Here is a 49,251-nt window from a genome sequence, read left to right on the forward strand (position 1 = left end):
TCAGTCTTCTCCGGTGCAGCCTGTGGCGCGCGTGAGAGCTGTTTTCCTGACATCGGAACCAATGCCGTGAAAGCCAGATCTGGGCCGCTGCGCCTCTCGATTACGCTGGTGATGACGTTCGCCCTGTGGACGGTCCCATACCTGATAGCGCCACATCCCCTTCCGATTCCATCCTTCTATGCCGAGTCGCTGGCCATTGCTGCGGCAATGACCATTTGTCTGCTTGCATTCTCTATGGAGGCAGGTCGTGGAGGGGCTTCCAGGGTGGCCGCTGTCGCCGTGGCACCAATTGCCTTTGCCGCCGTGTTGATTGTCCAACTGGCGGCGATTCGGCTCGAGCGGCCCGTGGCCTCTTATCTGGCGATCTTCTTTTGCATCGCTGCCGCACTGACGATCCAGGCCGGATGCTGGCTGTCCCTGGACCGGCGGCGAGCGGAACTGATCCTGCATGTCTGTGCAGTTGGGTGCGTGATTGGTGGCATCATCTCCAGCGGCATGGCTTGGATGCAGGCTTTTGGCCTGGAGCGGTACCTCGCGCCGTGGGTTGTCGCATTGCCCTTTGAAGAGGGGCGCAGGCCTTTCGCCAACCTCCTGCAGGCAAACCATCYTGCCACCCTCGCTGCGCTGGCCGTGGCCAGCGCGCTTTACCTGTGGTGCGGGCGCCTGATCGGCAGGGCCACCTTAGGGGCCTCGCTTGTCGTGCTGAGCATTGGCATCGCGCTGACCGTATCGCGCACCCCGATACTGCAGGCCGTCGTGGTTGGCGCAGGCGCCGCCGCAACGGCGCTTTCGGCCACGAGAGGCAGGCCGGGGAGAGCCGACTGGGTGCGTGCGGCGGTCCTGGGGGCCTTGCCGCTTCTGGTACTGATTGCGGCGATGGCGCTCGTGTCTTTGCTCAATCAATCCCTTGAACTTCATCTGGCCTCGACTACCGAACGCCTGGCGAGAGAGTTGCACGTGTCGCCGCGTCTCGCGCTATGGCGCTATGCGCTGGAAATTGCGCGCGAGCATCCGCTGCTTGGGGTTGGCTGGGGCGAGTATATGCGGGCGCAATATCTCATTGCTGATCGTCTCGGACCTGTCGTCGTTGCCGATAATGCGCACAATATCGTGCTGGATCTGCTTGCCAAGACAGGCATTGCGGGGGCGCTTGCCGTGCTGGTGCCATGCGTCCTGTGGGCCTGGCGTTGCGCGCAAGCCGTGCGCGCAGGCCGCGAGGCTTCGCAACGTATCTATTGCCTCACCATGGTTACGGTGGTCGCGGTGCATGCCATGCTGGAATTCCCGCAAACCTATGCCTTTTTCCTGTTGCCGGTTTGCCTGCTGCTTGGCATGGCGGAAACCTCGGTTTGGCAAAGCGCCTCCGGCAGGCTTCTGTCAGTCCTGAGTCTGTTTTCGCTCGGCGGCGTGCTGTTCGGGCTTGTCGCGGGTGGTTTCGACTATCAGAATGCGAGGGCTGTTTACGAGGGCCAGGCTGCCAGGAACTACACGCTGAATCCGTCACTGATCTTCGGCGACTGGGGACAGCGCGGGCTCGTTGGCGGAATTCCTCTGACCACAGATATGCTCCGGGAAAAGATCGCCCTTCACGAGAGCGCCTTGGACGTGGCTGCTTCACCCAAGTACATCCGCCGCTACACAGTCCTTCTCGCGCTGGACCGTCGGCCGGAGGAGGCGCTTCTACAGGTCAAGCGCCTCAGGAATCTTTCGGGCACGGAATTCGATGCGCACTATGCGTGGCTGATCGCCATGTGCGATAACCAAAAATCCCTGCTGAGTGGATTCAAGTCGCAGTTGCTCAGCCTCTATGGAGAGCCAAAAGTGCATGCCGAGGTGGTGGCCGCGGGCAGTTGAGCAAAACGGATCATTCCCCTGATTTGCATCCCCGCCCTACATCCTCAAGAAAAAGCGCCTCCGGGCGCTTTTTCTTTTCCCGCCCCCCAAGCTATCATCCGCCTTTTGCCAACCGGCATCACAAGGCATCCCGCATGCTGTCCTCCCGGTCAGCCATTCCCCTCAGCTTCCTCGCCGCCACGCTCGTCGTGCCGCTGCTGGTTTCCCGGCATACGCTTCCGCTCGCCACCTTCTACGGCGAATGGACTTCCGCGCTGCTGTTCGCCGTCGCCGTCATCATTCTGGGCGCCGTAACGCCCCGGCAAGCCGCCGGTTACGGCTATGGTTACCAGGCGGGGCCAGCCCAGCTTCCCTGGATCCTCCTCTTCCCCCTCTGGCTGATCGCTACCGGCATCGTGCAGGGGCTCGCCGGCATGGAAGATGTGTCCGGCAGCCGCCTGGTGACGGAACTGGTGCTCGCGCTTGCAGCGGCTGTGATGTGGGCGGCGTGGCGACAGGGGCGGACCGCATCATCGGCCGAGCGGCAGGCAATGGTCGATACGCTGGCCATCGCGTGGCTGGTGGCGGGACTGCTGGGCGCCGTGGCGCAGTGGGTCCAGGTGTTCGGGCTGGAGCCCGACACAGTGGGGCTGGTATCCACCTACTTCTATGACGACAACCGCCGCCTGTGGGGCAATCTGAACCAGCCCAATCACCAGGCCACGGTCGAGGGCCTGGCGCTGGCGGCGGCGGTGTGGCTGGCGGCGCGCGGCCGCTTGCGGGCGCCGGCCTGGCTGGCCGCGGCGGTGCTGCTGGTGAGTGRCATCGTGCTGTCCGGTTCGCGCACCGGGGTGCTGCACGTGGGGCTGGCCGCGGCTTACGCGCTGGTGATGGCGTGGATGGCGCGCGGGCAGGGCGCAGGCGGCGGCATGATGCGGCGTGCGCGTCCGGGCGGCAACAATCCGATGCGCCGTCCCGCGGGACTCGTGTTTGCCGCCGTGGCGATGGTGGTGACGCTGCTGATCCTCCAGCCCGCGATCAAGAGTGCGGGACAGGCAATGGGCTGGCGGCTGTTCGATACGGTGGCGCAACTGCAGGGCGCGGACCAGTTGTCGTGGCGGGGCGCGATGTGGACCCACGCGTGGGCCATGTTCCGCTCGCATCCGTGGCTGGGCGTGAGCTGGGGTGAGTTCGGCTGGGCGCAGTTTGCCCAGATGGAGCAGGTGGGCGTGAAGGTGGAGATGTCCCTCCATGCCCACAACGCCTTGCTGGACCTGCTGGCCAAGACCGGCCTGGTCGGGACGGCCGGCGTGATGTTGTCGCTGCTGGCCTGGCTATGGCGCGTTGCGTACCGTCGCCTTTGGCGCGGCGACGYGAAGGAGCGGGCGCAGACGGTCCTGGTGCTGACCTGGCTGGCGATGCTGTGCGCGCATTCCATGCTGGAGTATCCGCTGCATTACCTGTACTTCCTGCTGCCGTTCTGTTTCATGCTGGCCTGGCTGGAGCCGTCCGGCTTCGGCCGCATGCGTTTGCCGCGCGCGGCCGCCGTGCTGGCCGGGCTCGTGTATGCGGGCGTGGCGGCCGTTGTCCTCACGACCATGTGGCAGGACTTCCGCCGCGCCGAGGCGCGCGAATATGCCCGCGCCGAGCGCCGCGCCGCGCTGCCGATGCCGCAGCGCTGGTTCCGCCAGGCCGCCGCTTCCGACGCCGCCGAGGATGCGGTCATCACGCCGGCGAACGCGGCGCGGCTGCTCGGGCCGCATATCGCCGCCGTACACCTGCTGCCCACGCCGACGATGATCGCGCGCACCGCCTGGCTGCTGGCGCTGACCGGCGATCCCGCGCAGGGCCGCGCCTGGCTGGAGCGCCTGCGTTTCTACTATGCCGGTGACGAAGCGCACCAGTTTGCCGAACTGGCCCACGCCTGTTCCGAGGTGGACGCGGCCGCGCGGCCGCAGGCGTTCTGCGACTGGGTGCAGTCGCGCAGCCAGGCGATGCCCGGGCATGGGCAGGCGCACGATGCCCAGGACGATGCGGAGGACGACCCCGAATAGACACATCCCGCGCCGCGCGGCATCAGGCCTGCGCGGGCACGGGATGCGGGACTGGCTGGCCGGTCGCTACTGCGGAACGTAGCCCGGGGGCGGAGGCGGATAGTAGTAGGTCGGCGCTGCCGGCCGCGGGGCCGACGACACCATCTGGCCATAGACCGGCACGCGGTGGCCGCTGGCGTACATGCATTGCACATAGGCCGCGTCGTACTGGCGCTGGCTGCCATAGCCGGCATATTGCGCGTTGCCCGCACCAACCGCGGCGCCGGTCAGCAGGCCCACGCCCGCACCTACCGCCGCGCCCGCTCCGCCGTTGAAGGCCGCGCCCGCCGCCGCGCCCAGCGCCGTGCCCACCGCGGCGCTGCCGACCGCGCTGGTGGTGGCGGCCTGGTTGGCGGTCACGCCGCCGACCTGCCCGAAGGCGAACTGGCGGCAACCATAGTCGTCGGCGCGGAACTGGTCGAAGTTCTTGCCCGTGCCCGGCAGCACCATCACGCTGGGGCCACTGGGCATCACGGCGCAGCCGGCCAGCACCAGGGCGGCCAAAGGCAGGGCCAGCAAGACGGGGCGTTTGGCCAAAGCTGGACGGATCAACGTTTTCATCTCTGCACCTCGGTACCTCGGTCAGCAAATCGTCAGTCAAGAAAACCGTCGCACGCGGCCGCAAGGCGATGCCGCGAGCGCACGGGTACGCGTTCTCTGCGCGCGCTCAGGCCGGTGGCTGGGCCGGTACCTTCTCCCACCCGCCCGGGCAGGCCTTGATATACGGGTAATAGCCATCCGGCCGGCCGCAGTGATACCAGAACGCCTGCGCGGGAGCGGGCGCCGCGGCTGCCGGGCCGCCCATGTCGACCGGGCCATCCTGGCCCTGCTCGATATATTGCGGCGGCCCCGACGGTGCCGCGACTACGGGCGGATAGTAGTAGCCGGGCGCGTAGTACGGATAGGGGTAGCCCCAGCCATAACCATAGCCATAGCCGAAACCGGGACCGATCACGACGCCCACGCTGCCGTGCCATCCGCCATGCCATCCGCCGCCATGCCATCCACCGCCGCCGTGCCATCCACCGCCGCCGTGCCCGCCGCCGCCATGGCCGCCACCCCCTCCCGCCAGGGCGGTCCCGCTGACCGCCAGCGCTGCCACCACCAGCAGAAGCTGGCCAAACCTACGCCCGTTCATGTTGCTCACCCATGGATGATCGCGGGACGACACCCCGCCGGCGGCGCATTGGCGCCCCCTAAACTGCATTGAATACCAATTTGCCCCAGGCGGCGCGCGCCCCACGGCTGGCGAAATGCCGCGTTACGCTTGTTACAGCGGAATACGCATGGGCGCCAGATCATGTCGGTCGCGACACGAATCGCGGACGCTGGCGAGGGACGGCCTCGATACCCCGGCGGGCGGCGCGCTCCCGTGGCGCCCGCCGGGTGGGCTTGGGTTCCTGCCGCGCCCGGTCCGCCGAGTTGCCACCATGCTGATGGAACTTCACGCATTGCCGCGGGAATGTCCGACAGGCCACGGCGCTGCCGGACGGCACCGCGCAAATGGTTCCGGCCGGCTTCCTGCTACTTCCTCCTATTGCCTCCTATTCGGCGAACAGGTCTGGCCCAAACACTTCGTAGTGAATATGCGGCTCCTGGATTCCCAGCTCTTTCAGCGCGTCATGCTGCATGCGCATAAAGGGGATCGGCCCGCAGATGTAATAGTCGGCATCGGGCAGCAGGATCGCATCCTTGATCGCCTTGACATCGACAAGCCCTGCGTAATCGTAGTCCCGGCCAGCAACATCCTGCGGCAGCGGGTCGTCGTAGAACACGATCACATCGAGATTGGCATACGTCTTGGCGGTTTCACGCAGCCGGTCACGCATGGCGTGTACCCCGCTGTTGCGCGCGCCATGCACGAATACCACTTGCCGCTGCGGGTCTTGTATTGCCCTTTTGAGCATGCTGATCATGGGCGTCAGCCCCACGCCACCGCTGATCAGGACGATCGGGGTCCTGGCATCGACATCGATATGGAAGGTGCCATACGGCGCTGCCAGCTGAACCTCGTCTCCAACCTTGACATGATCATGCAAGAGGCACGACACATGCCCCGGAGGGTTCGTACCGCCGCCTTCACGCTTCACCGAGATTCGRTAGCTGCGCCCGTTTGGCATATCCGACAGACTGTACTGGCGAATCTGCCGCACACCGAGCGCAGGCACGTCGACTGCGATGCTGATGTATTGACCGGGTTCGAAGTTCAACACGGGGCCGCCATCCTTGGGCTCGAGGATGAACGACGTGATCACGCTGCTTTCGGGCCGCTTCTCGCGAACGACAAAGGTACGCCCGCCGGTCCAGCCCCCGGGTTCCTCCGCGGACCGCTCGTACAGCTCGCTTTCCATGCCCATCAGCACGTCTGCAAGGTTCCCGTAAGCCTGTGCCCATGCGGAGATAATCTCTTCCGTCGCGGCGCCGCCTAGTACCTCCTTGATGGCCGCCAGCAGATGCTCCCCGACAATCGGATACTGCTCAGGCCTGACGCCCAGGCTCGCATGCTTGTTGGCAATGTTTTTCAGCACTGCCGCCAGGCTGCTCGGATCCTCGATATTCTCGGCATACGCGTAGACCGCGCGCGCGAGTGCTTCCTGCTGCTGCCCCTGCTCCTGATGCGCCATGTTGAACACATTCTTCAGCTCGGGATGCGCGCCGAGCATGCGTTCATAGAAGCGCTTTACGATGGCGGAGCCATGTTCGGCCAGCACCGGCGCAGTTGCCTTCACGATGTCTTTTGTCTTCTGCGTCAACATAGCCGGTCTCCTTTGGGCGCGGTGGTGGACTCGTCAGCTGGATCAAGTCTAGACGGCGGCTTGCCTTGTGACTTCTGCTTTCGCGATTCGACGGTTCGCCTAAGTGAGGAGTCAACGCGAGGAGCCAATGCGGGGAGTCGCCGTTCGATACGCAGGCAGAAACGCAAACACTTCGGATTCCCCCAAGGCCGAAGACCATTTTTAGATCACGGGGTTGCCACCCAGTCCCCCGACTTCCCCCCATGCTTCTCCAGCAACTTCACATCCCCCATCACCATCCCCCGGTCCACTGCCTTGCACATGTCGTAGATGGTCAGCAGCGCGACCTGGACGCCGGTCAGCGCTTCCATTTCCACGCCGGTCTGGCCGTGGGTCTCGGCGCGCACGGTGCAGCGCACGGTGGCGGCGGCCTGGTCCAGCGCAAAGTCCACCGCAACCTTGGTGAGCGCCAGCGGATGGCACAGGGGGATCAGGTCGGAGGTGCGCTTGGTGGCCATGATGGCGGCCACGCGCGCAATGCCCAGCACGTCGCCCTTCTTGGCGGTGCCGTCGCGCACCAACGCGAAGGTTGCCGGCAGCATGGTGATGGCGCCAGTGGCGATGGCCACGCGGTGGCTGTGCGCCTTGGTGCCGACGTCGACCATATGGGCTTGTCCGGCGGAATCGAAATGGGTGAGCTGGCTCATGGCGTGGACGGGAATCGAGGGGAGTTGCGGAAAAAACGGCACGGCACGGATGCTTCGCCGCGCCCGCGGGCTCAACGTCTGGCAGGGCCCGGGCCAAGCCCGGGGATGCCCGATGGGAATGGCTTCCAGAGGCCGCTATCATAGCAAGATGCGCAAGAATTCAACGCTCCGCGGAGCGCTCTCCTCGCCCGCCCGACAGGCAAGCCCGGACTCGCCCGAGGCTCGCATGCGGCATGGCGGACCCGCCGCTTTCCTGGTCCCTCCGATGCTCGTGCGCCGCTCGCTTGCGGCGCTGCTGGCGCTGACCATGGCACTGCCCGCCTGGCCGCAGCAGCGCCAGTTGCTGAACGATCCCGCGCGCACCGCCGCGGATGCCGCGGGCGGCGCAGACGGCAGCGACCAGGTCTACGACAACCTGAACCGCAGCGTGAAGGCGGGCCAGAAATCCGAGTTCGGGTTGCGTACCAATAACACGGTGGTGGAAACCAGTGGCGTGCAGTTGCCGGATCTTGGCGATCCCTCCACCGCCTCGCTCACGCCCGACATGGAACGGCGCCTGGGCGAGCGCATCATGCGCGACATCCGGCGCGATCCGGACTATGTGGTGGACCCGCTGCTGGCCGACTACCTGAACGCGCTCGGCTACCGGCTGGTGCAGGCGGCGCGCCGGCAGAACATCTCGGGCTCGACGGGGTCGGGCACCTTTGCCACCGGCTTCGAGCTGTTCGCGGTGCGTGACCGCAGCATCAACGCCTTCGCGCTGCCGGGCGGGTATATCGGCGTGCATTCCGGCCTGCTGGTGCAGTCGGACACGGAGTCGGAACTGGCCTCGGTGCTCGGCCACGAAATCGGCCACGTGATGCAGCGCCATATCGCGCGCGGCATCACCTCGCAGGACCAGTCGATGTGGATCGCGCTGGCATCGATGGTGCTGGCGGGCCTGGCCGCCACCAAGAGCGGCGACGCGGCGTCGGCGCTGGCAGTGGGCGGGCAGGCCGCGGCGGTGGCCAACCAGCTGTCGTTCTCGCGCGGCGCCGAGCGCGAGGCCGACCGCGTCGGCTTCCAGATCATGACCGCRGCCGGCTTCGATCCGCAGGGCATGCCGGACTTCTTCAAGCGCCTGCAGCGGGTGATGGGCATCTCGGAAAGCTCGGTGCCTGCCTATGTGCGTACCCACCCGCTGACCTCGGAGCGTATCGCCGACATGCAGGACCGCGTCAGCCATGTGGCGGTGCGCCGCGTCGCCAGCACGCCAGAATACGAATTCGCGCGCATGCGCGCCCGCATCATCCAGGAAACCACGCCGAGCGACGTGCAGAACGCCCGCACCGCGCTGCAAGCGCAGCTGGCCGGGGCCTCGCCGGCGCGCACGCCGGCGCTGTACTACGGCATCGCCTTCGCCGAGCAGCGCCTGGGCCGCCTTGCCGCGGCCGAGCAGTCGCTGGCCGAAGCGCGCCGGCTCTACGGCAATATCCCCGGCGCGACCTCGGGCAGCCCCATGCTCGACGTGATGGCGATCGAACTGGCGCGCGGCCAGGGCCGGCCCCAGGAAGCGCTGAACCAGGCGGTGGCGTCGATGAAGGCCTTCCCGCTATCGCACGCGGTGGCGGTGAGCTACGCGGCGACCCTGCTGGGCGCGGGGCGCCTGGACCAGGCGGTGGCCTTCCTGCGCGAACGCACGCGCGAGGATCTCTCGCGCTCGGAATGGTGGGACATGCTGGCGCGGGCCTATGCGGCCCAGGGCCGGCGCGTGCAGCAGCACCAGGCGCTGGCCGAGAAGTACGCGGTCGACGGCGCCTACCAGGCCGCCATCGAACAATTGCAGATCGCGCGCAAGGCCGGCGACGGGGATTTCTACACGCTGTCGGAGGTCGATGCGCGCCTGCACCAGCTCGAACGCCAGTATCGCGAGGAAAAGCAGGACAACAAGGGCATGCCGAACTAGCGGCCCGCGCCCCTGGCTCAGGCTGCGTTTTCGCCTGCGGGCGGCGCGGGCTGCCGCACGAAACCGTAGCGCGACGGCACTTCGTCCTCGATGATCGGCTCGATCGGCACATCGGTGCCGTGGAAATGGGACACGCCGAGATTGCCGCCGCACGCCTCGCCATGCCAGGTGCAGGCGCTGCTAAACGCGTCGAGATCATGGTCGTGCAACAACGCGGCGGTGACGCCGCCACCTGCTTGCCCGTCGATCTCGCCTGCCAGGACCACGTTGCCGTGTTCGTCCGCATGGCAGCCGCGCAGGGTGAAGGCGCGCCCCGTGGTGGTGTGCAGCCGTCCTTCGTGCAGCCGCACGATCCATGGCGCGTAGGCCAGCGCAACGAATACGCGCTGCGGTCCGTTCTGGAAATGCCAGGCGCCGCGCTCGTCGTGCTGGTAGTTGCGCTCGATAAAGGCCACCAGCGCCGGGTGCCGGATCGGGTCGCCCGACAGGCCGTTCTGCTGGGCATACTCATTGCGCATGCGCCATTGCCCGCGCCGGTCCAGCGCCAGCCAGCCGTAGCAGTTAGGTACGTTGGGCCAGCGGGCCATGGCTTGCTTGACTGTCTCGTCCATTGTTGCTGTCTCCTGTGCGGGAAGCCCTGGAGCAGGCCTTCCCGCCGGTGAATCTCGCCGCGCCCGGCGCCGCCGCTAGCGCCGCTAGCGCCGATAGCCTATGCGACCGAGTCGAAATACTGCAGGATGCGCGCCGGCAGCCACTCGATATGGCCGGCATACGGCAGCACGGGCAACGCCCGCAGCAGATCTTCGCGCGGCGTCATGAAACCGACGTGACCGCCGTGTTCCGGCTGCTCCAGCCGGACTTGCGGGCTGACCTGGGCGGGGCCGGGCAGGTGGCGCGCCGGCAGGAAGGGATCGTTGCGCGCATTGAGCACCAGGGTCGGCACGGCGATGGCGCCGAGCACTGGCTTGCTGGAAGCGCGCTTCCAGTAATCGTCGGTATCGCGAAAGCCATGCAGCGGGGCCGTCACGATATTGTCGAAGGCGTACAGGTCGCGGCTGGCAAGCATGGCGGTGCGGTCGAACAGGCCGGGATACTGGCGCAGCTTCTCCTGCGACTTGCGCTTGAGCGTCTGCAGGAACATGCGCGTATAGAGCATGTTGAACCCCTGCGAGAGCGCCGCGCCGCCGCCGGCCAGGTCCAGCGGCGCCGAGACCGATGCCGCCGCGCTGACGAAGCGCGCACCGCCCCCTTCCTCGCCCAGGTAGCGCAGCAGCGCGTTGCCGCCCAGCGAGATGCCCACTACCAGCAGCTTGCGCCCGTGCGCGCAGTACTCCCGGTGCAGCCGCTCCAGGATCCAGCGGATCTCCTGCGCGTCACCGGAGTGGTAGAAGCGCGGCGCCAGGTTCAGCTCGCCAGAGCAGCCGCGGAAATGCGGGACCACGCCCTGCCAGCCGCGCGCGGCCAGCGCATGCATCATGGTCTGCGCGTAGTGGCTCTCCGAGTTGCCTTCCAGGCCGTGGAACATGACCAGCAGCGGCGTATCCGGCGTGACCGCGTGGGTGGTCCAGTCGAGGTCGATGAAGTCGCTGTYGGGCGCCGTCCAGCGTTCGCGCCTGAAGGCCGTGCGCGGGCGCCGGGTAAAGCGCGCGGGGATGATGGTCTGGGTGTGGCCGCCGGACAGCCACCAGGGCATGCGGCGACCGCTGCCGAATGCGGTCATGCTGCGTTGGGTATCTCGTGCGCCAGTCCGGCAATCCACTAATGCAGAGCCTGGCCCGGCGCCGTGCTGACGGCGGCGACCTGGGCGGCGTTGGCCGGGCTGCAGTGGATATGCGCGAGGCGCCAGCCCTCGTGGTTCTGCATCAGCACGTAGGTGGTGTGCACGTAGAGGTCCGCCTCGACGCGGTCGTCGCCGAAGCGCAGCGCCTCGGTCACGTCGAAGATGGCCACGCCGAGCGAGGCATGGCTGCTGGTCTCGATCACGTCGATCAGCACCGGCTGCAGCTCGAGCAGCTGGGCGAAGGCCTGGCGCAACTGCTCGTGGCCGATCAGGYGCTGGCCGTCCGGCATCACGCAGGTGACCGAGTCCTCATCCAGCCACAGGCGCAGCGAGCCATCCGCATCGCGCAGTTTCATGGCTTCGCGAAAGGCTTCGACAATGTCTTCGGCGGAATCGAACAGGCGGGCAAAACGAGGCATGGTGACTGGACTCAGGATTCGTTGGCCGGATTGACACGAACTGCGGGCCGGCGCTTGGTGCGTCAGGCGCGGTGCAGGAGCTTGCGCAGCTCCACGAACACCATTTCGGGTTCGATATCTTTCAGGCAGCGCAGGTGACCCAGGGGGCACTCGCGTTTGAAGCACGGACTGCATTCGAGCTGCAGCCACATGATACTAGCAGCCTGCGACAGCGGGGGGGTATGGCGCGGGTCACTGGAGCCGAACACCGCCACCTGGGGCCGGTTCAGCGCCGCGGTGACGTGCATCAGGCCGGAATCGTTGCACACCGCGCCTTCGGAAAGCGCGAGCAGGTCCACGGCATCGTCCAGCGAGGTCTGGCCGCACAGGTTGCGCACGAAGGGCGCGCCCTTGACGATCTCGGCGGCGATCTCCGCGTCCTTGGGCGAGCCCAGCGTGATCATCTGCGCGTACGGGAACGAGCGCTTGAGCATCTGCGCCAGCTCCGCGAAATGCGCCGCCGGCCAGCGCTTGGCCGGGCCGAACTCCGCGCCCGGGCAGAAGGCGATCAGGCGCGTCTGCGGCGGGATGCCGAAACGCTCGGCGGTCTTGGCCATGCGCGCGGGATCGGTGCGCAGGCGCGGCTCGGGCAGGTGCTCGGGCAGGCGCGCGCCGGGCTTGAGCGCCAGCCGCGCATAGTGCTCGACCATTGGCGGGCGCTGGTCGCGCGGCGGGTTGGCGTGGCGGATATTGAGCATGCCGAAGCGCGCTTCGCCGCGGTAGCCGATGCGCAGCGGGATGCCGGCCAGCCAGGGGATCAATGCCGACTTGAGCGAGTTGGGCAGCACGTAGGCTGCGTCATAGCCTTCGTTCTTGAGCTGCTGCGCGAACATCAGCCGCGCCGACAGCTGCAGCTTGCCGTGCGCCAGTTCGCTGGGGAAAACCTGGTTGATCTCGGGCATGCGCGCCAGCACCGGCGCCACCCACTTGGGGGCGAGGGCGTCGATGAGCAGGCGCGGATGGCGCGCTTTCATGAGCGAGAAGAGCGGCTGCGCCATCAGGGCGTCGCCGATCCAGTTGGGGGCGATGACGAGGGCTTTTTTCATGGATGGAGCGCTGCCGGATAAAGGGGCGTGATACGGGTGGTGCGGACGGTGCGGGCCTTGCGTTCCACGCGCGCCGCGCACGCCGACGCTCCGGCGCGCCTGCTGGCGGGCCGGAGCGTCGAGTCGGCGCGGTCAGGCGTGGCGCGTGTCAGTGGTGACCCTTGATGACGGTGCCTGCCTTGAGCTTGTAGACGGTGCCGCAATACGGGCACTTCACTTCGCCGGTGTCCGTCACGTCGAGGAAGACGCGCGGATGGTAGTTCCACGCGGGCGTGTTGCCGGTGGGGCAGTGCAGCGGAAGGTCTTCTGCGCCGATTTCGATTACGGAGGCGGTTTGCGTCATGGTGTTGCGGGGATGGTTTTGGTCTTGTGTGGAACTGGAATCCGTTTCCCCGTCCGGTCCGTTGCGTGGACCGGACGGGAGCCCGGTGAACAGGTCAGCTTCGGTAATTCGGTGACTGGGTGATTCGACTCAGTGTTGCGCCTCGGCGTGGTCACGTTCAGACCAGCGTCAGCCAGTGCTTGTACTGCTCGCTGGTGCCGCCCACGGCGGCGAAGAACGCGTCCTGCACGCGCTTGGTCACCGGGCCGCGGCGGCCTTCGCCGATGAGGCGGTCGTCCAGCTCGCGGATCGGCGTGACCTCGGCGGCGGTGCCGGTGAAGAACGCTTCGTCGGCGCAGTAGACCTCGTCGCGCGTGATGCGCTTTTCGCGCACCGGGATGCCCAGGTCGCCGGCGATGGTGAGGATGGCGTCGCGCGTGATGCCGTCCAGGCAGGAAGCCAGGTCGGGGGTGTAGATCACGCCGTCGCGCACCACGAACACGTTCTCGCCGGAGCCTTCGCTGACGTAGCCTTCGGTGTCTAGCAGCAGCGCTTCGTCATAGCCGAGGCTGGTGGCTTCCTGGTTGGCCAGGATCGAGTTGATGTAGTAGCCGCTGGCCTTGGCCCTCACCATCGACACATTGACGTGGTGGCGGGTGAACGAAGACGTCTTGACGCGGATGCCGCGCTCCAGGCCTTCTTCGCCCAGGTATGCGCCCCACGGCCACGCGGCGATCGCCACGTGGATGGTGTTGCCCCTGGCCGAGACGCCCAGCTTTTCCGAGCCGATCCACACCAGCGGGCGGATATAGCAGGACTCGAGCTGGTTGGCCTTGACCACTTCGAGCTGCGCCGCTTCCAGCGTGGCCGCGTCGAAAGGCATCGCCATCTGGAAGATCTTGGCCGAGTTGAACAGGCGGCGGGTATGTTCCTTGAGACGGAAGATCGCGGTGCCGGCCGGCGTCTTGTAGGCGCGCACGCCCTCGAACACGCCCATGCCGTAGTGCAGGGTATGGGTGAGCACGTGGATCTTGGCGTCACGCCATTCGATCAACTTGCCGTCCATCCAGATTTTTCCGTCGCGATCCGCCATCGACATGGTTTGCTCCGTGTGCGCCGTCAGCCATGCAAAAGCGACATTGTAAACCCCGGGACCCCACGTGCCAACGCGGGCACGGGGCCGGCGGGGCTTAAAATCGTCACATTGTGTCCGCCGCCGCCCCGCCCGTGCCCCTGCCGCCTACGTCCCGCTTTGCCGACCTACGCACCAGCCCGCTTGCCGGCCAGCTGCGCGAGGCCCTCTTTTCCGGCGCGGCGCAGTCCGTGATCGAGCCGTTGCTGGCGCGGTTCGGCGACAGCGCCGGCCAGGCCGAAGCGCTGGTGGACGCCATGCTGGACGCCGGCGACGCGCAGTTGCTCGACCGCGTGGCGCCGGACTACCGCTGGCGCATCGTGTTGCATGCGCTGGCGTCCCTCCACCACGACTGGGACCCACGGATGCGGCCCTGCCTGGACTACGCGCTGTCCCGCGCACGCGCGGATGCGCCGGCGGTGCCGGCCCCTGTCCGCGGCGCGCTGGCCATGGGGCAACTCTACGCGGGCGATGTCACGGGGGCGCTGGCGCTGCTGCAGGCCGGCAACGCGGGCGGGGACGAGACGGCACGGCGCGCGCTTGCCCGCGTGCAGGAAGGCGACTGGCCCGCTGCCCAGGCCGGTTTCGAGGCTGCGCTCAAGCAGCTGCGGGCCGGATCCGGGGAACGCACGGGCCTGATGGATGCCACGCTGGCACCGTTCTACCCGCTGTCCCTGCTGGCGCAGCGCTCGCCCGCGCATCTCGAGCGGGCCCGCAAGTTCTGCCAGGCGGAATCGGGCGCGCGCGCGCCCACGGCGGCAGGGCGCTGGGGCTTGTGGGTGCACGCCCTGGACGCGCAGCGCGGCGACGCGCGGCTGGACGAAGCCGCCTTCGTCCTGCATCCGGACGTCCCGCCACTGGCGCAGTTCTGGCGCGTGCTGCTGCGCGCCTGGCTGGGCGATGGGGTGCCGGCCAGCGGGCGCCGCCAGCCCGAAGCCGCCCGCGCCGAGGCCATCGCAGGCCTGCGGGGCCGCCTGCAGGCCTGTGGCCTGCATTGGCTGGATGGGCAACTGGAGGGCGCGGTGGCACTGGCGGCCGGCGAACCCGTGCCTGAGCACTTCTTCGCCGGCCAGCGACGCGAAAGCTGGCGGCTGGCGCTCGACGCGCTGCAGGCGCTGGCCGGCGACACGCGCGCGCCCGACGGCGCCAGCGCCAGCCGGCTGCTGTGGGCGGTCACGCTGGACGCCGACGGCGCCGTCGGCGCGATCGAGCCGCTCGAGCAGCTGCGCGGGCCGCGCGGCTGGAACAAGCCGCGCCCGCTGCCGCTGGCCAAGCTGGCGGAAGACGACCGGCTCGAACCGTGGGACGCCCGCGTGGCGCGCGCGATCCGGCGCGACCAGTCCTACCGCCGCCGCCATGTGCTCGACCGCGCCGCCGCCATGCTGGCCCTGGTCGGCCATCCGGGCGTGGTGCTGGCGCAGGCCCCCGAGCAGACGCTGGAAGTGGTGGAAGGCGCCCCCACGCTGGAGGTGGTGCGCGAAGGCGCGCGCTACGTGCTGCGCATCTCTCCGCCGTTGCGCGAGGCGCCGGCCATGGACAGCTTCCTGCCCGCCGGCAGCCGCGCCGATGCCCAAGCGCTGCGCCAGGTCACCGTGCTGCGCGAAGGCTCGCAGCGCCTGCGCGTGATCCGCCTGACGCCGGCGCAGCAAGGCGCGGCGCAGCTGATCGCCGGCGGACTGGCAGTGCCGGCCGAGGCGCAAGGCCAGCTCGATGCCACGCTGCGCGCGCTGTCGGGCCATTTCCAGGTGCATTCCGACCATGGCGGCGGCACGCGCGAGCTCGAGACCGAGAGCCGCCTGCGCGCCGAACTGGCGCCGCTGGGCGAAGGCCTGGCGCTGCGCCTGGCGGTGACGCCGCTCGGGCCGCTCGGCCCGCGGCTGGCGCCGGGCAGCGGACGCGAACGTCTCATGGCCGCGGTCCAGGGCGAGACGCTCGCCACCCAGCGCGACCTGGCCGCGGAGCTTGCCAACGTGGCCGAGGTGTTCGATGCGCTGCCGTTCCTGGTGCCGCGCGCGCCGGAGAGCGGCGAGTACGACTGGGCCCTGGCCGATCCCGAGGAGGCGTTGTCCGTGGTGGAGGCGCTGCCCGGCCTGGCCGGCGTGCTGGCCCTGGAGTGGCCCCGGGGCAAGGAGCTGAAGGTGGCCAGCGCGGACATCGCCCGGCTGGCGGTGCATATCGAAACCGAAAGCGAATGGTTCAAGCTGGTCGGCGAGCTCAAGGTGGCCGAGGGGCTGGTGGCGCAGCTGGGCGAACTGCTGGCCTGGGCCGGCAGCCACGCCGGGCGCTTCATGCCGATGGGGCAGGGGGTCTACGTGGCGCTCACGCGCAGCCTGCACGCCCGGCTGCGCGACCTCGCCAGCGTGGCGCACGGCGCGCCCGACGGCATCCGCGTGCCGCTCATGGCCGCGCCCTGGCTGGATGATGTGCTGGCCGGCGCCGGGGTCGACCCCGACAGCCATTTCCGCGAGCGCGTGCGGCGCCTGCGCGGCGCGCGCGCCAGCCGGGCCGCGCTGCCCGCCAACCTGGCGGCCGAGCTGCGGCCCTACCAGGAAGACGGCTATCGCTGGGCCATGTCGCTGGCCGAGGCTGGCTTCGGCGCCTGCCTGGCCGACGACATGGGCCTGGGCAAGACCCTGCAGGCGCTGGCGGTGATGCTGGCGCGCGCGCCCGGCGGCGCGGCGCTGGTGATCGCCCCGACCTCCGTGTGCGGCAACTGGGCCGAGGAGGCGCGCCGCTTCGCGCCGACGCTGCGCGTGCATATCTATGCCGAAGGCGAGCGCGCGGCGCTGCTCGGGCAGGCGGGCGCCTTCGATGTGGTGATCGTGTCCTACACCCTGCTGCTGCAGGCGCGCGAAGCGTTCTGCGAGCGCGAGTGGCACACGATCGTCGCCGACGAGGCGCAGTCCTTCAAGAACGCCGCCACCAAGCGCTCGCAGGCGATCTTCGAGCTCAAGGCCGGGTTCCGCATGGCGCTGTCCGGCACGCCGGTCGAGAACCGGCTGGCCGAGCTGTGGTCGATCATGCGGTTCTGCAACCCGGGGCTGCTCGGCTCGCTGGTCCGCTTCAACGAACACTTCGCCGTGCCCATCGAGCGCAACGGCGTGCGCGAAGCCGCCCAGCGCCTGCGCCGCATGATCGCGCCCTTCGTGCTGCGCCGGACCAAGGCCCAGGTGCTCGACGAACTGCCGCCGCGCACCGAGCTGGTCCTGCGCGTCGAGCCCGACGCGGTGGAAGCCGCGCACTACGAAGCGCTGCGCCGCCAGGCGCTGGCCGCAGCCGAGGCCGCCGTGGCCGCGCCGGCACGCCGGACCAGGCAAGGCCAGCCCGCCCCCGAGGCTCGCATCCACGTGCTGGCGCAGCTCATGCGGCTGCGCCGCGCGGCCTGCGACGCGCGCCTGGTCACGCCCGAGCTGGATCCCGGGCAGGAGGGCGCCAAGCTGCGCGCCTTCGTGCAGCTGGCCGGCGAGCTGGCCGCCAACGGCCACAAGACGCTGGTGTTCAGCCAGTTCGTCGATTTCCTGCAGGTGCTGCGCCGCGGCCTGGACCAGGCCGGGCTGGCCTGGCAATACCTCGACGGCGCGACCCCCGCGGCGGAGCGCACCCGGCGCGTGGCCGCCTTCCAGGCCGGCGAGGGCGATGTCTTCCTGATCAGCCTGAAAGCCGGCGGCTTCGGCCTCAACCTGACCGCGGCCGACTACGTGATCATCGCCGACCCGTGGTGGAACCCGGCCGCCGAAGACCAGGCCATGGGCCGCGCCCACCGCATCGGCCAGCAGCGCCCGGTCACGGTGTACCGCCTGATCAGCGCCGGCACCATCGAGGAGCGCATCCTCGCGCTGCATCACGGCAAGCGCGCGCTGGCCGACGGCATCCTGGAGGCGGGGGAAGACGGCGGGGCAGGCCTGGCCGGGACCGCGGCGCCGCTGCCCGACATCGACGAGCTGGTGGGGCTGCTGCGCAGCTAGCTGCCCGCGGGCGGCGCGCCATGTCTGCTTATACCAACATGGCATACCGTCAAGCGAACTGGATCGTTGGTGATGCGGCGGATCATTGGTATCTTGCTGGCTTGGCCCGGGGCGGCAGACCCCGGCCGGCACGCCCCATTTGCCGTAGCTYCACATTCATTTCCACTTCCGACGGTGCCCCCCATGTTCCGCATTGCTTCCCGCCGCATTTCCTTCCGTACCCGCCCTTCGCGCCTGGCCGCCGGCCTTGGCGCGCTGGCGGCGATCTGCGCGCTCTCGGCGCCGGCCCGCGCCCAGGACCCGGCATGGCCGGCCCAGCCCATCACCATCCTGATGGGCTTCACCGCGGGCTCGGGCGTGGACATGGTGGGCCGGACGCTGCAGGAATCGCTGCAGAAGTCGCTCAAGACCACCATCATCTACGACTACCGGCCCGGCGCCGGCGGCAACGTGGCCTCCGAAGTGGTGGCCCACGCCAAGCCCGACGGCTACACCCTGCTGCTCGGCACCGCTGCCACGCACGGCATCAACCCGGCCTTGTACAAGAGCCTGCCGTTCGACGCCGAAGCCGATTTCACGCCGGTGGCGCCGCTGGTCGAAGTGTCCAACGTGCTGACCGTGAATCCCGCCGTGCTCGACGTGAAGTCGGTCAAGGAGTTCATCGAGAAGGTCAAGGCCAGCCCGGGCAAGTACAACTACGCCTCCACCGGCAATGGCACCGGCACCCACCTGGCCTTCGCCGAATTCAACGCGCGCGCCGGCCTGGACATGGTCCACGTGCCATACAAGGGCGGCCCCGACGCGCTGCAGGCCGTGCTCAAGGGCGAAGTCTGCTGCATCTTCAACCAGGTGCAGAGCGTGCTGCCGCAGTACCGTGCCGGCAAGGTGCGCTTGCTGGGTGTGACCACCAAGAGCCGCGTGGCGGTGATCCCCGAAGTGCCGACCATCGGCGAGAGCGGCCTGCCGGGCTTCAACAGCACGATCTGGTTCGGCTTCTTCGGGCCCAAGGGGCTGGATCCGAATATCAGCAAGAAGCTCAACGACGCGGTCAAGGTGGCGCTGGAAACGCCCGCCATCCGGCAGAAGCTGATCGAAGCGGGGAATTCGCCGCGCGTCGAGACGGTCGACCAGTTCCGCAACACGGTGAAGGCGGACCGGCAGAAGTGGGCGGGGGTAGTGAAGAGCGTGGGGGCTTCGATTGACTGATTGATCCGCTGATCCGCTGATCCGTTGATTGCTTGAGGTTGTGCTGGCGTTGGCGTTGGCGAGCGCTCTCGCGCTTTGAAGACGAGACCAGCCAAGACCGGGAGATCTGGTTCCCGGCACGCAAAATTCGAGTTAAGCGGATGCTTACGATGGCGCGGGCAGGGCCTATAATGGCCGCTTGCCCGCGCGCCGGGAGTGCCAGCATCTGTGCTGGCTTCGTTTTTCCCCGGTGCCGCCCCATCCCGATCCCTTGAGTCATGACTTTCCAGTCCCCCCAGGCCCTGCAGCGCGCCTGGCAGCGTTTTGATCCGGCCGAACGCTCGGGTTTTATCGAAGGTGCGCGCTATTTCGCGCCGTCGCTGCCGGCGGTGTTTTCCTGGGGGCTGGTGACCGGCGTGGCCATGAGCAAGTCGGTCATGAACGTGCCTGAGGCCATCGGCATGTCGCTGCTGGTCTACGCGGGTTCGGCGCAACTGGCCGTGCTGCCGCTGTTTGCGGCGGGTTTGCCGCTGTGGACGATCTGGCTCACCGCGGCCATCGTCAACCTGCGCTTCGTGATCTTCAGCGCGGGGCTGCAGCCGCATTTCAGCTACCTGCCGCTGTGGCGCCGCACCGTGCTGGGTTCGTTCAACGGCGACCTGCACTTCGTCTATTTCATGCAGCGCTATGCCACGCCGGACCGCGAGCCCGGCAAGGAAGGCTACTTCTGGGGCATGGCGCTGACCAATTTCGCCATGTGGCAGGTGTCGTCCATCATCGGCATCGTGCTGGCGAGCGCCTTTCCGGATAGCTGGGGCCTGGGGCTGGCCGGCACCATGGCGCTGATTCCGGTGATGGTGACCACCATCCGTTCGCGCTCGACATTGCTGGCGGTCGCGGTGGCGGCCACGCTGGCGCTGCTGTGCTTCGATCTGCCGTACCGGCTTGGCCTGGTGGCGGCGGTGGTGGGCGCGATCGCCGCGGGCATGGCCAGCGATGAGCTGGCGGCGCGCGCCACCCTGCGCGGTATCCGCCGCCGCAAGGCGGAGCATGCGATCGCGTCCGCGCAGTCGTCGGCGCAATCGTCGGCGCAGTCGTCCGCACAATCGTCGGCGCCATCGCGGGAGGACCGCGCATGAGCCATCTCGAGATCTGGATCGCACTGTTCGGCATGGCGGTGGTGACCATCGTCACGCGCGCCCTGTTCCTGATGGCGGGCGAGCACGTGAGCGTGCCCGACCGCATCCAGCGCGCGCTGCGCTATGCGCCGGCGGCCGCGCTGGCCGCGATCATCCTGCCGGACCTGATGACCTGGCAAGGGCACTTCTCGGCGGCGCCGACCAACTACAAGCTGGTGGCCGGCGCCGTGGCGCTGTTGTTCTACCTGCTGACGCGGCGCATGGTCGGCATGATCGTGGCGGGCATGGCGGTGTACACCGGGCTGCGCTTGTTCGCGTAGGCCTTGCCTGCGGCGCGTCAGGCCGGGGTGTCGCCTTCGCTGGCCGGGGCCAGCGCCGCGCCCAGCTGGGTCAGCAGCCGAGCCAGCCGCGCCTGCGTGCTGGTGCCGGTCTTCAGGAATATCGCCTTGAGCTGGYTGCGGGCGGTTTCATGCCGCACGCGCAGGCGCTCGCTGGCTTCGGGCAGTCCCATGCCGGTGGCCAGCAGGCTCGCCAGCCGGATCTCGGCCGGCGTCAGGGCGTAGATGTCGCGCAGCAGCAGCGGCAGGTGCTGCGCCGACGGTGCCTCTTCGTGGATCACCACCAGCGCGGCCGGCTTTTGCCACGGCAGCGCGAACAAGTGCGAAGGCGGCAGCGGCAGCACGACCACCTGCGCCGTGTTGCCGTCGGCGTGGCGCGCCTGCGCGGCCTGGGCCGGCAGCAGGCTGCCGGGCTCGCAGGCGGCGGCCACCATGTCGGCCAGCGCACGCGAGAGCTGCCAATCGCTGGTCTTGCCGGCGGGGTCCAGGCGCCGCACCCAGCGCTCGCCGATGCCGTTGCTCAGGAGCACGCGGCGCTCGGGCGAGAACGCAATCACGCCGAACGACATCTGCTCCAGGACCTGCGCCGACAACTGCGCCTGCACCGACAGCCCGATGGTGCGGTCGCGCAGGGCCATGGCGCTGCGTATATGGGGCAGGGCCCAGTCAAGCGCGCGCGTGTCGGCCTCGGTGAACACACCTTGCGAGAACGAGCGCTGCAGGGCGAAATACACTTCGTAGTGCGGTTGCCGCTCGACCAGGCAGGCAGCGTACGAGCACAGGTCGAACCGGTGGAAGAAATCGCGGTAGAACGGGCTGCGCCGCATCGAGCCTTCGCCGAAATCGCGCGCGTCGATATACCACTGGCCGGGCGACAGCTTGTGCGCGAACAGCTTGCCTGGATCGATCTCGTGGAACTCGTTCTCGTAGGCGGCGAACAGTTCCTGTACCGGGCGCACCATCTCGTTGACCGTCATCAGGTCACGATCGGTGTCGCGCACGATCATCGAAGCGTGCGCGCTGCCGGCCATGCTGCTCAGCGTGTGCAGGCTGCGCTGCCAGGCCTGCGCGTCAAGAATCCCCTCGTACAAGCCACGGATCGCCCGGTGCATGTCCTCATTCATGATTACCCCTCGCTTCGCGACAACGGCGTATGCCGTGTGGCGCCGGCGCCCTTTCCCGAAAGTGCATCCCGGCACAGTGCCGTGGGTCCCGTCTGAATGCAGGCCTCTGGCTATGTTCGTGCAAGCATAACTTCTCTGCCCATTGCACGCTTTTGCGCAGAGTACGAGACAGGCGCGGATTGTTTCACCCCACTTAGCGGGGGTGCGTTGCAAGGAAGCGGCAGCTTTGGGGCCAAATGTGCCGGATGACTAACCCGGAGCATGGCGCGCAAGGTGGGCAAACGCGCAAATCGGCTGTTGCGATCAGGTAAAATGCCGAATTTCCCCGATTTCTGCTCTCTTCCTCTTCGCCATGACCTCTGTGCTGCGTCTCTCCGACCTCATCTCCGAAGGCAAAATTGCCGGCAAGCGTGTCTTTATCCGCGCCGACCTGAACGTGCCGCAGGACGACGCAGGCAATATCACCGAAGACACCCGCATCCGCGCCTCGGTGCCGGCCATCGAGGCCTGCCTCGCGGCGGGCGCCGCCGTGATGGTGACCTCGCACCTGGGCCGCCCGACCGAGGGCGAGTTCAAGCCCGAGGATTCGCTGGCGCCGGTGGCCGTGCGCTTGTCCGAGCTGCTCGGCAAGCCGGTCAGGCTGGTGCAGAACTGGGTCGACGGCACCGGCGAGGTGAGCCAGGTCAAGCCCGGCGAAGTGGTGCTGCTGGAAAACTGCCGCGTCAACAAGGGCGAGAAGAAGAACAGCGACGAGCTGGCGCAGAAGATGGCCAAGCTGTGCGATGTCTATGTGAACGACGCCTTCGGCACCGCGCACCGCGCCGAAGCCACCACCCACGGCATCGCCAAGTACGCGCCCATCGCCTGCGCCGGCCCGCTGCTGGCCGCCGAGATCGACGCGCTGGGCAAGGCGCTGGGCCAGCCGGCGCGTCCGCTGGTGGCCATCGTCGCCGGTTCCAAGGTGTCCACCAAGCTGACCATCCTCAAGACGCTGGCGGCCAAGGTCGACAACCTGGTCGTCGGCGGGGGCATCGCCAATACCTTCATGCTGGCGGCCGGGCTCAAGATCGGCAAGTCGCTGGCCGAGGCCGACCTGGTCGGCGACGCGCGCGCCATCATCGACATCATGGCTGCCCGCGGCGCCTCGGTGCCCATCCCCGTGGACGTGGTCTGCGCGAAGGAATTCAGCGCGACCGCCGCTGCCACCGTCAAGGATGCGAATGACGTGGCCGACGACGACATGATCCTCGACATCGGCCCCAAGACCGCGCAGATGCTGGCCGACCAGCTCAAGGCCGCCGGCACCATCGTGTGGAATGGCCCGGTCGGCGTGTTCGAGTTCGACCAGTTCAGCAATGGCACGCAGGTGCTGGCGCAAGCCATCGCCGAGTCCAAGGCGTTTTCCATCGCCGGCGGCGGCGACACGCTGGCTGCCATCGCCAAGTACGGCATCGCCGACCGCGTGGGCTATATCTCTACCGGCGGCGGCGCRTTCCTGGAATTCCTCGAAGGCAAGAAGCTGCCCGCCTTCGAAGTGCTGGAACAGCGCGCAGCGGGCTGAGATGCAGGCTTCGCGCGGCATGGCCGGCGGCGCATGCTGTCCGGGATGAGCGGTCCGCCGCGGGCCGTCGCGGCGCAAGGCACCGGCCTGGCGCCGGCGCTACCGGGCTCGCAGGATGCAGGCCGCGCCGGCTTCGCCGGACGGCGGCGCACAACCACAAGGAAAACGTGTTCATGACCCGCTCGACAAAGATCGTCGCCACCATCGGTCCCGCCTCCAGCACGCTGGAGGTCCTCACGCGCATGATCTCGGCCGGGGTCGATGTAGTRCGCCTGAACTTCTCCCACGGCAAGGCCGAGGACCATATCGAGCGCGCGCAGCTGGTGCGCCAGGCGGCCCAGGCCTGCGGCCGCGAGGTGGCCATCATGGCGGACCTGCAAGGCCCCAAGATCCGCGTGGGCAAGTTCGAGCACGGCAAGGTCACGCTCAAGCCCGGCGACCCCTTCATCCTCGACGCGACCTGCTCGCTGGGCAACCAAGAGCGCGCCGGCCTCGACTACGAAGACCTGCCGCGCGACGTGGGCCCGGGCGACCTGCTGCTGCTCAACGACGGACTGATCGTGCTGGTGGTGGTCCGCGTGTTCGGCCACGAGATCTTCACCACGGTGAAGATCGGCGGCGAGCTGTCCAACAACAAGGGCATCAACCGCCAGGGCGGCGGGCTGTCGGCGCCGGCGCTGACCGCCAAGGACATGGAGGACATCAAGACCGCCATGGCGCTGGGCGCGGACTATGTCGCGGTGAGCTTCCCGAAGAACGCCACCGACATGGAAATGGCGCGCCAGCTGGCCGCCGTGGCCGGCCAGCCGCACCAGCACAAGACCCGCATGATCGCCAAGATCGAGCGCGCAGAGGCGATCCGCCCGGGCGTGCTGGAAGAGATCCTGCAGGCCTCCGACGGCATCATGGTGGCGCGCGGCGACCTGGCCGTGGAAGTGGGCAATGCCGCCGTGCCGGCGCTGCAGAAGCGCATGATCCGGCTGGCGCGCGAAGCCAACAAGCTGACCATCACCGCCACCCAGATGATGGAGAGCATGATCGTCAACCCGGTGCCGACGCGCGCCGAGGTGTCCGACGTGGCCAACGCCGTGCTGGACGGCACCGACGCCGTGATGCTGTCGGCCGAGACCGCCGCCGGTCGCTATCCCGTGGAAACCGTCGAAGCCATGGCCGCGGTGTGCGTGGAGGCCGAGAAATCCGAGGTGGTCCAGCTCGACACCGATTTCCTGAACCAGACCTTCGCCCGCATCGACCAGTCGATCGCCATGGGCGCGTTGTTCACGGCCTATCATTTGCAGGTGAAGGCCATCGCCGCGCTGACCGATTCCGGCGCCACCGCGCTCTGGATGAGCCGGCACCGCATTCACGTGCCGATCTACGCCATGACGCCCAACCTGGCGTCGCAGCGCAAGATGCAGCTCTACCGCAACGTCGTGGCGCTGCCGCTGGAAGCCAGCACCGACCGCGACACCGCGCTGGAGCAGGCCGAGGAACTGCTGCTGGCGCGCGGCGTGGTGCAGCGCGGTGACTTCATCGTGCTCACCATCGGCGAGCCGATGGGGCAGCCCGGTGGCACCAATACGCTGAAGATCGTCAGGGTTGGCGCCTGATGCCGGGATGTGTGCCTTGCCGTCCAGAGCTGCAGGCGCGTGCCAGCGACAATTCGAAAGACATAAAGAAATACCGAGACACCCCATTCTTTCTTTAGGAGTTTGACATGCCACTCGTATCGATGCGCCAGCTGCTCGACCACGCCGCCGAAAACGGCTACGGTCTGCCTGCCTTCAACGTCAACAACCTGGAACAGGTTCAGGCCATCATGCAGGCCGCCGACGAAGTCAACGCGCCGGTGATCATGCAGGCCTCGGCGGGCGCGCGCAAGTATGCGGGCGAGCACTTCCTGCGCCACCTGATCGAAGCCGCAGTGGAAGCCTACCCGCATATCCCGGTGGTGATGCACCAGGACCACGGCCAGTCGCCGGCGATCTGCCAGGCCGCCATCGACCTGGGCTTCTCCTCGGTGATGATGGACGGCTCGCTGCGCGAAGACGGCAAGACCCCGTCGGACTATGAGTACAACATCGACGTGACCCGCAAGGTGGTGCAGCTCTCGCACGCCATCGGCGTCACCGTGGAAGGCGAACTCGGCTGCCTGGGCTCGCTCGAGACCGGCGAAGCCGGCGAGGAAGACGGCATCGGCGCCGAAGGCAAGCTGGACCACTCCATGCTGCTGACCGACCCCGAGCAGGCCGCCGACTTCGTCAAGGCCACCCAGCTCGACGCGCTGGCCATCGCCATCGGCACCTCGCACGGCGCCTACAAGTTCACCCGCAAGCCCACCGGCGACATCCTGGCGATCGGCCGCATCAAGGAAATCCACGCCCGCATCCCCAACACCCACCTGGTGATGCACGGCTCGTCCTCGGTGCCGCAGGAACTGCTCGAGGAAATCCGCCAGTTCGGCGGCGACATGAAGGAAACCTACGGCGTGCCCGTCGAGGAAATCCAGGAAGCCATCAAGTTCGGCGTGCGCAAGATCAATATCGACACCGATATCCGCCTGGCCATGACCGGCGCGATCCGCCGCTTCTTCGCCGAGAACCCGGGCAAGTTCGACCCGCGCGAATACCTCAAGCCGGCCCGCGAAGCCGCCAAGCTGGTCTGCAAGGCGCGCTACATCGCCTTCGGCTGCGAAGGCCAGGCTTCGAAGATCAAGCCGGTCGCGCTCGAAGCGATCGCCCAGCAGTACAAGTCGGGCGCGCTGGCGCAGGTCGTGCAGTGACCTTGCAGTAAATCGCAGTCCGTGCCGCCGGCCCGCCGGCGSCACCACCGTATGCCCCTGAGTCCCTGCCCAGGCCCCCGTAGCGGGGGCCGGCGGGGACGACGCTTTTCCAGGCCGTGCGCCTAGCTCCGCGTTTTTTCGGAACCACCATGTCCAACGCCCTTTACCAGTCCTCCATCACCTCGCTGCCGCTGCTCGGCCACGGCAAGGTCCGCGACAACTACGCCGTCGGCGAAGACAAGTTGCTGATCGTCACCTCCGACCGCCTGTCGGCCTTCGACGTCATCCTGGGCGAGCCGATTCCCGGCAAGGGCCGCGTGCTCAACCAGATGGCCAATTTCTGGTTCAAGAAGCTGGCCCATATCGTGCCGAACCACGAGACCGACGTCAGCGCAGAAAGCGTGGTGAGCCCGGCCGAAGTCGAACAGGTGAAGGGCCGCGCCGTGGTGGTCAAGCGTCTCAAGCCGATCCTGGTGGAGGCCGTGGTGCGCGGCTACCTGGCCGGCAGCGGCTGGAAGGACTACCAGGCCACCGGCAGCGTGTGCGGCATCAAGCTGCCCGCCGGCCTGCAGAACGCGCAGAAGCTGCCCGAGCCGATCTTCACCCCGGCCGCCAAGGCCGAGATGGGCGAGCACGACGAGAACATCTCCTTCGGCGAAGTCGAGACCCGCATCGGCGTGGACCTGGCGCGCCGGATGCGCGAGATCTCCATCCGCCTGTACAAGGAAGCGGCCGAGTACGCTGCCACGCGCGGCATCATCATCGCCGACACCAAGTTCGAGTTCGGCCTGGACGAAGACGGCACGCTGACGCTGATGGACGAAGTGCTGACGGCCGATTCCTCGCGCTTCTGGCCGGCGGATTCGTACCAGGTCGGCACCAACCCGCCGTCGTTCGACAAGCAGTTCGTGCGCGACTGGCTCGAGTCCGTGCGCATCGACGGCAAGCCCTGGCCCAAGACCGCCCCGGCGCCCAAGCTGCCCGACGACGTGATCGAGAAGACCGCCGCCAAGTACCGCGAGGCGCTGACGCGCCTAACCGGCGAGGAACTGCAGTAATGACCCGCGCGGGTCCCGCCTGCGTGGGCCGGACTTGCAAGATGTTGGCTCCGCCCGCCCCCGTAGCGGGAGAGCGGAGGCCACCGCCGCGGGGCGCAAGCCGGCGGCGGGGATTCATAAGGATTTGAACGTGAGCAATACAGTCAAGCCGCTGGTCGGCGTCGTGATGGGCAGCAGTTCCGACTGGGACGTGATGCAGAACGCRGTGGCCATGCTSAAGGATTTCGGCGTGGCCTTCGAGGCGCGCGTGGTGTCCGCCCACCGCATGGCCGACGAGATGTTCGAGTACGCCGCCACCGCGCGCGCGCGCGGCCTGCGTGCCATCATCGCCGGCGCCGGTGGCGCCGCGCACCTGCCAGGCATGATCGCCGCCAAGACCATCGTGCCGGTGTTCGGCGTGCCGGTGCCCTCCAAGTACCTGCGCGGCGAGGATTCGCTGCTGTCGATCGTGCAGATGCCCAAGGGCGTGCCGGTCGCCACCTTCGCCATCGGCGAGGCCGGTGCCGCCAATGCCGCGCTGCACGCCATCGCCACGCTGGCCACCACCGACGACGCGCTGGCCGCCGCGCTCGAAGCGTTCCGCGCGAAGCAGACCGAAGCCGCGCGCGCCATGACGCTGCCGGTGTAAGCGCCGCACGTCCACGCTGCCCGAGCCAGCCCAGCCCCGTTTTACCGCAAAAGAGCGCCATGCCTACCGACATCCATCCCTACCTGGTCGAAGCCCACACGCCCGAGTCGCGTGCCGAGTTCGGCCTCGACAATCCCGGTGCGCCGGTACTGCCCGGCGCCTGGCTCGGCGTGCTCGGCGGCGGCCAGCTCGGCCGCATGTTCGCGCAGGCCGCGCAGTCCATGGGCTACAAGGTCTGCGTGCTCGACCCGGACCAGGACAGCCCGGCCGGCACCATCGCCGAGAAGCACATCTGCGCGCCTTATACCGACGAGGCGGCGCTGGCCGAGATGGCTCGCCTGTGCCCGGCGGTGACCACCGAGTTCGAGAACGTGCCCTCGCTCTCGCTGGACCGGCTCGAGCAGCTCGGTGCCTTCGTCGCGCCGCGCGGCTACTGCGTGTCGATCGCGCAGAACCGCATCGGCGAGAAGAAGTTCTTCGCGTTGTGCGCCGAGCGCACCGGCGTGCCCACCGCGCCGCACTGGGTGATCCAGCACGATGCCGACGTCGACCAGCTGCCCGAGGAACTGCTGCCCGGCATCCTCAAGACCGCGCGCATGGGCTACGACGGCAAGGGCCAGGCCCGCGTGAAGACCCGCGAAGACGTGCGTGCCGCGTGGCGCGCCATGCAGCACGTGCCCTGCGTGCTGGAGAAGATGCTGCCGCTGGCCTACGAAGTCTCCGTGCTGGCCGCGCGCGCCGCCGACGGCAGCACCGCTACCTGGCCGCTGGCCGAGAACGTGCACCGCGACGGCATCCTGTTCGCCACCACCATGCCGTCGACCAGCGTCTCCGACGAGATCGCCGATCGCGCGCGTGCCGCTGCCGCCACCATCGCCACCGAGATGGGCTATGTGGGCGTGCTGTGCATCGAGTTCTTCGTGCTGACGGACGGCTCGCTGGTCGCCAACGAAATGGCGCCGCGCCCGCACAACTCCGGCCACATCACCATGGATGCGTGCGAGACCAGCCAGTTCGAGCAGCAGGTGCGCGCCATGGCACGCCTGCCGCTGGGCAGCACGCGCCAGCACTCCGCCGGCAAGATGCTCAACCTGCTCGGCGACGCCTGGTTCGAGTTCGGCCTGGAGCGTACGCCGGCCTGGGACGAAGTGCTGGGCCAGGCAGGCGCCAAGCTCCACCTCTACGGCAAGAACGACGCCCGCCCCTCGCGCAAGATGGGCCACGTCAACTGCGTGGGCGGCGAGGCTGCCGATGCCGCGCGCGCCTTCGACACCGCCTTGAAGGCGCTCCATATCGAGCCCTGACCGGCCCCCGGCGCGCCCGCCGTCGCGCCTCACCCCCGCCCCAGAGATCCATCGATGTCGCGCATGCCTACCCCCGCCGAACTTGACCAGGCGGTCCAACTGCTGGAAGCCGGCCAGCTGGTCGCCTTTCCCACCGAGACCGTCTACGGCCTCGGCGCCGACGCGGAGAACCCCGAGGCCATCGCCCGCATCTTCGCCGCCAAGGGGCGCCCGTCCAACCATCCCATCATCGTGCACGTGGTGGACGGCGGCGACATCAGCTACTGGGTGGACGACGTGCCGCCGGCCGCGCAGGACCTGATCGACGCGTTCTGGCCCGGCCCGCTCACGCTGATCCTCAAGCGTGCCGCCCATATCCCCGCGGCGGTGGCGGGCGGCCAGGACAGCATCGGCCTGCGCTGCCCCTCGCATCCGGTCGCGCAGGCGCTGCTGTCGCGCTTCAAGCGCGGCCGCGGCGGCATCGCCGCACCGTCGGCCAACAAGTTCGGCCAGGTCAGCCCGACCACGGCCCAGCACGTGCGCGACGAATTCGGCGACAGCGTCTTCGTGCTCGAAGGCGACGGCGTGGAAGTCGGCATCGAATCCACCATCGTCGACCTGTCGCGGCTGGAGCAGGGCATCGGACCGGTATTGCTGCGCCCCGGCGCGATCACGCCGGCGATGATGGCAGGCGTCCTGGGTGCGACGCCCTTGCCGCCGGACGCCGCCGCGCCGCGCGCCTCGGGGACGCTGAAAGCGCATTACGCACCGCATACGCCGCTGGTGTTGTCGTCGATGGSGGACCTGCCCGCGCAACTGGCGAACCTGCCTGCCGGTGCGAAAGTGGCCTGGGTGGGGCGCGAGGCTGCCACCGATCCGCGCTGTACCTGGGTGCCGGCGCCCGCGGATGCCGAGGCCTTTGCGCGCGAGCTGTACCGCCTGTTGCGCAGGCTGGATCGGGAGGGGTACGGACTGCTGGCGGTTGAGGCCCTGCCGGCCGGGCACGAGTGGGATGGGGTGAGGGACCGGTTGCAGCGGGCCGCCGCGGCGTTCAACTGATCCCGGGCACTTGAGCTGACTTTCCGCCCGGCGCCGCAAGCCTCACCGTCACCGCCTGGCTTGAAAGCCAGGACAGCTTCAAAGGCAGCGATGCCTTGAAGCTGTCTTTGACTTCAGCCCGGAAGCGCGAAACCTCAGGGCGCTCCCTGATAGACCCACTGCAACAACGCATCGTGCGCCTGCTGCCCGGCAGAAGCATTCGCATGATTGATATAGCTCACCACCACATACCGGTCGCCATTCAAGGCATCCACATACCCCGCCAGCGCACGCACGTCCGCCAGCGTGCCGGTCTTCATGTAGGCATTGCCGGCAGCGCCCGCGCGGGTGAGGCGGTTGCGCAGGGTGCCGTCCACGCCCAGGATCGGCAGTGAATCGATCAGCACCGGCCCCACATCGCTGGCCAGCGCCTGCTGCAACAGCCGCGACATATCGTAGGCGCTGATGCGCTCTTCGCGCGACAGGCCCGAGCCGTTGTCCAGCACCAGGCCTGGCATGTCCAGGCCCTGCCGGCCCAGCCAGCGCTGCACTACCTTGGCCGAGCGCGCGGTGCTGGCGGGACCGCTGCGGTCGATCTCGGCGCCGATGGTCAGGTACAGCTGGCGCGCCATCACGTTGTTCGAATACTTGTTGATGTCGCGCACGATCTCCGACAGCGGCTGGCCGTAGTGGCGCGCCAGCAGGAAGGACCCGCGCGGCGCGCGGCCCATGCGTAGGGCGGGCTGGTGGGTGAAGCGGCCGCCCGCGAGCTGCCATTCGGCGACAAAGCCGCCCCAGGCGAACTCGTTGTGCGAGAGCGTGGCGATATTGACCACGTGCTCGCCGCAGTCGGCTGCATAGCTGCCGTCGAAGGAGGCCAGCACGGTACCGTCCGGCTGCGGCGTGACCATCGGGTTGGCGTGCGCGCGCCAGTCGCCGCATTTGCCGTGCGACAGCGCGAGGCGGTTGTCGAGCTTGAGCTGGGCCAGCGCCGGCGTGACCGAAACCGCCACGGTCTGGCTGGCGGCATCGGGGGTGAGGGTGAAGGACAGCGTCTTGAACGCATACAGCAGCGCATCGGGGCTGACGTTGTAGGCGCGCTGGGTTTCGCCGTCGATGGTGTTGCCGTTGTCGATGGCCGCGTCGAAGAAGCTGCGGTCCAGCACCAGGTCGCCGTTGATGGTGGTGGCGCCCGCGGTGCGCGCCGAGGCGACCAGCTTGGCCATCTCCTCGGGCACCAGCTTGGGATCGCCCTGGCCGCGCAGGTAGACGTTGCCGTTGACGGTGCCGTCGGCGCCGGGCTGGCTGTCGGCGTAGAGCGAAGTCTGCCAGCGGTAGGCGGGCCCCAGCAACTGCAGCCCGGCGAAGGTGGTGACCAGCTTCATGGTCGACGCGGGGTTCATCGGCGCCTGCGCGTTCCAGCTCGCGCGCGGTGCCTGCGCCCCGACCTTGATCACATAGAAGCTGGTGGATGCCGCGGGGATATGGGCGCGCTTGAGCGCGGCCATCACGCCGGCCGGCAGGCCCGAGCGCGCGGCGGCGGGCTCGGCGGCTTCACTGCCGGCGTGCCTGGTGGTTGCGGCGGCAGCGTGGGCGGCCTTGGCCTTGGCGGTCTTTGCCGTGGCGGCCGGCAGGCCGTTGACGAATAGCAGCGCCGCGGCGCAAAGCGGCAGCAGGCGGCGAAGAAGTGGGGAGGGGCGTTTCTGCATGGTGCCCATGTTAACGCATGGACATGGCGCCGCGGATGACGCCGTTTTCAGATTTCCGCGAGGCCGCCCGCTTGCGCGGCGGCGGCGCCACCGGGCGGCGCCAGCTGGCCGAGCAGCGCACGCAGCGTGTCTTGCTGCTCCGCGCTCAGGGCCGCCGCCACGCGCGCATCGTGCTCGCACACGGCCGCGGTGGCGGCTTCCAGCGTGCGACGCCCGCCCGGGGTCAGCACCAGGCTGTAGGCGCGGCGGTCGTGCGGGGCCGGGCGGCGCGCCACCAGCTTCATGTCTTCCAGCGCATCGACCAGCAGTACCGCGCCGGAGCGCGCGATGCCGAGTATGCGTGCCAGCTCGGTCAGCTTGAGATGGGGGTTGCGCGCGATGATCACCAGCGCGGAAAAGCGCGGCGGCGTGATGTTCCACTGCGCCAGCGACTGCACGAAGTCTTCGTAGATGCGGATCTGCGCGCGGCGGATGGCGTAGCCCACCAGTCTATCGAGCACGCCGTAGTCGATGTCGGCCACGTGCGGGTCGAAGCCGGCGGCGGCATCGGTGCCGCCACCCGGGCTGGCGGGATCAGGGGCGAGGGCTTCGCGGCTGCGGCGCGGGCGCGCCTTGGCTGTGTTCATGGGGCTGCGTCGGTGTGGAAGTCCAGGATTGCGGCCGGCATCTCATACCACGCGAAAATACCGCATTTCGACCCGGTCGGGGTAGCGTGCGCCGGTGGCGACGAACAGGTGCTGCATCAGCCAGCCGTAGCCCGGCGCCGCCGTTTCGAAGCGCGGCGCGGTGCGGAAGTAGACCAGGCCAGGATCGATGAGCTCGCCGGCAGCCAGGCGCGCGATCAGCCCGGCGGGGCCGCTGCGCACGCCGGCATTGACGATGTAGATGCGGGCGCCGTCGTCGGTCTCCAGCACATAGCGCGCTTCGATATCGGCCACGCTGACGGCGTCGCCATTGTCGCCTTTGTCGCCTTTGTCGCCATCATGGCGGACCAGCTGGAAGTCCGCGCCGCCGGGCAGGATGCGGCCTTGCAGGCGCGGCCCGGTGACGACGCCGTCGAGGATGGGGATCACGCGGCGGTTGCCGAGCGCGCTGACGCCGACCTCGGTGGCCGGGGCCAGCCGGAAGCGGAAATCCGCGACATGTTCGAGCGTGGGGGCCGGCAGCGCCAGCGCGCCGGCGGCAGCAGCGGGCGCCGTCATTTCAGCAGCTTCCAGTTGCCGTTGTCGGTGGTCAGCATGACGCGCCCGCGCGTGTCGAAGCCGAAGTGGTCCTGTGCCGTGTAGTTCAGCACGCCGTGCGAGACCACGATATCGCGCTCGCTTTCCAGCGCCGTCTTGAGCGCGCGGCGGAACTCGGGCGTGCCCGGCCTGGCCCGCTTGAGCGCCGCCGGCACGATCCGCTGCAGCACCAGGCCCGCATCGTAGGGATGGGCGCCGAACTGGGTGCGGCTGTCCGGCCCGAACTGCTTTTCGTAGCGGCCCACATAGTCGAGGCCCGGCTTCTTGACCGCCGCGCTGTCCGCCAGCTGCTCGGCGACGATGACCGGGCCGGCCGGCAGGATGGAGCCGTTGACGGCCTTGCCGCCGATGCGGATCAGGTCCTTGGTGGCCGCGCCATGCGTGTGATAGACCGGCCCGGTGTAGCCGCGCTCGCGCAGCGCGGTATGCGGCAGCGCCGCGCCGGTGCCCGCGCCGGCGATCAGCACGGCATCGGGGCGCGCGGCAATCAGCTTGAGCGTCTGCGCCGTGACGCTGGTGTCCGAGCGGGCATAGCGCTCGGTAGCGACGAGGCGGATGCCGCGCGCGGTGGCGGCCGTGGTGAATTCCTTGAGCCAGGTTTCGCCGTAGGCGTCGGCAAAGCCGATGAAGGCGACGGTCTTGACGCCCCTGGCATGCGCCGCATCCGCCACGGCTTCGGCCATCAGCCTGACGGGCTGCGCCAGGCGATAAGTCCATTCGCCGTGTCCGGGCTTGAGTTCGATCGGCGAGAAGGCCAGCTGCACGGTCTGGCTTTCGTCGGCGACCTCGGCGATGGCGATGGACGGCGCCACCGCGGACGAGCCGAGGATGATGTCGACCTTGTCCTCGCTGACGAAGCGGCGCGCCACCTTGGTGGCCTGGGTAGGGTCGGAGGCGTCGTCCAGCACCACGTAGCGGATCTTCTCGCCGCCGATGGCGTCCGGCAGCAAGGGCATGCTGTTCTTCTGCGGGATGCCAAGCGACGCCGACGGCCCGGTCGACGAAATGCTGACGCCGACGGTCACCTCGGCCAGCGCGGGCGCCGCGCCAAGCGTGGCGAGGGTGGCGAGGGTGGCGGCAAGGCTTGCAGCCGCCACGCTATGGCGGCGGAACGCGGTTGCATTGGCGAAGCGGCAAAAGCTGGGGCGCGGCACGGTGTCTCCCTCTCTCATTTTCTCTGGCGATGGCGCCGGCTGTTCACGGCCGGTCGCGGGTGGGCATGATTTGACGAACGACGATGCCGGCGGACCGGCGGCGAGCGGACGCGCTAGCGCGGCGGCAGCTGCAGCGACTGGCGGTCGAAGCCGGCCAGCTGCTTGTAGCGCTGCGCGATGCCTTCGAGCTCCGCGCGCGGGATCACCGTCTCGATATCGCTGAAGCCTTGCGGCGCGCGCTGCTCGGCCAGCTGCATGACCTGCTCGGGGCCGTTGAGGCGGTTGCGCAGCACGATGGCGGCGGTGCGCGGCAGCCGTTCGGCCTCGTACTCGCGCAGCGCGTAGCCGGCGCCGGACTTGTCGTGCGGCGCGCCGTTGGCCAGCAGGCAGTCGGTCAGGTAGCGCGCATCGAGGATGGCCTGCGCGCTGCCGTTGGAGCCGATCGGATACATCGGGTGCGCGGCATCGCCCAGCAAGGTCACGCGGTCGAAGGTCCAGCGCGGCAGCGGATCCTTGTCCACCATCGGAAATTCATAGATGGCCTGCGCGCCGTCGATCAGCGCGGGAATGTCGATCCAGTCCCAGCGCCAGCCGGCAAAGGCGGCGGCGAACACGGACTTGTCCACCTGCTTGTTCCAGTCGCTGCGCGGTGGCGTATCGGAGACGTGGTCGGGCACGCGCAGCTCGGCGATCCAGTTGACCAGCGAGCGGCCTTCGCGGCGCAGCGGCCCGGAGATCGGGTAGGCCACGAACTTCTGGTCCTGGTGGCCGGCCATGAACATCGCGCTGCCGTCGAGATACGGTGGCGCCTCGCTCACGGCGCGCCACAGCGTGCGGCGCGAGAAGCGTGGCGCGTCGCCGTGCGGGTAGAAATGGCGGCGTACCGCGGAATGGATGCCGTCGGCGCCCACCAGCACATCGGCCTGCGCGGCGATCACGGCGTTGTCGCTGCGGCGGCGCAGCGTGAAGGTGACCGGTTCGCCGGCGGCGGCGCCGGTGCTGGTCACCGTTTCGAAGGCGTGGCCCGCATGCACGCGATGCGCGCCCAGGCGCTCGATCGCGGTACGGTAGAGCAGCATCTGGAACTCGCCGCGATGGATGGAAAACTGCGGCAGCTCGTAGCCGGCGGCGAGGCCGCGCGGCTCGTGCCAGATGCGCTGGCCGAGCTTGTTGTAGTAGGACAGCGACGAAGTCGGTACGGCGAGCTCCGCGATGGCGTCGCGCAGGCCGAGCTCGGCCAGCTCGCGCACCGCGTGCGGCAGCAGGTTGATGCCCACGCCGAGCGGGCGCATGGTCTCGCTGGCTTCCCAGACCTCGGCCTCGATGCCGTGGCGGTGGCACAGCAGTGCCAGCGTCAGGCCGCCGATGCCGCCGCCGGCTATCGCGATCTTCATGGTGTTGTCTCCATCGCTTTTGTCGTGGCTTGCCGCGTGTCCGTGCACGGCGGAGGGCAAGCCGCAGATTTGTTATGGAGTATAACTAAATGGCGGCGCGCTTCAAGCATGCGGCGATGGGGGATAACCCGTGAGAGCAGGGCGCACGCCGTCCCGCCCCATCCTCGGCCGGGTCACTTGTGGGAATCGTCCGACAGGAGGTTCGGCCTGGGCCCGCTCCCGAAGTGCTTTGCGCGACGCCATACTTGGTGCATGAGACGCGCCCGGCTCCCTTGCCCGGCGCCCACGCAAATCCAGAAAGGAGCCCCACCATGCGTACCCTGACCCTGACACTTGTGCTGGCCACCCTGCTGAGCGCGGCGGGTTGTGCCGACATCACCCCCAAGCAGCGCAATACGGCAATCGGTGCAGGCGTCGGCGGCGTAGCCGGCGCGGCGCTGATCGGCGGCCCGGCCGCGACCCTCGGCGGTGCCGCGCTGGGCGGCGTGGTGGGTAACGTGGCGACGCCGGAGCGCCACTGAGCCTCCCCGGCCTTGCATGCCGGGTGCATACCGGCTGCGTGCCGGACAATAAAAAACGGATGCCGCCGGCATCCGTTTTTCTTGTCGTGCCGCGCCTGGCCTTAGCGGCTGCACGGCTCCGCCAGCACCGCCGGCTTTTGGCTTGCCGCGGTCTTGCCGACCGGGAACACGGTGTCGTAGGCCCAGTTGTAGATAAACGCATAGACCACATAGAACGCCGCCACGGCGATATCCATGACGAAGGCGTCGAACAGGCTCATGTCGAGGTACCACGACACCAGCGGCAGGAACACCACGAGCAGGCCTGCCTCGAACAGGATCGCGTGAAGCACGCGCACCGCCACGGGTTTGCGCAGCTGTCCGGTGAACCGCAGCATGGCCTTGTCGAACAGCAGGTTGTAGAGATAGTTCCAGCCGGCGGCGATGACCGAGGCGACCACGGCGATGACGCCCATCTGGTGCAGGGCGAAGCCGAACACCAGGCTGGCGAGCGGCGCGAAGATAAACAGGCCGATGACTTCGAAGCCGATGGTGTGGCGAATCCGGTCCTTTGTCGTACGCATGATCCTTCCTGTGTGACAACACGATGGAGGCCATTCTATCTGGATTACGATGATGGTAAAGTTGGTATCCATCGCTTTAACAGATAGATTGTCGCCCTCCGGTCTGGTGGCGGCCGGGAGCATCACATGAGCCTTTCCCTCGAACAGTTGCAGGCCTTCGCCGCCGCCGCCGAATGCGGCTCTTTCTCGGCCGCCGCGCGCCGGCTCGGCAAGGCGCAGTCGGTGGTCAGCGCGGCCGTCTCCAATCTGGAGATCGACCTCGGCAACCAGCTGTTCGACCGCAGCGCGCGCTATCCCGTGCTGACCGCCGCCGGCGAGCGCCTGCTGGCCGAGGCGCGCGTGATCCTGGAGCGCTGCGAGCACTTCCGCGGGGTGGCCAAGAGCCTGGGCGAGGGTGTGGAAAGCCGTCTGGTGCTGGCGGTGGACGAGCTGTATCCGGAGGAGACGCTGGGCGTGATGCTCGAAGAGTTCTCGACGCGCTTCCCGGCGGTCGAGCTGGAACTGCTGTTCCCGCTGATGGAGGATGTCAGCCGCCTGGTGCTGGAAGGCAGCGCGGACCTCGGCCTGATGTGGCGCCAGGAAGTGCTGCCGCCCGAGCTGGGCTTTCGCGCGCTGGGCTGGGTGCCGATGCMGATCATCTGCGCGCCGGATCATCCGCTGGCCGACCAGCGCGTGGGCTGGGAGGAGCTCAAGCGCTACCGCCAGCTCATGGTGGCCGTGCGCAGCAGCGACAGCGAGGAGAAAAAGCGCCTGCGCGTGGCGGCCGAGGTGTGGTGGGTGGAAAGCCAGTGGGTGATCGTAGAACTGGTCAAGCGGCGCCTTGGCTGGGCCTTCGTGCCGTGGCACGTGGCGGCCAATTCGCCGGCGGCGGCGCAACTGGTGTCCCCGGTGCTGGAATTCGACGACCAGGACTGGCCGGTGGCGATGGAACTGGTGTGGCACAAGCAGCGGCCGCTCGGCAAGGCCGCCACCTGGCTCAAGGAACGCGTGAGCAAGCAGCCGCTGCCGCGTCCCGCCGGCGATGCCGCCCGTGCCGCCCATGCCGCGCAAGCCCCAGGCGCCGCGCCATGAGCGTACCGCGCCGCTAGCGCACCAGGCCGAACTCCTTGGCCAGCGTGCCGTAGCGCTGCACGGTGCGCTTGACGTAGGCATCGAGCGCGGCGGCATCCATGTCGGCGGGATAGAGGCCTTGCTCGGCGCGCAGGCGGGCAAAGGCCGGGCTGGCCTGCAGGCGCTCGAAGCGCGCCGCCCAGCGTGCGTAGTCGGCCTGCGCCACCTTCGGCCCCATGTAGAAGCCGCGCACGACCGGCCAGTCGATGTCGTAGCCTTGCTCGCGCGCGGTGGGCACGGCGGCCAGCGTGCCGGGCAGGCGCCGCTCCGCCAGTACCGCGAGGATGCGGATGTCGCACATGGCCAGCTGCATTGTTGCTTCGGATGCATCGCCGGAGACGGCCTGCACCTGGCCGRCCCGCAGCGCCGTAAAGGCCTCGCCGCCGCCCTCGAAGCCCACGAAGCGCATGCGCTTGTAGCCCACCCCGGCCTGGCGCGCCAGCAGCGCGGCCTTCATCCAGTCCTGGTTGCCGATGGTGCCGCCGGCGCCGAACAGGACCTGGTCCGGATCCGACCTGAGCGCCGCCACCAGATCCTTCAAGGTCTTGTAGGGCGAATCGGCGCGTACCGCGACCACGCCGTAGTCGGTGGCCAGCGCGCCGACCCAGCGCACGTCCGCTGCGCCATACTTGCCGAACTTGCCTTCGGCCAGCGCCAGCAGCGAGCCGCTAGAAAAGGCGACGATGGTGTCCGGCTCGGCGGGGCGCTGGGCCACCACGCTGTTATAGGCTACCGCGCCGATGCCGCCCGGCATGTAGGCCAGGCGCATCGGCTGCCCGGTCATGCCGGCCTCCAGCAGCGCGCGCTGCGCCAGCTTGCAGGTCAGGTCGAAGCCGCCGCCGGGCTTGGCGGGCACGATGCACTCCGGCGCGGCGGCGCTCGCCCCGAACGCGCAGGAAGCGGCAAGCGCCAGCGCGGCGCGCGCCAGGTGCAAGGCTGCCGGGAAGGGCTTCATCGGGTCTCCTCGGGTGCGGCCGCCCTCCGTGTGGCGGATGCCGGGCGGAATCCTCCCGCCAGAACCGGACGGTGCTGGCAGAAGGTGCAAAATTCAGGCATGTTAGCGGCGCGCGAGCCCGAAGGCCAGCGGGTCCGCATGACAACAAGATCAGGCAGGAGGAGGGATTTCCGTGAGAGTGCTACTGGTCGAGGACCATGACGAACTGGCCACCTGGGTGACGCAGGCGCTGCGCGCCATGCATTTCACCGTGGAGCGCGCCGCCGACGCGGCCAGCGCCGAATCGCTGCTGTTCAGCACGCACGCCGGCGCGGCCGGGGCGGGCGGCATCGACTACGCACTGGTCCTGCTGGACCTCACCCTGCCCGACCGCGACGGGCTGGACCTGCTGGCACGCCTGCGCAAGCGCGGCTGCCGCGTGCCGGTCATGATCCTGACCGCGCGCGGCGAGGTGGGTGATCGTGTCAAGGGCCTGGACCTGGGCGCCGACGACTACATGGCCAAGCCTTTCGACCTCGCCGAGTTCGAGGCGCGCGTCAAGGCGCTGCTGCGGCGCGCGCGGCAGACCGAGGCGCCGCTGGTGATGTGCGGCGGGCTCGGCTTCGATACCGTGGCGCGGCATTTCCAGGTGGGCGGCGTGCCGCTGGCGCTGACGCCGCGCGAGCACGCGGTGCTGGAGATCCTGATGACYCCGCCGGGCAAGACGGTGAGCAAGGACCGCATCTACGCCAGCATCTTCACGCTGGCCGACGAGACCCAGCCCGACGTGATCGAGGTCTACGTGCACCGGCTGCGGCGCAAGCTCGAGGGTTCGGGCGCCGCCATCGTCACCTTGCGCGGGCTTGGCTACGTGCTGGAGCCCGGCGGTGGCTGAGCCGGGCAGGCGCCGGGCGCGTCCCGCCAGCCTGCGCGCGCGCCTGCTCTGGTGGCTGATCCCGCCGATGCTGCTGCTGCAGGCCGTGTACGGCGTGGTGGCTTACTCGAACGCCCTGGCCTCGGCCGACCTGGCCTACGACCGCACCCTGCTGGCGTCGGCGCGCAATATCTCCGAGCGCATCACGCTCACGCCGGAGGGCGTGCGCGTGGATGCGCCCTATATCTCGCTGGACACCTTCGAGGTGGGCATGAACGCCACCATGTTCTATCGCGTGAGCGGCGTGCGCGGCGAATTCGTCTCAGGCTACGACGACCTGCCGCCGTTCGATTCCAGCCAGCCGCGCACCAAGCTCTATCCGGCGCTGGTGAGCTTCTATGACCGCACCTACCGCGGGCAGCCGATCCGCATCGCCGCGCTGCGCCAGCCGGTGATGGACGCCAGCGGCACGCACGGGGGCATGGCGCTGATCGAGGTGGGCGAGACTCTCGATTCGCGCCAGGCGCTCACCCGCAACATCCTGTTCGACGTGCTGTGGGGCCAGGCCATGCTGGTGCTGGCCGTGGTGCTGGTGATCTGGCTGTTCACGCGGCGCGCGCTGGCGCCGCTCGATGCGCTGCGCGCCGAAGTGGCGCGGCGCCAGCCCGGTGCCACCACGCCGCTCCCGCTGGACAGCGCGCCGCGCGAGACCGCGCCGCTGGTGCAGGCGATGAACGGCTACATGGCACGGCTGGAGCAGATGCTGGCTGCGCAGCGCCGCTTTGTCGCCGACGCCGCGCACCAGTTGCGCACGCCGCTGGCGGTGCTGCACACGCAGGCGCAGCTGGCCGCACGCGAGCACGACCCCGCCGAGCAGCGCCGCATCGCCCAGGGCCTGGCCGACAGCACCGCGCGCATGGCCGCGCTGGCCGACCGGCTGCTGTCGATGGCGCGCGCCGCGCACGGCGGCGCCGAAGCGCCGCGCCCGCTGGACCTGGCGGCGTTGCTGTGCGAGGTCTGCCTGGAACTCATGCCGGCGGCGCGCGCGCGCCGCATCGACCTGGGTTTCGAGGGCGAGTGCGCGCAGCCGGTAAGCGGCACCGAGCTGCTGCACGAACTGGCTACCAACCTCGTCGAGAACGCGCTGCGCTACACGCCGGCCGGCGGCGTGGTGACCGCGCGCGTCTATCGCGACGGCGATGCGGTGGTGCTCGAGGTGGAGGATGACGGCCCCGGCATCGCGCCGGCGGAGCGCACCGCGGTGCTGGAGCCGTTCTACCGCGGCAAGCCGGCGCGGGCCGGCGAAGCCGCGCCGGGCGGATCGGGCCTCGGGCTCACCATCGTGCGCGACATTGCCGCCGCGCACGGTGCATCGCTGGTGCTGCTCGATGGTGCGGCAGGCAAGGGACTGCTGGCGCGGGTGTGCTTTCCCGCAGCCTAGGGCGGCGGGTGCCTACCGCTTCGCCGACACGGCCGCCGGCAGCGCGCCCTGCGTGCCGGCCGGCGGCGGCATATTGCCCGGTGCCGGCGGCCTGGGCAGGTCGGGCGCGTTGAGCGGCGAGGCGGGCTGCGAGGCGGGCTGCGAGGCGGGCGCCGGAACTTGCGCGCTGTCCGGCACGATATGCCAGCCGCCGCCCAGCGCCTTGATCAGCACCGCGCTGGTGGTGTACTGGCGGCCCGCGATGGTCAGGGCGGTACGCTCCGCCGTGTAGGCCGTGGTCTGCGCGGTCAGCACGTCGAGCAGGCTGGCGGTGCCGGCGCGGTAGCGGTTGTTGACCAGCGCCAGCGCGTCGCGCGCGGTACGCAGCGCATCGTTCTGCACCACGGCCTCCTGCTCGAGCAGGCGCGCGGCGGCCAGGCTGTCTTCCACTTCCTGGAAGGCGCTGAGCACGGTCTGGCGGTAATTGGCCACGGTCTGGTCGTAGGCGGCCACCGCCTGCGCCTTGGCCGCGCTGCGCAGGCCGCCGTCGAACAGCGTGCCGGCCAGCGCCGGGCCGATCGACCAGATCCGGTCCGGCAGCGACAGCCAGTGTGCCAGCGTACTGGCGGACAGGCCGCCGGTGGCCGACAGCGTCAGCGTGGGGTAATAAGCCGCCTGCGCCACGCCGATCTGCGCATTGGCCGCAGCCATGCGGCGCTCGGCCGCGGCGATGTCCGGGCGGCGCTCGAGCAGCGCCGACGGCACCACGGTGGGAACGCGCGGCACATTGACGGCGTAGTCCGTCGGCGTGACGGACAGGTCCGCGGGCGGCTTGCCGGTCAGGATGGCGATGGCGTGCTCCAGCTGCGCGCGCGTGATCTGGATGTCGATCTGCAGTGCCTGCGCGCTCTTGAGCTGGCTCTCGGACTGCAGCACATCGGAGCGTTGCGCGGTGCCGGCCGCATACTGGTTGCGCACGAGTTGCAGCGAGCGGGCGTAGTCGGCCACGGTGCGGTCCAGCGCGGCCTTCTGCTGGTCGGCGATGCGCAGCAGGAAGTAGCTCTGCGCCAGCGTGGACTGGGTCGACAGCAGGGTCGAGGCGAGATCGGCCTGGCTGGCCTGCGCGCTGGCATCACTGCTCTCCACCTGGCGGCGCACGCGGCCCCACAGGTCGATCTCCCAGCTGGCCGACAGCGTCGCGCTCTGGCCGTTGCCGATCTGGCCGTTGCTGCCGCGCGTGCGGTCCAGTCCCGCGGCAGCTCCCACGGTGGGGAAGTAGCCGGCGCGGGCGGATTGCAGCGCGGCCTGCGCCTGCCGGTATTGCGCCTCGGCCGCCTTGATGTTCTGGTTGGAGATCTGCACCTGCGACATCAGCGCATCGAGCTGCGGGTCGTTGAAGACCGACCACCAGTTGCTGCGCTCGCTCGCGTCCTGCGGCTCGGCGGGTTTCCACTGGCCCCACTGCGTGCTGTCGGCGCGCGCTTCCTTGAAGGCCGGCGTGTCGGGCGCATCGGGGCGCTTGTAATCGGGCCCCACCGCGCAGCCGGCCAGCAGCAGCGCGCAGGCCAGCGTCAGCGCGCTGGCCGGGAAGGAGGGGACAGGGATGCGGAAGAGGGTGTTCATGGATCGCATTCAGGGTTCGAGGCTGGCCGTGGCCGGGGGCACGGAAGCGCGGCGCTGGCGCCAGGCTTTTACCTTGAGGCGCCAGCGGTCCAGCGTCAGGTAGACCACGGGCGTCGTGTAGAGCGTCAGCAACTGGCTGACCAGCAGGCCGCCGACGATGGAGATGCCCAGCGGCGCGCGCAGCTCGGCGCCGTCGCCGCGGCCGATGGCCAGCGGGATGGCGCCCAGCAGGGCGGCCATGGTGGTCATCAGGATGGGCCGGAAGCGCAGCAGGCAGGCCTGGTAGATGGCCTCGCGCGGCGACAGGCCCGCGCGCCGCTCGGCATCGATGGCGAAGTCGATCATCATGATGGCGTTCTTCTTGACGATGCCGATCAGCAGGATCACGCCGATCAGCGCGATGATGCTGAAATCGGTGCCCGAAGCCAGCAGCGCCAGCAGCGCGCCCACCCCGGCCGACGGCAGCGTGGACAGGATGGTGAGCGGGTGCACATAGCTCTCGTACAGCATGCCGAGCACGATGTAGATGGTGATCAGCGCGGCCAGGATCAGCAGCGGCTGGCTCTTGAGCGAATCCTGGAAGGCCTTGGCGCTGCCCTGGAAATTGGCCTGCAGCGTCTCCGGCACGCCGATGCGCGCCATCTCAGCCTTGACCGCGTCGGTCGCCTGCGACAGCGAGACGCCCTCGGCCAGGTTGAAGGAGATGGTGGACGCGGCGAACTGGCCCTGGTGGTTCACGCCCAGCGGCGTGCTGGTGGGCGCCACGCGCGCGAAGGCCGACAGCGGGACCCGCCTGCCGCCGCCGGTGACCACGTAGACATCCTGGAGCGCATGCGGTCCCTGCAGGTACTCCGGGCTCAACTCCATCACCACGCGGTACTGGTTGAGGGGGTTGTAGATGGTGGACACCAGGCGCTGGCCGAAGGCGTCGTTGAGCACGGCATCGATCTGCTGCGCCGTGACGCCGAGCTTGGAGGCGGTGTCGCGGTCGATGGTCACCGTGGTCTGCAGGCCCTTGTCGTTGGTGTCGGTGTCGACGTCCTCCAGGCCCTTGAGGTTGGACAGCGCCGCGCGCACCTTGGGCTCCCACTCGCGCAGCACGTCGAGATCGTCGGACTGCAGCGTGAACTGGTAGGCCGAGCTGCTCTGGCGCCCGCCGATGCGGATGTCCTGCACCGAGGTCAGGAACAGGCTGGCGCCGGGCTCCTTGGCCAGCTTGCCGCGCAGGCGGGCCACGATGGCGTCGGCCGATTCGCGCTCGGAAATCGGCTTGAGCGTGACGAACATCTGGCCGGTATTGCGCTGCGAACCGCCGGTGAAGCCGGTGACATTGACCACTGCGGGATCGGACTGGACGATCTTGATGAAGTTGTCGAGCTTGATGCGCATGGCCTGGAACGAGGTGGCCTGGTCGGCGCGGATAAAGCCGATCAGGCGCCCGGTATCCTGCTGCGGAAAGAAGCCTTTGGGCACGATCGTGTAGAGCCAGACATTGAGGCCGATGGTGGCCAGCAGCACCAGCCACACCAGCGCGCCATGGCGCAGCGCCACCGCCAGCGTGCGCGCGTAGCGGTCGTGCATCCAGGTGAACACGCGCTCGCTGGCGCGGTAGAAGCGGCCCTGCCGTTCCGGGCGCACCGGCTTGAGCAGGCGCGCGCACATCATCGGCGTGGCGGTCAGCGAGACCACCAGCGACACCAGGATCGCCACCGACAGGGTGACGGCGAATTCCTGGAACAGGCGGCCGACGATGCCGCCCATCATCAGCAGCGGGATGAACACGGCGATCAGCGACAGGCTCATCGACAGCACCGTGAAGCCCACCTCGCGCGAGCCCCTCAGCGCGGCCTCGAGCGGCTTCATGCCTTCCTCGATGTGGCGGGAGATGTTCTCCAGCACCACGATGGCGTCGTCCACCACGAAGCCGGTGGCAATGGTGAGCGCCATCAGCGACAGGTTGTTCAGAGAGAAGCCTGCCAGGTACATCACCGAGAACGTGCCGATCAGCGACACCGGCACGGCTACGCTTGGGATCAGCGTGGCGCGCACATTGCGCAGGAACAGGAACACCACCATGATCACCAGCGCCACCGAGATCATCAGGGTGCGCTCCACCTCGCGCAGCGAGCCGCGGATGGTGGGCGTGCGGTCCATCATCACTTCCATCTTGATGGCCGACGGGATCATCATCTGCAGCGAGGGCAGCATCTCGTTGACGCGGTCGACGGTCTCGATGATGTTGGCGCCGGGCGAGCGGTTGAGCACCAGCAGCACCGAGGGCTGGCCGTTGGCCGAGCCGGCGTTGCGGATGTCCTGCACGGAGTCGGTCACGCGTGCCACGTCGGACAGGCGGACCGGCACCGCGAACGAGTTGGGCCCGCCGCTGCTGGTATTGCCGCCGGTGGCGCCGGACGAGATGGTGGTGGTGCCGCTGCTGGTGGTCAGCGTGGTGGTGGTCACGCCGTTGACGGTCTTGGTGCTGACACCACCGCCGGCGGTGGCGTTGGCGGTGCTGGCKATSAGCGCGCCKGCCGAKGCCGASGARWASGTGCCCGGCGTGGCGTAGCGGATGATCAGCGGCATGTAGTCCGCCGCCTTCATGGCCTGGTCGTTGGCGTAGACCTGCCAGTTGGTGGTGCTGTTCTCGAGCGAGCCCAGCGGGCGGTTGGCGTTGGTCGCGCTGATGGTGTTGCGCACGTCCTCGAGCGAGACGCCGTACTTGTTGAGCGCGGTCGGGTTGAGCTCCACGCGCACCGCGGGCAGCGACGAGCCGCCGATGGTCACCTGCCCCACGCCCTCGATCTGCGACAGCTTCTGCGAGAGGATCGTGGAGGCCGCGTCGTAGAGCTGCCCGCGCGTCATGGTCGGCGACGTGAGCGCGATGATCATGATCGGCGCGTCGGCCGGGTTGACCTTGCGGTAGGTGGGGTTGCTCGGCAGGCTGGTGGGCAGCGTGGCGCGCGAGGCGTTGATGGCGGCCTGCACGTCGCGCGCGGCGCCGTCGATGTCGCGCGAGAGTTCGAACTGCAGCGTGATGCGGGTCGAGCCCAGCGAGCTGCTGGAGGTGATCTCCGTCACGCCGGCGATGGCGCCGAGCGCGCGCTCCAGCGGCGTGGCCACCGTGGCGGCCATGGTCTCGGGGCTCGCGCCGGGCAGCGACGCCGACACCGAGATGGTGGGGAAGTCCACCTGCGGCAGCGGCGACACCGGCAGCAGCCGCAGCGCCGCCAGCCCCGCGAGCAGGATGCCGATGGTCAGCAGCGCGGTGGCGACCGGGCGGTGGATGAAGGTGGCCGAGAGATTCATCACGGCCTCGGCTCCCCGGCGGGCGCGCCGGTGTCGGGGTCGCCGAAGCGGCGCTGGCGCCAGTCCTTGAGGCGGCAGGCCAGGCGGTCGAAGGCCAGGTAGATCACCGGCGTGGTGAACAGCGTCAGCACCTGGCTGACCAGCAGGCCGCCCACCATGGTGACGCCCAGCGGGCGGCGCAGCTCGGAGCCGATACCGCTGCCGAGCATCAGCGGCARCGCMSCCAGCAGGGCCGCCATGGTGGTCATCAGRATCGGGCGGAAGCGCAGCAGGCAGGCCTGGAAGATCGCCTCGCGCGGCGCCATGCCGCCTTCGCGCTCGGCCTCGAGCGCGAAGTCGATCATCATGATGGCGTTCTTCTTGACGATACCGATCAGCAGGATGATGCCGATGATGGCGATGATGCCCAGGTCCTGCCCGGACACCAGCAGCGCCAGCAGCGCGCCCACGCCGGCCGATGGCAGGGTGGAGAGGATGGTCACCGGGTGGATGGTGCTTTCATACAGCACGCCCAGCACGATGTACATCGTGATGACCGCCGCCAGGATCAGCCAGAGCGTGTTGGACAGCGACGCGCGGAACGCCAGCGCCGCCCCCTGGAAGTCGGTCTGCATGGAGATCGGCAGGCCGATTTCCTTCTCGACCTTGGTGATCTTGTCGACCGCCGCGCCCAGCGACTCGCCGTGCGCGAGGTTGAACGAGATGGTGGCCGCGGGGAACTGCCCCTGGTGGTTGACCACCAGCGCGCCGGTGCGTTCGCTGATGCGCGCGAAGGCGCCCAGCGGCACCTGGCCGCCGGACGACGACGGCAGGCGCAGCTCGGCCAGCGATTGCGGGTCGGTGCGGAACTCGGGCATGGCCTCCAGCACCACGCGGTACTGGCTGGCCTGGGTAAAGATGGTCGACACCAGGCGCTGGCCGAAGGCGCTGTAGAGCGCGCTGTCGATCACCGCCGTGGTGATGCCGAAGCGCGCCGCGGCGTCGCGGTCGATATCCACGTAGGCGCGCAGGCCGTTGTTCTGCTGGTCGCTCGCCACGTCGCGCAGCTCGGGCTCCTGCTTGAGCCGCTCGACCAGGCGCGGCACCCAGGTGGCCAGCGTGGCCGGGTCCGGGTCCTGCACGGTGAACTGGTACTGGGTGCGCGAGACGCGGTCCTCGATGGTCAGGTCCTGGACCGGCTGGGTATAGAGCGAGACGCCGCCGAGCTTGTCGACCGCGGCCTGCAGGCGGCGCGTGACGTCCTCGATGGAATCGCTGCGCTCGTCCTTGGGCTTGAGGTTGATCAGCAGGCGTCCGGCGTTGAGCGTGGTGTTGGTGCCGTCCACGCCGACGAACGAGGACAGGCTTTCCACCGCCGGGTCTTCCAGCACCACCTTGGCCACCGCCTGCTGCTTGAGCTGCATGGCGGGGAAGGAGGTGGTCTGAGAGGCTTCGGTGATGCCCTGGATCACGCCGGTGTCCTGCAYGGGGAAGAAGCCCTTGGGCACCACCAGGTAGAGCAGCACGGTGAGCACCAGCGTGCCGACCGCCACCAGCAGCGTGGCCGTCTGGCGGTCCAGCACCCACTCCAGCGCGCGGCCGTAGCGCGCGATCACGTTGTCGAAGAAGCGGCCGGTGGAACGGTGAAAGCGCGACAGCTTCTCTTCCGGCACATGGCGCAGCAGGCGCGCGCACATCATCGGCGTGAGCGTCAGCGACACCACCGCCGAGATCAGGATCGACACCGCCAGCGTGATGGCGAACTCGCGGAACAGCCGCCCCACCACGTCGCCCATGAACAGCAGCGGGATCAGCACGGCCACCAGCGAGAAGGTCAGCGAGATGATGGTGAAGCCGATCTGCTTGGAGCCTTTGAGCGCGGCCTCCATGGGTGAGTCGCCGTCCTCGATGTAGCGCATGATGTTCTCGATCATCACGATCGCATCGTCGACCACGAAGCCCGTGGCGATGGTCAGCGCCATCAGCGTGAGGTTGTTGATCGAGAAGCCCGCCAGGTACATCACGCCGAAGGTACCCACCAGCGACAGCGGCACCGCCACGCCCGGGATGATGGTGGCCGGCACGTTGCGCAGGAACACGAAGATCACCATCACCACCAGCGCCACCGCCAGCAGCAGTTCGAACTCCACGTCGCGCACCGAGGCGCGGATGGTGGTGGTGCGGTCGGTGAGCTGCTGCACCTTGACCGAGGCCGGCAGCGAATTCTGCAGCTGCGGCAGCAGCGCCTTGATGCGGTCCACCACCTCGATCACGTTGGCGCCGGGCTGGCGCTGGATGTTCAGCACGATGGCCGGCTTGTCGTTGGCCCAGGCCGCCAGGCGGCTGTTCTCCGGGCCGTCGACGATATTGGCCACGTCGGTGATGCGGATCGGCGCGCCGTTCTGGTAGCCGACGATGATCTGGCGGTATTCGTCGGCGGACTTGAGCTGGTCGTTGGCGTCGATGGTGGAGGCGCGCGCGGGGCCGTCGAAGCTGCCCTTGGCGMCGTTGACGTTGGCGCTGCCGATGGCGGTGCGCAGGTCGTCGATCGACATGCCGAGCGCGGCCAGCGCGGTGGGGTTGGCCTGGATGCGCACGGCCGGGCGCTGCCCGCCGCTGATGCTGACCAGGCCCACGCCCTGGAGCTGCGAGAGTTTCTGCGCCACGCGCGTGTCCACCATGTCCTGCAGCTTGGGCAGCGGCATGGTGTCCGAGGTCATGGCCAGGGTCATGATCGGCGCGTCGGCCGGGTTGACCTTGCTGTAGACCGGCGGCATCGGCAGGTCGGCCGGCAGCAGGTTGCCGCCGGCGTTGATGGCCGCCTGCACCTCTTGCTCGGCCACGTCCAGCGACAGCGTCAGCTCGAACTGCAGCGTGATCACCGAGGCGCCGCCCGAGGACGACGACGACATCTGCTTGAGGCCCGGCATCTGGCCGAACTGGCGCTCCAGCGGCGCCGTGACCGAGGAGGTCATCACGTCCGGGCTGGCGCCCGGGTAGAGCGTGGTGACCTGGATGGTCGGGTAGTCCACCTCGGGCAGCGCCGACAGCGGCAGCAGCTTGAAGGCGACCAGCCCCGACAGCAGGATGGCGAGCATCAGCAGCGCGGTGGCGACCGGCCGCTCGATGAAGAGGCGTGAGGGGTTCATGCTTCGGTGTCCTTACTGCGGCTGGCGCGGCGCCTGGCCGGCCGGAGCTGCCGGGGCGCCGCCGCCCGCGGCCGGCGCGCTGGCGCCATCGCGGTGGCGGCGGCCTTCGCCCTGTGCACCCG

The 49,251-nt window shown here is 68.8% G+C and carries 39 protein-coding genes; 18 read left to right on the top strand and 21 right to left on the bottom strand.

Going from position 1 to position 49,251, the window contains the following annotated elements; all coding sequences use genetic code 11:
• Both AC1DO7_RS06865 and AC1DO7_RS06870 read left to right on the top strand, forming a co-directional pair.
• Positions 1 to 1,854 (top strand): PglL family O-oligosaccharyltransferase (locus AC1DO7_RS06865; protein WP_477115922.1); only part of this gene is annotated, 1,854 nt, incomplete at its 5' end.
• Positions 1,855 to 1,988: 134 nt separating this feature from the next.
• Complete coding sequence (locus tag AC1DO7_RS06870; RefSeq protein ID WP_477115923.1) at positions 1,989 to 3,887, top strand: PglL family O-oligosaccharyltransferase; 1,899 nt, start codon at positions 1,989 to 1,991, stop codon at positions 3,885 to 3,887.
• Positions 3,888 to 3,953: 66 nt separating this feature from the next.
• Here the strand turns inward: AC1DO7_RS06870 and AC1DO7_RS06875 are convergent, their stop codons facing one another.
• From AC1DO7_RS06875 to moaC, 4 genes are all read right to left on the bottom strand, one after another.
• Positions 3,954 to 4,487 (bottom strand): hypothetical protein, encoded by a 534-nt coding sequence (locus tag AC1DO7_RS06875; protein WP_441621473.1) that lies wholly within the window; start codon positions 4,485 to 4,487, stop codon positions 3,954 to 3,956.
• A 106-nt stretch (positions 4,488 to 4,593) separates the two neighbouring features.
• Positions 4,594 to 5,064, bottom strand: a complete 471-nt coding sequence (locus tag AC1DO7_RS06880) for a hypothetical protein (protein ID WP_441621474.1) — start codon at positions 5,062 to 5,064, stop codon at positions 4,594 to 4,596.
• Between the two features lie 406 nt (positions 5,065 to 5,470).
• Positions 5,471 to 6,682, bottom strand: coding sequence for an NO-inducible flavohemoprotein (gene hmpA / locus AC1DO7_RS06885; RefSeq protein WP_441621475.1), 1,212 nt, complete (start codon positions 6,680 to 6,682; stop codon positions 5,471 to 5,473).
• A gap of 206 nt (positions 6,683 to 6,888) precedes the next feature.
• A complete protein-coding gene (gene moaC / locus AC1DO7_RS06890) occupies positions 6,889 to 7,368 on the bottom strand; it encodes a cyclic pyranopterin monophosphate synthase MoaC (protein WP_441621477.1) in 480 nt (159 codons plus the stop codon).
• 265 nt (positions 7,369 to 7,633) lie between these two features.
• Between moaC and AC1DO7_RS06895 the strand changes: the two genes are divergently transcribed.
• Positions 7,634 to 9,313 (top strand): M48 family metallopeptidase, encoded by a 1,680-nt coding sequence (locus AC1DO7_RS06895; protein WP_441621479.1) that lies wholly within the window; start codon positions 7,634 to 7,636, stop codon positions 9,311 to 9,313.
• Between the two features lie 17 nt (positions 9,314 to 9,330).
• Here the strand turns inward: AC1DO7_RS06895 and AC1DO7_RS06900 are convergent, their stop codons facing one another.
• From AC1DO7_RS06900 to AC1DO7_RS06925, 6 genes are all read right to left on the bottom strand, one after another.
• Entirely contained in the window at positions 9,331 to 9,924 is a 594-nt protein-coding gene (locus AC1DO7_RS06900) for a DUF2946 family protein (RefSeq protein ID WP_441621481.1), read from the bottom strand.
• 98 nt (positions 9,925 to 10,022) lie between these two features.
• Positions 10,023 to 11,033, bottom strand: coding sequence for a YheT family hydrolase (locus AC1DO7_RS06905; RefSeq protein ID WP_477115924.1), 1,011 nt, complete (start codon positions 11,031 to 11,033; stop codon positions 10,023 to 10,025).
• Positions 11,034 to 11,071: 38 nt separating this feature from the next.
• Complete coding sequence (locus AC1DO7_RS06910) at positions 11,072 to 11,512, bottom strand: YybH family protein (protein ID WP_477115925.1); 441 nt, start codon at positions 11,510 to 11,512, stop codon at positions 11,072 to 11,074.
• Positions 11,513 to 11,574: 62 nt separating this feature from the next.
• Positions 11,575 to 12,597 carry a lipopolysaccharide heptosyltransferase II gene (gene waaF / locus AC1DO7_RS06915; protein WP_441621487.1) on the bottom strand — a complete coding sequence of 341 codons (1,023 nt, stop codon included), beginning with the start codon at positions 12,595 to 12,597 and terminating at the stop codon, positions 11,575 to 11,577.
• 148 nt (positions 12,598 to 12,745) lie between these two features.
• Entirely contained in the window at positions 12,746 to 12,940 is a 195-nt protein-coding gene (locus AC1DO7_RS06920; protein WP_017228539.1) for a zinc-finger domain-containing protein, read from the bottom strand.
• 157 nt (positions 12,941 to 13,097) lie between these two features.
• The gene (locus tag AC1DO7_RS06925) at positions 13,098 to 14,018 is read right to left on the bottom strand and encodes a branched-chain amino acid transaminase (protein ID WP_441621489.1); all 921 of its coding nucleotides are present in this window, start codon (positions 14,016 to 14,018) and stop codon (positions 13,098 to 13,100) included.
• A 1,079-nt stretch (positions 14,019 to 15,097) separates the two neighbouring features.
• Between AC1DO7_RS06925 and AC1DO7_RS06930 the strand changes: the two genes are divergently transcribed.
• The 4 genes from AC1DO7_RS06930 (at position 15,098) to AC1DO7_RS06945 (ending at position 20,660) form a co-directional block, all read left to right on the top strand.
• A complete protein-coding gene (locus AC1DO7_RS06930) occupies positions 15,098 to 18,016 on the top strand; it encodes a DEAD/DEAH box helicase (protein WP_477115931.1) in 2,919 nt (972 codons plus the stop codon).
• Positions 18,017 to 18,199: 183 nt separating this feature from the next.
• A complete protein-coding gene (locus tag AC1DO7_RS06935) occupies positions 18,200 to 19,222 on the top strand; it encodes a Bug family tripartite tricarboxylate transporter substrate binding protein (RefSeq protein ID WP_441621491.1) in 1,023 nt (340 codons plus the stop codon).
• Positions 19,223 to 19,479: 257 nt separating this feature from the next.
• On the top strand, positions 19,480 to 20,340 hold the full coding sequence (locus tag AC1DO7_RS06940) for an AzlC family ABC transporter permease (RefSeq protein ID WP_441621493.1): 861 nt from the start codon (positions 19,480 to 19,482) through the stop codon (positions 20,338 to 20,340).
• Complete coding sequence (locus AC1DO7_RS06945) at positions 20,337 to 20,660, top strand: AzlD domain-containing protein (RefSeq protein WP_441621495.1); 324 nt, start codon at positions 20,337 to 20,339, stop codon at positions 20,658 to 20,660. The genes AC1DO7_RS06940 and AC1DO7_RS06945 overlap by 4 nt, the downstream gene beginning before the upstream one ends.
• Before the next feature lie 17 nt (positions 20,661 to 20,677).
• Here AC1DO7_RS06945 and AC1DO7_RS06950 read toward each other — a convergent pair whose 3' ends face one another.
• The gene (locus AC1DO7_RS06950) at positions 20,678 to 21,802 is read right to left on the bottom strand and encodes a helix-turn-helix transcriptional regulator (protein ID WP_477115926.1); all 1,125 of its coding nucleotides are present in this window, start codon (positions 21,800 to 21,802) and stop codon (positions 20,678 to 20,680) included.
• Between the two features lie 352 nt (positions 21,803 to 22,154).
• Here AC1DO7_RS06950 and AC1DO7_RS06955 point away from each other — a divergent pair, with 352 nt between their 5' ends.
• The 7 genes from AC1DO7_RS06955 to AC1DO7_RS06985 all read left to right on the top strand — a co-directional run bounded on the left by AC1DO7_RS06955 (position 22,155) and on the right by AC1DO7_RS06985 (position 30,173).
• Positions 22,155 to 23,363 (top strand): phosphoglycerate kinase, encoded by a 1,209-nt coding sequence (locus AC1DO7_RS06955; RefSeq protein WP_441621499.1) that lies wholly within the window; start codon positions 22,155 to 22,157, stop codon positions 23,361 to 23,363.
• A gap of 173 nt (positions 23,364 to 23,536) precedes the next feature.
• On the top strand, positions 23,537 to 24,973 hold the full coding sequence (gene pyk, locus AC1DO7_RS06960; protein ID WP_441621501.1) for a pyruvate kinase: 1,437 nt from the start codon (positions 23,537 to 23,539) through the stop codon (positions 24,971 to 24,973).
• 107 nt (positions 24,974 to 25,080) lie between these two features.
• Complete coding sequence (gene fba, locus AC1DO7_RS06965; protein ID WP_441621503.1) at positions 25,081 to 26,145, top strand: class II fructose-bisphosphate aldolase; 1,065 nt, start codon at positions 25,081 to 25,083, stop codon at positions 26,143 to 26,145.
• A 149-nt stretch (positions 26,146 to 26,294) separates the two neighbouring features.
• Positions 26,295 to 27,203: a phosphoribosylaminoimidazolesuccinocarboxamide synthase gene (locus tag AC1DO7_RS06970; RefSeq protein WP_441621505.1), complete on the top strand. Its 909-nt coding sequence runs from the start codon at positions 26,295 to 26,297 to the stop codon at positions 27,201 to 27,203.
• A 130-nt stretch (positions 27,204 to 27,333) separates the two neighbouring features.
• The gene (gene purE, locus AC1DO7_RS06975) at positions 27,334 to 27,831 is read left to right on the top strand and encodes a 5-(carboxyamino)imidazole ribonucleotide mutase (RefSeq protein ID WP_441643544.1); all 498 of its coding nucleotides are present in this window, start codon (positions 27,334 to 27,336) and stop codon (positions 27,829 to 27,831) included.
• Positions 27,832 to 27,890: 59 nt separating this feature from the next.
• A complete protein-coding gene (locus AC1DO7_RS06980) occupies positions 27,891 to 29,135 on the top strand; it encodes a 5-(carboxyamino)imidazole ribonucleotide synthase (RefSeq protein WP_441643545.1) in 1,245 nt (414 codons plus the stop codon).
• A gap of 54 nt (positions 29,136 to 29,189) precedes the next feature.
• Positions 29,190 to 30,173, top strand: coding sequence for an L-threonylcarbamoyladenylate synthase (locus AC1DO7_RS06985; protein WP_477115927.1), 984 nt, complete (start codon positions 29,190 to 29,192; stop codon positions 30,171 to 30,173).
• Between the two features lie 134 nt (positions 30,174 to 30,307).
• Here AC1DO7_RS06985 and dacB read toward each other — a convergent pair whose 3' ends face one another.
• The 5 genes from dacB to AC1DO7_RS07010 form a co-directional block, all read right to left on the bottom strand.
• Positions 30,308 to 31,870: a D-alanyl-D-alanine carboxypeptidase/D-alanyl-D-alanine endopeptidase gene (dacB, locus tag AC1DO7_RS06990; RefSeq protein WP_441621513.1), complete on the bottom strand. Its 1,563-nt coding sequence runs from the start codon at positions 31,868 to 31,870 to the stop codon at positions 30,308 to 30,310.
• Between the two features lie 38 nt (positions 31,871 to 31,908).
• Complete coding sequence (locus tag AC1DO7_RS06995; protein WP_441621514.1) at positions 31,909 to 32,487, bottom strand: MarR family winged helix-turn-helix transcriptional regulator; 579 nt, start codon at positions 32,485 to 32,487, stop codon at positions 31,909 to 31,911.
• A 42-nt stretch (positions 32,488 to 32,529) separates the two neighbouring features.
• Complete coding sequence (locus tag AC1DO7_RS07000) at positions 32,530 to 33,063, bottom strand: DUF3237 domain-containing protein (RefSeq protein WP_441621516.1); 534 nt, start codon at positions 33,061 to 33,063, stop codon at positions 32,530 to 32,532.
• A complete protein-coding gene (locus tag AC1DO7_RS07005) occupies positions 33,060 to 34,199 on the bottom strand; it encodes an ABC transporter substrate-binding protein (RefSeq protein WP_441621538.1) in 1,140 nt (379 codons plus the stop codon). Before AC1DO7_RS07005 ends, AC1DO7_RS07000 begins: the two co-directional genes overlap by 4 nt.
• A 170-nt stretch (positions 34,200 to 34,369) precedes the next feature.
• Positions 34,370 to 35,650, bottom strand: coding sequence for a flavin-dependent oxidoreductase (locus tag AC1DO7_RS07010; protein ID WP_441621518.1), 1,281 nt, complete (start codon positions 35,648 to 35,650; stop codon positions 34,370 to 34,372).
• 311 nt (positions 35,651 to 35,961) lie between these two features.
• Between AC1DO7_RS07010 and AC1DO7_RS07015 the strand changes: the two genes are divergently transcribed.
• The gene (locus tag AC1DO7_RS07015; protein ID WP_441621520.1) at positions 35,962 to 36,171 is read left to right on the top strand and encodes a hypothetical protein; all 210 of its coding nucleotides are present in this window, start codon (positions 35,962 to 35,964) and stop codon (positions 36,169 to 36,171) included.
• Positions 36,172 to 36,272: 101 nt separating this feature from the next.
• On the opposite strand, the gene AC1DO7_RS07020 is transcribed toward AC1DO7_RS07015, so the two are convergent.
• Positions 36,273 to 36,734, bottom strand: coding sequence for a PACE efflux transporter (locus AC1DO7_RS07020; RefSeq protein WP_441621522.1), 462 nt, complete (start codon positions 36,732 to 36,734; stop codon positions 36,273 to 36,275).
• Between the two features lie 126 nt (positions 36,735 to 36,860).
• Between AC1DO7_RS07020 and AC1DO7_RS07025 the strand changes: the two genes are divergently transcribed.
• A complete protein-coding gene (locus tag AC1DO7_RS07025; RefSeq protein WP_477115928.1) occupies positions 36,861 to 37,805 on the top strand; it encodes a LysR family transcriptional regulator in 945 nt (314 codons plus the stop codon).
• Positions 37,806 to 37,818: 13 nt separating this feature from the next.
• Here AC1DO7_RS07025 and AC1DO7_RS07030 read toward each other — a convergent pair whose 3' ends face one another.
• Entirely contained in the window at positions 37,819 to 38,799 is a 981-nt protein-coding gene (locus tag AC1DO7_RS07030; RefSeq protein WP_477115929.1) for a Bug family tripartite tricarboxylate transporter substrate binding protein, read from the bottom strand.
• 172 nt (positions 38,800 to 38,971) lie between these two features.
• Here AC1DO7_RS07030 and AC1DO7_RS07035 point away from each other — a divergent pair, with 172 nt between their 5' ends.
• Both AC1DO7_RS07035 and AC1DO7_RS07040 read left to right on the top strand, forming a co-directional pair.
• Complete coding sequence (locus AC1DO7_RS07035; protein WP_441621528.1) at positions 38,972 to 39,673, top strand: response regulator; 702 nt, start codon at positions 38,972 to 38,974, stop codon at positions 39,671 to 39,673.
• Entirely contained in the window at positions 39,666 to 41,093 is a 1,428-nt protein-coding gene (locus AC1DO7_RS07040; RefSeq protein ID WP_441621530.1) for a sensor histidine kinase, read from the top strand. The genes AC1DO7_RS07035 and AC1DO7_RS07040 overlap by 8 nt, the downstream gene beginning before the upstream one ends.
• A 12-nt stretch (positions 41,094 to 41,105) precedes the next feature.
• On the opposite strand, the gene AC1DO7_RS07045 is transcribed toward AC1DO7_RS07040, so the two are convergent.
• The 3 genes from AC1DO7_RS07045 to AC1DO7_RS07055 are packed head-to-tail and all read right to left on the bottom strand — an operon-like array spanning position 41,106 to position 49,129.
• Positions 41,106 to 42,704, bottom strand: a complete 1,599-nt coding sequence (locus AC1DO7_RS07045) for an efflux transporter outer membrane subunit (protein WP_441621531.1) — start codon at positions 42,702 to 42,704, stop codon at positions 41,106 to 41,108.
• The gene (locus AC1DO7_RS07050) at positions 42,705 to 46,001 is read right to left on the bottom strand and encodes an efflux RND transporter permease subunit (protein ID WP_477115932.1); all 3,297 of its coding nucleotides are present in this window, start codon (positions 45,999 to 46,001) and stop codon (positions 42,705 to 42,707) included.
• Positions 46,001 to 49,129 (bottom strand): MdtB/MuxB family multidrug efflux RND transporter permease subunit, encoded by a 3,129-nt coding sequence (locus AC1DO7_RS07055; protein ID WP_477115930.1) that lies wholly within the window; start codon positions 49,127 to 49,129, stop codon positions 46,001 to 46,003. Before AC1DO7_RS07055 ends, AC1DO7_RS07050 begins: the two co-directional genes overlap by 1 nt.
• Between the last annotated feature and the right edge of the window lie 122 nt (positions 49,130 to 49,251).

The organism is Cupriavidus sp. 05N40, from assembly GCF_056397305.1.

What these genes read in the sequence shown, in the direction of transcription:
- AC1DO7_RS06875 (WP_441621473.1), bottom strand. Translation starts at nt 4,487, where the DNA reads ATGAAAACGTTGATCCGTCCAGCTTTGGCCAAACGCCCCGTCTTGCTG.
- AC1DO7_RS06880 (WP_441621474.1), bottom strand. Translation starts at nt 5,064, where the DNA reads ATGAACGGGCGTAGGTTTGGCCAGCTTCTGCTGGTGGTGGCAGCGCTG.
- moaC (WP_441621477.1), bottom strand. Translation starts at nt 7,368, where the DNA reads ATGAGCCAGCTCACCCATTTCGATTCCGCCGGACAAGCCCATATGGTC.
- AC1DO7_RS06900 (WP_441621481.1), bottom strand. Translation starts at nt 9,924, where the DNA reads ATGGACGAGACAGTCAAGCAAGCCATGGCCCGCTGGCCCAACGTACCT.
- waaF (WP_441621487.1), bottom strand. Translation starts at nt 12,597, where the DNA reads ATGAAAAAAGCCCTCGTCATCGCCCCCAACTGGATCGGCGACGCCCTG.
- AC1DO7_RS06920 (WP_017228539.1), bottom strand. Translation starts at nt 12,940, where the DNA reads ATGACGCAAACCGCCTCCGTAATCGAAATCGGCGCAGAAGACCTTCCG.
- AC1DO7_RS06925 (WP_441621489.1), bottom strand. Translation starts at nt 14,018, where the DNA reads ATGTCGATGGCGGATCGCGACGGAAAAATCTGGATGGACGGCAAGTTG.
- AC1DO7_RS06935 (WP_441621491.1), top strand. Translation starts at nt 18,200, where the DNA reads ATGTTCCGCATTGCTTCCCGCCGCATTTCCTTCCGTACCCGCCCTTCG.
- AC1DO7_RS06940 (WP_441621493.1), top strand. Translation starts at nt 19,480, where the DNA reads ATGACTTTCCAGTCCCCCCAGGCCCTGCAGCGCGCCTGGCAGCGTTTT.
- AC1DO7_RS06945 (WP_441621495.1), top strand. Translation starts at nt 20,337, where the DNA reads ATGAGCCATCTCGAGATCTGGATCGCACTGTTCGGCATGGCGGTGGTG.
- fba (WP_441621503.1), top strand. Translation starts at nt 25,081, where the DNA reads ATGCCACTCGTATCGATGCGCCAGCTGCTCGACCACGCCGCCGAAAAC.
- AC1DO7_RS06970 (WP_441621505.1), top strand. Translation starts at nt 26,295, where the DNA reads ATGTCCAACGCCCTTTACCAGTCCTCCATCACCTCGCTGCCGCTGCTC.
- AC1DO7_RS06980 (WP_441643545.1), top strand. Translation starts at nt 27,891, where the DNA reads ATGCCTACCGACATCCATCCCTACCTGGTCGAAGCCCACACGCCCGAG.
- dacB (WP_441621513.1), bottom strand. Translation starts at nt 31,870, where the DNA reads ATGGGCACCATGCAGAAACGCCCCTCCCCACTTCTTCGCCGCCTGCTG.
- AC1DO7_RS06995 (WP_441621514.1), bottom strand. Translation starts at nt 32,487, where the DNA reads ATGAACACAGCCAAGGCGCGCCCGCGCCGCAGCCGCGAAGCCCTCGCC.
- AC1DO7_RS07000 (WP_441621516.1), bottom strand. Translation starts at nt 33,063, where the DNA reads ATGACGGCGCCCGCTGCTGCCGCCGGCGCGCTGGCGCTGCCGGCCCCC.
- AC1DO7_RS07010 (WP_441621518.1), bottom strand. Translation starts at nt 35,650, where the DNA reads ATGAAGATCGCGATAGCCGGCGGCGGCATCGGCGGCCTGACGCTGGCA.
- AC1DO7_RS07015 (WP_441621520.1), top strand. Translation starts at nt 35,962, where the DNA reads ATGCGTACCCTGACCCTGACACTTGTGCTGGCCACCCTGCTGAGCGCG.
- AC1DO7_RS07020 (WP_441621522.1), bottom strand. Translation starts at nt 36,734, where the DNA reads ATGCGTACGACAAAGGACCGGATTCGCCACACCATCGGCTTCGAAGTC.
- AC1DO7_RS07045 (WP_441621531.1), bottom strand. Translation starts at nt 42,704, where the DNA reads ATGCGATCCATGAACACCCTCTTCCGCATCCCTGTCCCCTCCTTCCCG.